At 70.0% G+C, this 57,671-nt stretch carries 48 protein-coding genes (1 of these 48 running past the window's edge); 24 read left to right on the plus strand and 24 right to left on the minus strand.

Going from position 1 to position 57,671, the window contains the following annotated elements; translation table 11 throughout:
• Window positions 1-115: 115 nt before the first annotated feature.
• The 4 genes from POF73_RS30980 to POF73_RS30995 all read left to right on the plus strand — a co-directional run bounded on the left by POF73_RS30980 (window position 116) and on the right by POF73_RS30995 (window position 4,647).
• Window positions 116-1,687, plus strand: a complete 1,572-nt coding sequence (locus POF73_RS30980; RefSeq protein ID WP_272122122.1) for a hypothetical protein — start codon at window positions 116-118, stop codon at window positions 1,685-1,687.
• A 48-nt stretch (window positions 1,688-1,735) separates the two neighbouring features.
• Window positions 1,736-2,353 (plus strand): hypothetical protein, encoded by a 618-nt coding sequence (locus POF73_RS30985; RefSeq protein WP_272122124.1) that lies wholly within the window; start codon window positions 1,736-1,738, stop codon window positions 2,351-2,353.
• Window positions 2,354-2,400: 47 nt separating this feature from the next.
• A complete protein-coding gene (locus POF73_RS30990) occupies window positions 2,401-2,832 on the plus strand; it encodes a DUF3592 domain-containing protein (protein ID WP_272122126.1) in 432 nt (143 codons plus the stop codon).
• Window positions 2,833-2,970: 138 nt separating this feature from the next.
• Window positions 2,971-4,647, plus strand: coding sequence for a chitinase (locus POF73_RS30995; protein ID WP_272122128.1), 1,677 nt, complete (start codon window positions 2,971-2,973; stop codon window positions 4,645-4,647).
• Window positions 4,648-4,662: 15 nt separating this feature from the next.
• Here the strand turns inward: POF73_RS30995 and POF73_RS31000 are convergent, their stop codons facing one another.
• Complete coding sequence (locus POF73_RS31000) at window positions 4,663-5,118, minus strand: hypothetical protein (RefSeq protein ID WP_272122130.1); 456 nt, start codon at window positions 5,116-5,118, stop codon at window positions 4,663-4,665.
• A gap of 131 nt (window positions 5,119-5,249) precedes the next feature.
• On the opposite strand from POF73_RS31000, the gene POF73_RS31005 reads away from it, so the two are divergent.
• Together POF73_RS31005 and POF73_RS31010 are read left to right on the plus strand one after the other, a co-directional pair.
• Entirely contained in the window at window positions 5,250-5,765 is a 516-nt protein-coding gene (locus tag POF73_RS31005) for a SigE family RNA polymerase sigma factor (protein ID WP_272122132.1), read from the plus strand.
• Between the two features lie 146 nt (window positions 5,766-5,911).
• Entirely contained in the window at window positions 5,912-7,180 is a 1,269-nt protein-coding gene (locus tag POF73_RS31010; protein WP_272122134.1) for a hypothetical protein, read from the plus strand.
• 21 nt (window positions 7,181-7,201) lie between these two features.
• Here POF73_RS31010 and POF73_RS31015 read toward each other — a convergent pair whose 3' ends face one another.
• From POF73_RS31015 to POF73_RS31030, 4 genes are all read right to left on the minus strand, one after another.
• Window positions 7,202-8,524: an Nramp family divalent metal transporter gene (locus tag POF73_RS31015; protein ID WP_272122136.1), complete on the minus strand. Its 1,323-nt coding sequence runs from the start codon at window positions 8,522-8,524 to the stop codon at window positions 7,202-7,204.
• Window positions 8,525-8,579: 55 nt separating this feature from the next.
• Window positions 8,580-8,945: a hypothetical protein gene (locus POF73_RS31020; RefSeq protein WP_272122138.1), complete on the minus strand. Its 366-nt coding sequence runs from the start codon at window positions 8,943-8,945 to the stop codon at window positions 8,580-8,582.
• A 116-nt stretch (window positions 8,946-9,061) separates the two neighbouring features.
• Window positions 9,062-9,976: an MEDS domain-containing protein gene (locus tag POF73_RS31025; protein ID WP_272122140.1), complete on the minus strand. Its 915-nt coding sequence runs from the start codon at window positions 9,974-9,976 to the stop codon at window positions 9,062-9,064.
• 134 nt (window positions 9,977-10,110) lie between these two features.
• Entirely contained in the window at window positions 10,111-12,873 is a 2,763-nt protein-coding gene (locus tag POF73_RS31030; RefSeq protein ID WP_272122142.1) for an ATP-binding protein, read from the minus strand.
• Between the two features lie 372 nt (window positions 12,874-13,245).
• Here POF73_RS31030 and POF73_RS31035 point away from each other — a divergent pair, with 372 nt between their 5' ends.
• Window positions 13,246-14,595, plus strand: a complete 1,350-nt coding sequence (locus POF73_RS31035; RefSeq protein WP_272122144.1) for a M14 family metallopeptidase — start codon at window positions 13,246-13,248, stop codon at window positions 14,593-14,595.
• Here POF73_RS31035 and POF73_RS31040 read toward each other — a convergent pair whose 3' ends face one another.
• The 5 genes from POF73_RS31040 to POF73_RS31060 all read right to left on the minus strand — a co-directional run bounded on the left by POF73_RS31040 (window position 14,596) and on the right by POF73_RS31060 (window position 19,249).
• Window positions 14,596-15,165 (minus strand): hypothetical protein, encoded by a 570-nt coding sequence (locus POF73_RS31040; protein WP_272122146.1) that lies wholly within the window; start codon window positions 15,163-15,165, stop codon window positions 14,596-14,598.
• Window positions 15,166-15,219: 54 nt separating this feature from the next.
• Window positions 15,220-16,698 (minus strand): GntP family permease, encoded by a 1,479-nt coding sequence (locus tag POF73_RS31045; protein ID WP_272122148.1) that lies wholly within the window; start codon window positions 16,696-16,698, stop codon window positions 15,220-15,222.
• Window positions 16,699-16,812: 114 nt separating this feature from the next.
• Window positions 16,813-17,223 carry a RidA family protein gene (locus POF73_RS31050; RefSeq protein WP_272122150.1) on the minus strand — a complete coding sequence of 137 codons (411 nt, stop codon included), beginning with the start codon at window positions 17,221-17,223 and terminating at the stop codon, window positions 16,813-16,815.
• Window positions 17,220-17,981 (minus strand): IclR family transcriptional regulator, encoded by a 762-nt coding sequence (locus POF73_RS31055; RefSeq protein WP_272122151.1) that lies wholly within the window; start codon window positions 17,979-17,981, stop codon window positions 17,220-17,222. Before POF73_RS31055 ends, POF73_RS31050 begins: the two co-directional genes overlap by 4 nt.
• Window positions 17,978-19,249, minus strand: coding sequence for a sugar kinase (locus POF73_RS31060; RefSeq protein WP_272122153.1), 1,272 nt, complete (start codon window positions 19,247-19,249; stop codon window positions 17,978-17,980). The genes POF73_RS31055 and POF73_RS31060 overlap by 4 nt, the downstream gene beginning before the upstream one ends.
• Before the next feature lie 138 nt (window positions 19,250-19,387).
• Between POF73_RS31060 and POF73_RS31065 the strand changes: the two genes are divergently transcribed.
• Both POF73_RS31065 and POF73_RS31070 read left to right on the plus strand, forming a co-directional pair.
• Complete coding sequence (locus tag POF73_RS31065; protein WP_272122155.1) at window positions 19,388-20,659, plus strand: amino acid deaminase; 1,272 nt, start codon at window positions 19,388-19,390, stop codon at window positions 20,657-20,659.
• A gap of 12 nt (window positions 20,660-20,671) precedes the next feature.
• Window positions 20,672-22,297: an N-acyl-D-amino-acid deacylase family protein gene (locus tag POF73_RS31070; protein WP_272122157.1), complete on the plus strand. Its 1,626-nt coding sequence runs from the start codon at window positions 20,672-20,674 to the stop codon at window positions 22,295-22,297.
• A gap of 24 nt (window positions 22,298-22,321) precedes the next feature.
• Here the strand turns inward: POF73_RS31070 and POF73_RS31075 are convergent, their stop codons facing one another.
• Window positions 22,322-23,254: a trypsin-like serine peptidase gene (locus POF73_RS31075; RefSeq protein ID WP_272122159.1), complete on the minus strand. Its 933-nt coding sequence runs from the start codon at window positions 23,252-23,254 to the stop codon at window positions 22,322-22,324.
• A 253-nt stretch (window positions 23,255-23,507) separates the two neighbouring features.
• Window positions 23,508-24,383, minus strand: a complete 876-nt coding sequence (locus POF73_RS31080) for a hypothetical protein (protein ID WP_272122161.1) — start codon at window positions 24,381-24,383, stop codon at window positions 23,508-23,510.
• A 126-nt stretch (window positions 24,384-24,509) separates the two neighbouring features.
• Between POF73_RS31080 and POF73_RS31085 the strand changes: the two genes are divergently transcribed.
• Complete coding sequence (locus POF73_RS31085; RefSeq protein ID WP_272122163.1) at window positions 24,510-25,721, plus strand: pyridoxal phosphate-dependent aminotransferase; 1,212 nt, start codon at window positions 24,510-24,512, stop codon at window positions 25,719-25,721.
• 97 nt (window positions 25,722-25,818) lie between these two features.
• On the plus strand, window positions 25,819-26,241 hold the full coding sequence (locus tag POF73_RS31090; protein ID WP_272122165.1) for an SCO4983 family protein: 423 nt from the start codon (window positions 25,819-25,821) through the stop codon (window positions 26,239-26,241).
• Window positions 26,242-26,425: 184 nt separating this feature from the next.
• On the opposite strand, the gene POF73_RS31095 is transcribed toward POF73_RS31090, so the two are convergent.
• On the minus strand, window positions 26,426-27,364 hold the full coding sequence (locus POF73_RS31095; protein WP_272122167.1) for a S41 family peptidase: 939 nt from the start codon (window positions 27,362-27,364) through the stop codon (window positions 26,426-26,428).
• Between the two features lie 301 nt (window positions 27,365-27,665).
• Here POF73_RS31095 and POF73_RS31100 point away from each other — a divergent pair, with 301 nt between their 5' ends.
• Genes POF73_RS31100 through POF73_RS31115 form a run of 4 tightly spaced genes read left to right on the plus strand, consistent with a single transcriptional unit; the run spans window position 27,666 to window position 32,045 of the window.
• Entirely contained in the window at window positions 27,666-28,730 is a 1,065-nt protein-coding gene (locus POF73_RS31100; RefSeq protein WP_272122170.1) for a hypothetical protein, read from the plus strand.
• A gap of 15 nt (window positions 28,731-28,745) precedes the next feature.
• Window positions 28,746-29,921: a toxic anion resistance protein gene (locus tag POF73_RS31105; RefSeq protein WP_272122172.1), complete on the plus strand. Its 1,176-nt coding sequence runs from the start codon at window positions 28,746-28,748 to the stop codon at window positions 29,919-29,921.
• A complete protein-coding gene (locus POF73_RS31110; protein ID WP_272122174.1) occupies window positions 29,918-31,456 on the plus strand; it encodes a substrate-binding and vWA domain-containing protein in 1,539 nt (512 codons plus the stop codon). The genes POF73_RS31105 and POF73_RS31110 overlap by 4 nt, the downstream gene beginning before the upstream one ends.
• Window positions 31,443-32,045, plus strand: coding sequence for a hypothetical protein (locus POF73_RS31115; protein ID WP_272122176.1), 603 nt, complete (start codon window positions 31,443-31,445; stop codon window positions 32,043-32,045). The genes POF73_RS31110 and POF73_RS31115 overlap by 14 nt, the downstream gene beginning before the upstream one ends.
• Window positions 32,046-32,296: 251 nt before the next feature.
• On the opposite strand, the gene POF73_RS31120 is transcribed toward POF73_RS31115, so the two are convergent.
• Window positions 32,297-34,117 (minus strand): phosphoenolpyruvate carboxykinase (GTP), encoded by a 1,821-nt coding sequence (locus POF73_RS31120; protein WP_272122178.1) that lies wholly within the window; start codon window positions 34,115-34,117, stop codon window positions 32,297-32,299.
• A 344-nt stretch (window positions 34,118-34,461) separates the two neighbouring features.
• Between POF73_RS31120 and trhA the strand changes: the two genes are divergently transcribed.
• The 4 genes from trhA to POF73_RS31140 all read left to right on the plus strand — a co-directional run bounded on the left by trhA (window position 34,462) and on the right by POF73_RS31140 (window position 38,318).
• Window positions 34,462-35,208, plus strand: a complete 747-nt coding sequence (trhA, locus tag POF73_RS31125) for a PAQR family membrane homeostasis protein TrhA (protein WP_272122180.1) — start codon at window positions 34,462-34,464, stop codon at window positions 35,206-35,208.
• A 162-nt stretch (window positions 35,209-35,370) separates the two neighbouring features.
• Window positions 35,371-36,912 carry a DHA2 family efflux MFS transporter permease subunit gene (locus POF73_RS31130; RefSeq protein WP_272122182.1) on the plus strand — a complete coding sequence of 514 codons (1,542 nt, stop codon included), beginning with the start codon at window positions 35,371-35,373 and terminating at the stop codon, window positions 36,910-36,912.
• A gap of 5 nt (window positions 36,913-36,917) precedes the next feature.
• Complete coding sequence (locus POF73_RS31135) at window positions 36,918-37,547, plus strand: TetR/AcrR family transcriptional regulator (RefSeq protein ID WP_272122184.1); 630 nt, start codon at window positions 36,918-36,920, stop codon at window positions 37,545-37,547.
• 33 nt (window positions 37,548-37,580) lie between these two features.
• Window positions 37,581-38,318: a Mut7-C RNAse domain-containing protein gene (locus POF73_RS31140; RefSeq protein ID WP_272122187.1), complete on the plus strand. Its 738-nt coding sequence runs from the start codon at window positions 37,581-37,583 to the stop codon at window positions 38,316-38,318.
• Window positions 38,319-38,409: 91 nt separating this feature from the next.
• On the opposite strand, the gene POF73_RS31145 is transcribed toward POF73_RS31140, so the two are convergent.
• The 5 genes from POF73_RS31145 to POF73_RS31165 form a co-directional block, all read right to left on the minus strand.
• Window positions 38,410-40,821 (minus strand): galactose oxidase-like domain-containing protein, encoded by a 2,412-nt coding sequence (locus tag POF73_RS31145; protein WP_272122189.1) that lies wholly within the window; start codon window positions 40,819-40,821, stop codon window positions 38,410-38,412.
• Complete coding sequence (locus POF73_RS31150; RefSeq protein WP_272122191.1) at window positions 40,818-41,999, minus strand: glycosyltransferase; 1,182 nt, start codon at window positions 41,997-41,999, stop codon at window positions 40,818-40,820. The genes POF73_RS31145 and POF73_RS31150 overlap by 4 nt, the downstream gene beginning before the upstream one ends.
• Window positions 41,996-43,645, minus strand: a complete 1,650-nt coding sequence (locus POF73_RS31155; RefSeq protein WP_272122193.1) for an ArnT family glycosyltransferase — start codon at window positions 43,643-43,645, stop codon at window positions 41,996-41,998. Before POF73_RS31155 ends, POF73_RS31150 begins: the two co-directional genes overlap by 4 nt.
• Window positions 43,642-44,931 (minus strand): glycosyltransferase, encoded by a 1,290-nt coding sequence (locus POF73_RS31160; RefSeq protein ID WP_272122195.1) that lies wholly within the window; start codon window positions 44,929-44,931, stop codon window positions 43,642-43,644. The genes POF73_RS31155 and POF73_RS31160 overlap by 4 nt, the downstream gene beginning before the upstream one ends.
• 191 nt (window positions 44,932-45,122) lie before the next feature.
• Window positions 45,123-47,156 (minus strand): thioredoxin domain-containing protein, encoded by a 2,034-nt coding sequence (locus POF73_RS31165; protein WP_272122196.1) that lies wholly within the window; start codon window positions 47,154-47,156, stop codon window positions 45,123-45,125.
• A gap of 414 nt (window positions 47,157-47,570) precedes the next feature.
• Between POF73_RS31165 and POF73_RS31170 the strand changes: the two genes are divergently transcribed.
• A complete protein-coding gene (locus POF73_RS31170) occupies window positions 47,571-50,771 on the plus strand; it encodes a tetratricopeptide repeat protein (RefSeq protein ID WP_272122198.1) in 3,201 nt (1,066 codons plus the stop codon).
• Window positions 50,772-50,804: 33 nt separating this feature from the next.
• Here the strand turns inward: POF73_RS31170 and POF73_RS31175 are convergent, their stop codons facing one another.
• Window positions 50,805-51,065, minus strand: coding sequence for a hypothetical protein (locus POF73_RS31175; protein ID WP_272122200.1), 261 nt, complete (start codon window positions 51,063-51,065; stop codon window positions 50,805-50,807).
• Window positions 51,058-51,918: a mycothiol conjugate amidase Mca gene (gene mca, locus POF73_RS31180; RefSeq protein ID WP_272122293.1), complete on the minus strand. Its 861-nt coding sequence runs from the start codon at window positions 51,916-51,918 to the stop codon at window positions 51,058-51,060. Before mca ends, POF73_RS31175 begins: the two co-directional genes overlap by 8 nt.
• Before the next feature lie 222 nt (window positions 51,919-52,140).
• On the opposite strand from mca, the gene POF73_RS31185 reads away from it, so the two are divergent.
• Window positions 52,141-52,539: a DUF4307 domain-containing protein gene (locus tag POF73_RS31185; RefSeq protein WP_272122202.1), complete on the plus strand. Its 399-nt coding sequence runs from the start codon at window positions 52,141-52,143 to the stop codon at window positions 52,537-52,539.
• A 211-nt stretch (window positions 52,540-52,750) separates the two neighbouring features.
• Window positions 52,751-53,251 (plus strand): transcription elongation factor GreA, encoded by a 501-nt coding sequence (gene greA / locus POF73_RS31190; RefSeq protein WP_272122204.1) that lies wholly within the window; start codon window positions 52,751-52,753, stop codon window positions 53,249-53,251.
• A 78-nt stretch (window positions 53,252-53,329) separates the two neighbouring features.
• Here the strand turns inward: greA and POF73_RS31195 are convergent, their stop codons facing one another.
• The 3 genes from POF73_RS31195 to ilvA form a co-directional block, all read right to left on the minus strand.
• A complete protein-coding gene (locus POF73_RS31195) occupies window positions 53,330-54,184 on the minus strand; it encodes an ABC transporter permease (RefSeq protein WP_272122205.1) in 855 nt (284 codons plus the stop codon).
• Complete coding sequence (locus POF73_RS31200) at window positions 54,181-55,158, minus strand: ATP-binding cassette domain-containing protein (RefSeq protein WP_272122208.1); 978 nt, start codon at window positions 55,156-55,158, stop codon at window positions 54,181-54,183. The genes POF73_RS31195 and POF73_RS31200 overlap by 4 nt, the downstream gene beginning before the upstream one ends.
• Before the next feature lie 176 nt (window positions 55,159-55,334).
• Entirely contained in the window at window positions 55,335-56,564 is a 1,230-nt protein-coding gene (ilvA, locus tag POF73_RS31205) for a threonine ammonia-lyase (RefSeq protein ID WP_272122209.1), read from the minus strand.
• A 163-nt stretch (window positions 56,565-56,727) separates the two neighbouring features.
• On the opposite strand from ilvA, the gene POF73_RS31210 reads away from it, so the two are divergent.
• Entirely contained in the window at window positions 56,728-57,234 is a 507-nt protein-coding gene (locus tag POF73_RS31210; protein ID WP_272122295.1) for a MarR family winged helix-turn-helix transcriptional regulator, read from the plus strand.
• Window positions 57,235-57,406: 172 nt separating this feature from the next.
• Window positions 57,407-57,671 carry the 5' portion of a sigma factor-like helix-turn-helix DNA-binding protein gene (locus POF73_RS31215; RefSeq protein WP_272122211.1) on the plus strand. Its footprint extends 248 nt past the window's final position, so only the first 265 of its 513 coding nucleotides appear in the window; its start codon is at window positions 57,407-57,409; its stop codon lies off the right edge, out of view.

Consider the following 57,671-nt stretch of genomic DNA (forward strand, 5'->3'; position numbering starts at 1 on the left):
GCCCCCCCCCCCCCCCCCCCCCCCCCCCCCCCCCCCCCCCCCCCCCCCCCCCCCCCCCCCCCCCCCCCCCCCCCCCCCCCCCCCCCGGGCGCCACGGACAAGGAGAGGCCCGAGCATGGTTCAGGGGGACGGCATACCGCCGGCGTACGAAGGGCCGTGCCGACGACCGCACAGACGCGATGACCGCGGAGCGACCGCCACCGAGTTCCTCGGCATGGTCGTGGTCGTCGTCGCTCTCGTCCTCGGGGTGTCCGCCACCGGTCTGGGGCAGGCGCTCTACCAGAAGCTCGCCGCGCAGATCTGTCGGGTCACGGGCGGCAGCAACTGCGCCGGGGGCGGCCCTGACCCCGGCAAGCCCCTCACCGACGCCGACTTCGAGCCTCCCCTCTGCCAGATCTCGGCCATCACCGACAAGGCCGGCGCGAAGGCCAAGGTGCTGTTCATCGAGTTCGGGGAGGAGTACGGCTTCCAGGAACAGCGGTTCAAGGCCAACACCGACATCAACAAGGACGGCAGAGTCGACGACAAGGACGAGCTGGTGCACATGACGTTCACCGACGCCGCGTCCGTCGCCGCGAAGAAGGACTGGAAACCGGGGGCCAAGGTCGGGAAGTTCGGATCGGACAAGGTCGAGCTCGGCGCGGGCATCAAGGTGACCAACGGGGACACCTGGGTGTTCGAGAGCGAGGAAGAGGCCAAGAGGTTCCGGGACGACATCGAGAAGCTGCAGATGTACGAGATGCGGCGCCAGTCGCCCGGCGGCGCCGAGGCGAGCGTCGGCGACAGCATCCTCTACCTCTTCGGGGCCGGGCCGCTCAAGGACGAGGAGGAAACCCGCGAGCGGATCGAGAAGGGCCTCGGCGGCAACCGGCAGATCTCCTACGGCAAGGTCGGGCTTGAGGCGTCGGCAGCGGGCGGTATGAAGCTGTCGGCCGGCGACGAGGAGAAACTCAGCGCCACGCTCGGCGGCAACTTCAAGTTCTCGCCGGAGGTGACGTGGACGGACAACAAGTACAAGAACAACAAGTCGTACACGTACTCCGCGTCCATCGAGTACGGCACCAAGCTGGGCTACGAGGCCGGTCCCCTCAGCGGCGAGGCCTCCGCGTCGACGACACAGACCGGCACCATCACCGTCACCCACGACAAGAAGACCGGCAAGCTGATCCGCATCGACATGACGCGCACCGTCGAGAAGGGCGCGACCAAGGACGGCGCCAAGGCCGGCGGCGACAACGGCAAGAGCGGGGACGACAAGCGGGGCGGCAGCGGCGGCGTCAAGGGCACCGACAACGAGACCGGCATCGAGGTCGTCACCAACTCCGTCAGCTTCGACCCGGGTCCCGAAGGCGACGCCGACCGCACGGTCGCCGAGAAGTGGCTCGACGGCTACGGCGACAACGCGGCCCCCTTCACCTACATGTTCGACGACCACGCCCCGACGAAGCGACCTGGCAACGACGACTCGTTCGGGCAACTGCTCTTCGACAAGGGCAAGTCCAGCAAGACGGTGTATACGGGCCGGCAGGAGGCCGCGGAGTACGGCTTCGAACTGAACCTCGGGCTCAGCCTCGGCTTCTCGGTGGGAACCGAGAAGAAGGAAGAGATGCTCAACGACGCACAATTCCTGGGAGCCCCACGAGACGGACGCCGGTCGTACGTCCCCTACAGCTACTGTGCCCAGTGATCAGGGACCGGGACCAGGGACGAGCGCAGGCCAGGGGAGCGATCACGAATGAACAGCAGGCTTGACGTACGAGGCCGGAGCAGCGTGAACCCCCGCAGAGGCAACCGGGCCGTCACCGGCCTCGTCTCCGGGGTGTGCGCCGCCCTGCTCGTCACCGGCTGCGGTGGGGACGGCCAGGAGGCGGACTCGGTGCCCGGCGGCTGGGGCACGCTGAAGACGAAGGGTGTGGACGTCTCATACCCCAAGGGCTCCGACGGATATGTGGAGCGGGGCGCCGACGAGCGCAGCGAGCACAACGCGGCCGAGGCGGTCCGTACCGAGGACGGCACGATCGTCTCCATGATCACCGTTCAACTGGACTTCACCGACGCCGACTCGGCCGAGGAGGCCGCGATCGCCGCCGAGGCCGGTGTGCAGTTGGGGGCGACGCTCAAGGGCGAGAAGGATGTCCAGCTGGCCGGGACGGACGAGGCCAAGCGGGTCGACTTCGAGTTCAGCTCGACCGGCGAGGAGGACACGCCGCCGAAGGGCACCCGTCTCCAGGGGGTGATCCTCACCGGGCTCGACTCACGGGAGAAGACCTTCGCGGTCCGGATCGACGCGAAGAAGGGCGCACTGGACGACGCCGACCTGAGCAAGATCATCGATTCGGTTCAGGTGCACTAGGACATGCGCCGGGCAGCGGTGCCGATCGCGAAGGAGGTGGGCCGACCATGGAGATTCCCGGATCCGGATACGTCGTCCTCGGGGCCCTCATGCTCTTCTTCGGCTGGCTGACGGTGAAGTACGCCCGCCGTCTGGTGACGGTCGTGCGGATGATGCGGAGCGGCACACGGACCACCGGGACGTGCGTCCGCGTCGAGACCGAGCCGTACAACCGCTCCGACGCGACGCGGCACTACTTCGCCTTCCGGGCGCCCGACGGCCGGGAGGTCGAGTTCGAGGACCTCGCCGGCTGGTCGGTGAAGGAGGGCGCCCAGGTCGCGGTCGCCTATGACCCGCGCGATCCCGAGCGGACGGCGACCATAGCGGGCCGGGGCAGTTGGTCGCCCGTCCTGCAGTGTCTTGCCCTGGTCGCCGGGTGCGGCATGGCCACGCTCGGCTTCACGGCCCTCTTCGTGCATCAGGTGCTCGGGGGCAACTGACGTCCCATCCGTGCTTCGTAGGCACGTGGATCGCCGAACCGCGGAACAGCGGAACATCGGCCCCGCGGTCGTCGGCGTCGCGAGATTCTCTTGACAGTCGAATTGGTCTGGACCAAGTTGTTCAACATGCCTATTGTCATGTCCATACGCAGCAGACTCTGGACGGGCGCCGTCACCGCCGCCCTCGCTCTCGCCTTTCTCCCCGCGGGCCAGGCGTCCGCGGCGGACGTCAACAACGCGAAGAACGCCGGATTCGAGTCCGGCCTGAGCAACTGGACGTGTTCCGCGAACAGCGGGACGACGGTCTCCTCCCCCGTGCACGGCGGCGCCACCGCGCTGAAGGCGACGCCGGCCGGGCAGGACAACGCACGGTGCACGCAGGCCGTGGCGGTGAAGCCCAACTCCACGTACACGCTGAGCGCCTGGGTGCAGGGCGGCTACACCTACCTCGGCGTGACGGGCACCGGCACCACGGACGTGTCGACCTGGACGCCGGACTCGGCGTCCTGGAAGCAGCTGTCGACCACCTTCACCACCGGCGGCTCGACGACCTCCGTGACGGTGTACACGCACGGCTGGTACGGACAGGCGGCCTACTACGCGGACGACGTGTCGGTGTACGGCCCCGACGGCGGCGGTGGCACCGACCCCTCCCCCACGATCCCCGGTACGCCGGGCGGGCTCGCGGTGTCGGGCACCTCCTCGTCGTCCGTCTCCCTGGCCTGGAACGCCGTCTCGGGCGCGACCGGCTACAACGTCTACCGCGACGGCACCAAGGTGACCGCGGTGACCGGCACTTCGGCGACCGTGACCGGGCTCGCGGCCTCGACGTCGTACTCCTTCCAGGTCACGGCGACCAACGCGGCCGGTGAGTCGGCGAAGTCGGCCGCGGTCACGGGGACGACCACGGCGGGGCCGGTGGGTCCTGCGCTGCCCAAGCACGCGGTGACCGGCTACTGGCAGAACTTCAACAACGGCGCCACGGTCCAGAAGCTCGCGGACGTGCAGTCCCAGTACGACATCATCGCCGTCGCCTTCGCGGACGCGACCTCGACGCCCGGCGCGGTGACCTTCAACCTGGACTCGGCCGGGCTGGGCGGCTACACCGTCGACCAGTTCAAGGCGGACATCAGGGCCAAGCAGGCGGCCGGGAAGAAGGTCGTCGTCTCGGTGGGCGGTGAGCGCGGCACGGTGGCCGTGAACGACGCCGCGTCGGCGACGAACTTCGCGAACTCCGTCCACACCCTCATGCAGACGTACGGCTTCGACGGCGTCGACATCGACCTGGAGAACGGTCTCAACGCGACGTACATGACGCAGGCCCTGCGCTCGCTCTCCTCGAAGGCGGGATCGTCGCTGGTCATCACGATGGCGCCGCAGACCATCGACATGCAGTCGACGGCGAACTCCTACTTCCAGACGGCGCTGAACATCAAGGACATCCTGACCGTCGTCAACATGCAGTACTACAACAGCGGTTCGATGCTCGGCTGCGACGGCAAGGTCTACAGCCAGGGCTCGGTGGACTTCCTGACCGCCCTGGCCTGCATCCAGCTGGAGGGCGGCCTCGCCCCCTCCCAGGTGGGGCTCGGCCTGCCCGCCTCCACCCGGGCCGCGGGCAGCGGGTACGTGGCTCCGTCGGTCGTGAACAACGCCCTGGACTGCCTGACCAAGGGCACCGGGTGCGGGTCCTTCAAGCCCTCGCGGACCTATCCCGATCTGCGCGGCGCGATGACCTGGTCCACGAACTGGGACGCGACGGACGGCAACGCGTGGTCCAACGCGGTGGGGCCGCATGTGCACGGGCTGCCGTAGGGCCCGTCGCCGCCCTCACCCCATGGGCCGGTAATGACCGAGGACCCAGGCCAGCTGCTGGAACCACTCCTGCAGCCGCGGCCTGGGTCTGGCCTCCACCACGCACTCGTAGAACCGGCCGTCCAGGTGGATGACGGCGACCATGAGCGCCTTGCCGTCGGGGCTCGCCTTGTAGTGGATGCTGCTGATCTCCGGCCAGTGGAACTCGATCGTGAGGCCGGACATCTCGAAGGCGACACCGGACGCGTCCACGACGACGGCGTTGCGCTTGTCGACGGCCAGGAAGTCCGGGCCGACCGGGGCGGCGGGGGCCGACTGGGCCGCGGGGTGGGGCGGCGGGACCGGGGCGGCATACGGCGGTGGCTGCGCGGGGGCGTATTGCGGTGCGCTCTGGGGTGCGTACTGGGGTGGGGGTGGACCGAAGCCCGGGACGGGTGGGGGTGAGGGTGGGAGTGGTGGCTGCTCGGTCATCCGTCGGTGCCTCGGTCCTCAAGCCGGCTGGGAACTTCTCGGTGTTGCGGTGAAACATTCTCCCTGCCCCGCCGCATCAGTGAAGTGAGGACCTCACCGACAGCCGGCGCACAGCACAACAGGGGGAACGGATGGGACAGGCCCGCGCGGACGAGTATGCGGAGTTCGCGGTGGCGAGAGCCGGGCATCTGTACCGGTCTGCCTGTCTGTTGACGGCCGGCGACACCCATCTCGCCGAGGATCTCGTCCAGGAGGCCCTCGGCCGGATCTACGTCCGCTGGGGACGGATCTCCCGGGTGGACAACCCCGCCGGGTACGCGCAGACCGTCCTCACCCGCACCTTCCTCGCCCATCAGCGGCGGCGCAGCAGCACCGAACGGGCCACGGACGCGATCCCCGACCGTGCGGCGGCCGACGGCGGACACGGTGACCTGCCGCTACGGCTGACCCTGCTCCAGGCACTGGCCCGGCTGCCCGCCAAGGACCGGGCCGTGGTCGTGCTGCGTTACTGGGAGGACCGGTCCGTGGAGGAGACCGCGGACGCGCTGAACGCCAGTTCCGCGGCGGTACGGACGAGGTGCACCCGGGCGCTGGGGCGGCTGCGCGAGCTGCTGGGCGAGGACCTCGGCGAGTACGCGGCACCCTGACCCACGGCCCCTTGCCCCACGCCCCGACCCACACCCCTCTGCCCTGCGCCCCCTGACCCAGGCCCCTCTACCCCACGACCCCCTGTCCTACGGCCCTCTGCCCTACGGCTCTTACGAGCCCAATCCTGAGAAACGGTGGATCCGCCATGCCTGTGGAACACGACGAGGACCACTTCGAGGGGCGGCTCAGTCACGCCCTGCACGACACCGGTGACCGCTTCGACGCCGACCGGACCGCGCTCGTCGCCGCCGGCCTGGCACGCGGGCGTCGGCTGCGGCTGAGGCGGCGGGCCACGGTGGTGGGCGGCGCGGCCGGGATCGCCCTCGTCGGCGTGGGCGGGGCGCTGCTGGTGCCGTGGGGCGGGACCCCGGCCCCGCGGCCGTCGAGCTCCAACGTGGCCGAGCAGCCGTCCGGCACGCCCTCCGCGCCTCCCGTGACCGCCCGCCAACTCATCGAGACGCTCGAAGGACTGCTCCCCGAGGGCAAGGTCAGTGAGCGGGACGCGAAGGGCGCGACGAACTCCCTGATGCCGCCGTACGTCCATCTCGTGCACGACGACGGCAAGGGCCCCGGCGCCATCACCGTCGGCCTGGACCGGATCGAGCCCGGCGGCGAACAGGCCCGTCAGATGACCAAGTGCCCGGACAAGACGGTCACCCCGCATGACAGGTGCGTCTCCACCCTGCTGCCCGACGGCTCCCTGCTCAAGCTGTTCCAGGGGTACGAGTATCCCGACCGGCGCGTCGACACCAAGATGTGGACGGCCGACCTGGTCACCCCGGCCGGACAGCACGTCTCCGTGAGCGAGTGGAACGCCGCCGCCGAGAAGGGCGCGCCGGTCAGCAGGAGCGAACCGCCCCTGTCCACCGCCCAGTTGAAGGAGCTCGCGATGGCGAAGGTGTGGCGGGGGTACGTCGACTCCATTCCCGGAAACGGCGGGGGCACAGGGGGCTCCGGGGAACCGACGGGGACGGACCAGCAGGGCCCCACCCAGGAGCCGTCCTTCACCGAGATCCTGGACACGCTGGTGCCGCTGCTCCCCAAGGGCGCCAAGGTGGCCGACAGGGGCACCGACTACTCGTACCTCGTCGTCGACGACGGCAAGGGCAGGAGCCTCGTCGAGATCGACGTCCAGCACGGCATGGGCGACGTCGCCGACGAGCTGTTCGGGGACGACGCCGAGACCCTGCCGGACGGCACCCTGGTCACCGACCGGCAGGACGCGGGCGACAAGGGCGTCGCGGGCTGCGTGCGCCGGACCGTCGACACGCTGCGCACCGACGGCTTCCGGGTCGCGGTCAGCGCCTACAACGCGGACGGCCCGCACGCCTCCCCGTCCCGCGCGAAGCCGGCCCTGACCGTGAAGCAGCTCCGGGAGATCGCCCTCAGCCCGGAGTGGGACCGCTTCCGCTAGGCCCCTCGGACAGCTCTCCGGCTAGAAGAACTCCGACCACGGCTGGTCCCAGACCTGCTTCAGGCACAGCACCAGGAACAACAGGCCCGCGATCACCAGCATCGCGTTGCTCACCGGCCCGTTGCGCCATTCCCCCGGCGTGCGCGAGGAGTTGAGGAGCCAGAGCAGGGTGCCGGCGAGGAAGGGCAGGAAGGCCGCGCCCAGGACGCCGTAGATGATGATCAGGCGGAAGGGCTCGCCCTGGAACAGCAGGACGATGGGCGGGAAGGTCAGCCACAGCAGGTATGCGCGGAACGGCCAGGAGCGTTCGCGCGCACCGGAGGCGACCTCCTCGCCCTTCTGCGCGCCCTCGCCCCGGAACCGGGCCATGAAGTCGGCGAACATCAGGCTCACCCCGTGCCAGACGCCGATCAGGGAGGTGTAGGAGGTGGCGAAGAAGCCGATCAGGAAGAACTTGGCGGTCGCCGTGCCGTACTCCTCCTCCAGGATGTCGCTGAGCTGGAGGAGCCCCTTGTCGCCGCCGGCGATGGCGATGTTCGCGGAGTGCAGGAGCTCCGCGCCGACGAACAGCATGGCGATGACGAAGACGCCGGTCGTGATGTACGCGACGCGGTTGTCGAGCCGCATGACCTTCATCCAGCCGGTGTTGGTCCAGCCCTTGGCGTTGACCCAGTAGCCGTACGCGGCAAGGGTGATGGTGCCGCCGACACCGCCGATCAGGCCGAGGGTGTTGAGGATCGAGTCCTTCTCGTCGGGCAGGACGGGCAGCAGACCGGCGAAGGCGTCGGGAAGGTTCGGCGTGACGCGGATCGCGAGATACACGGTCACCACGAACATGACACCCACCAGGACCGTCATGACCTTCTCGAAGACCGCGTACTTGTTGAACCAGACGAAGACGAGTCCTACGAGACCGCACGCGATGGCCCACCACTCCAGGTCCATCACGTCCGGGAACAACGCCTGCAGCGGGAGCGCGCTCGACGACATCGCGGCGGCGCCGTACACGAACCCCCAGATCACGGCGTAGACACCGAAGAACCAGATGGTCCAGCGGCCGAGGCTCGCCCAACCGTCGAACAGGGTGCGCCCGGTGGACAGATGCCAGCGCCCGGCCGCCTCGGCGAGGGAGATCTTGACCAGACAGCCGATGACCGCGGCCCAGAGCAGCGTGTACCCGAAGTTGCTGCCCGCGATGAGGGTGGCGACGAGATCGCCGGCCCCGACACCGGTCGCGGCGACGACGATGCCCGGGCCGATGTACCGCCAACGGGACTTACCGAGTGGGGGATGACTGCCGGAGGGTGCCTCAGAGAACGTGGGGTTACCTGTGGTGTCCGCCATGCAGATCAAGAAAGCGTAAGGAAACGGAACCTACAAGAGGGCCCGCACGGACTCCCTACCCGCAACCCGAGTACGACCCCAGTCGGCAGAACGAACCGCTCCCTCCCACACACCCGCACGTACCGAACTCGGCCCACACGGTCTTCCCCACCCCGTCCCGCACCTCACACCGAAGAACACCGTGCGCGGCGAACAGAGTGAGCCGGAACCCACGCGCCGCCCGCCGCAAGGCGTCCGTGGCGAACTCGCTCACAAGCCCCTCGGCCACATCCACCAGGTCGTCGAATTCCGCGAGCCCCCACCCCTCCAGCTGCCGCCGAACCTCCGCGCGGGCCTCGCCGACCGCGGAGGGGCAAGGGTCGTATTCGACGCTCAGATGGCCTGCTCCCATGGGCGGTTGGGGATTCGAGCCGTACAGCATGGGTCCAGGGTGGCGGGTACGGGGATGCGGGCACACGGGGAGAAATACCCGATTCCATACCTGTATCCCCTGCTTGCTGTCCCCTACCCGCTGTCCCTGTCGGGGCCGGGCCTCCGCTACCCGTACTGCAGCCGTACGCTCGCCCCCTCTCCCTCGCCGCGGACATCGACGTACGCGCACACCTGGCGGGCGAACCACAGCCCCTGACCGGGCTCCAGTTCCCCGCTCGGCGGCGGTACGAAGCCCGCGAGCGGGTCGTCGACGGGGCGCGCGGCACGCAGTTCGCAGACGCATGCCGGGGCGTCGCCCCACAGCAGGGCGGCGTCCAGCGGGCCGATGGCGTCGGCCGCCTCGGTGACGGCCGTGGCGAACAACTCCGCGTCCGCGGCGGCCAGTCCCCGGGTGAGCGCCCAGTCGCGTACGGCGTCGGCGGCGGGCGCCGGGCCGGGGAGCCGCTGGGCGTCGGCGGGCGCCTGGGGCAGGGGTACGGCGTCGAGTTCCGCGGCGAGCCGGACCGGGTCCTCGTAGACGCCGGTGTCGGGGTGGGCGCGGCGGGCGGCGGCGACGATGGCCGGGCCGGCGGCGCGGGCGTCGTAGGCGCACAGGGCGGTCGTGGCGAGCGGGGCGAAGAGGAGGTTGGCGAGGGCCTCGTAACGGATCCACTCGGCTGTCTCGCGCGGCGAGCGTCCGGCGCGGCCGTTCCAGACGGGTTCCATGAGGAGGTGGATACGGCCGCCGGGGCCCGCGTTGGCGGCGAGGTAACCGGCGCCCTGGGCGATCGCGTTGGCGGCGGAGCCGGTGTACCACTCGGTGTGCGGGACCAGGGCGACGCTCTTGGCGTCGGTGCCGAGGGCGTCGCGCAGGAGGTCCAGGTTGGCCGGGGCGGCGATGGCGACGGGCGGGGGTTCGTCGGGGGCGGCGAGGGCCTCGGTGACGAAGGGGAGGGCGGAGGCGAGGAACTCGTCGTCGGAGGCGAAGACGGTCATGCGATGGTCGAAGGGGGCCTGGGGGGAGGTGGTTTGGGGGGTCATCGAGGCTGGCTCTCCTTCGGAGCTGGTTGTCGGTTCGGATGCCGGTCGAACGGAGCTGGTTGTCGGTTCGGATGCCGGTCGAAGGTCGGGGATCGAAGGTCGGGGGTCGGATGCCGGGGGTCGGCCGTTCGGCTTCAGCGTTGGGCCGTCACCCAGGCGGCGATCTGGCTGCGGTTGCTGAAGCCGAGCTTGCCGAGAATGCGTTCGACGTGGCCCTCGGCGGTGCGGCGGGCGATGACCAGCCGGTCGGCGATCTGCTGGTTGGCGAGGCCTTGGGCAACGAGTTCGGCGACCTCGGTCTCGCGGCGGGTGAGATGGACGATGCTCCTTTCGGTGAATTCCGGGCTTCCTGTGGGGGCTTGGGGTCCTGTACGGGGCCGGGGCCGCTGTTTGGTGTCGGTGTCGGTGTCGGTGACCGCGTAGTCGACGGTCTCGGTGAGGCCGAGTGCGGTGCCGCGTTCGTAGGCCCGTTGGAAGGCGGGGCGGGCCAGGGCCGCGCAGGCGCGGGTCTCGCTGTCGCGGCGGGTCGCCTTGAGGGTGGCCGAGCCCCAGCGGTCGCGGTCGATGCCGGACCAGGTGTGGTCGGCGGCGCCGAGCAGGACGGCCGCGCGTTCGTGGGCGCCGGTCTCCGTGGCGATGCGGGCCAGGAGGTCGAGGGTCAGGGCGATGCCGGTGACGTCGTGAACGGCGAGTTTGAGACGCAGGGCCTTGCGGGCCTGGTGTTCGGCCCGGCACCAGTCGCGTCGCACGGTGTGGGCGAGGGCGAGCATCCGCAGGACGTAGGAGTGCACCCACTCCTCGCCGTGCCGTTCGCACATCCGTCGGGCCCGTTCGCAGACCTCCACGGCACGGTCGGCCTCGCCCAGGAAGCCCAGGGCGCAGGCGAGTTCGACCTGGTCGAGGCCGTACAGGCTGAGGTGCTGGCCGGGAACGCGGCCGCGGGCGACGCTGGCCTCGAAGTGTCTGAGCGCGGTCGGCAGGTCGTCCATGAACAGGGTGATGACGCCGATGACGTACTCGGCGTGCGCCGCCTCCGCCGCGTCGCCGAGCTCCTGGGCCAGGGCGTGGGCGTCCTGGGCGAGGGCGAGGCCCGCGGTGAGGTCGTGGGTGGCTGCGGCGAGGAGTCCCGCGATCCACAGGCCGCGGGCCCGTTCCCGGGTGGGCTCGGGGTTGGCTGCCAGGGCGCGGTCGAGCCAGTGGCGGCCCTCGCGGGGGGCTCCGCAGGCGTGCCAGTAGAACCACAGGGTGCCGGCGAGGCGCAGTCCGGGGAGCCGCTCGCCCGGGGTGGAGAGGCTGAAGTCGAGGGCGGCACGGAGGTTGTCCTGGTCGGCGCGCAGGCGGGCGACGATCTCACGCTGGCCCGGTCCGAACCAGGCGCTCTCGCAGCGGGCGGCGCGGTGCAGCATCCAGTCACGTTGACGGCGGCGGGCCGCGGGCTCCTCGCCGGGGAGCCGACGGAGGTGGGCCAGGCCGTAGTGGCGGAGGGTGTCGAGGAGGCGATAGCGGATGCCGTCGGGACCGGCCTCCCGGGACAGTACCGACTTGTCGACAAGGCCGGTGATGGCGTCGAGGACGTCGGGAGGGTGGATGGACGGGGTGGCCGCCAGGGGTTCTTCGCCCCCGCCGCCCCTACCCGTCCCGTCCTCCAGGGGCTCCGCCCCTTCGACCCCGCCAGGGGCTCCTCCCCTGCGTCCCACTGGGGGCTCCGCCCCCAGCCCCCCGTCCTCGCCCACCCACCACCCGACTCGGTCGGCCAAGAAGCCCAACTCACCTCTCCACCCGCCCGGCCAGGAAGCACCGCCGCCCGGCACCACCCCCGCCGCCTCGACCCCGCCACCTCGAACCACCCCCGCCGCCTCGACCTCGCCACCTCGAACCACCCCCGCCGCCTCGACCTCGCCACCTCGAACCACCCCCGCCGCCTCGACCCCACCTGCCCGAACCACCCCCGCCTTCCCGTACTCACCCACTCCAACTGGCCCCGCCACCCCCGCTCCACCCCCACACACCACCTCCGCCGTCTCCAGGTCGAAACTCCCCGCCAACACCGACAACCGGGCCCACACCAACCGCTCCCACCCGGTGCACAGTTCATGGCTCCAGTCGACCGCCGCCCGCAGGGTCTGGTGGCGGGGCAGGGCGGTGGGGCTGCCGCCGGTGAGGAGGCGGTAGCGGTCGGCGAGGCGGTCCAGGAGCTGGTCGACGTCGAGGACGCGCATCCGGACGGCGGCGAGTTCGATGGCGAGGGGGAGGCCGTCGAGGCGGCGGCACAGGCGGGCGACGGCGGCGCGGTTGGCGGACGTGAGGCGGAAGTCGGGGACGACCGCGGCGGCCCGGTCGGCGAACAGGGCCAGGGCCGGGTAGCCCTCGGGCGAGGAGAGGTCGCCGTCGGGGTCGGGGACCGGCAGGGGCCGTACGTCCAGGAGGTGTTCCTCGGTCAGACCGAGGCGGTGGCGGCTGGTGGCGAGGATCCGTACGCCGGTCGTGCCGTGCAGCAGGGCCGCGGCGAGTTCGGCACAGGCCGGCAGCAGGTGCTCGCAGTTGTCGATCAGCAGGAGCAGCCGGCGCTCCCGCACCCGCTCCACCAGCGCCTGCAACGGCGGCCGTGCGGAGTGATCGTGCAGGTCGAGCGCGTCGGCGGCGGCGAGCGGGACGAGCTCGGGGTCGCCCAGGCCGGAGAGGTGCACGTACCGCACGCCGTCGGGGAAGGTGCGCCGTACGGCGGCCGCGATGCGGGCGGCGAGGCGGGTCTTGCCGACGCCGCCGGGCCCGGTCAGGGTGACGAGCCGGGTTCTTGCCAACAGCTCCCGGCCCATGGCGAGTTCACGGCGCCGGTCGACGAAGCTGGTCGTCTCGACCGGCAGTTGATGGTCGCGTCGTGGTGCTGATCCACCCATGATCAGCAGTTCCTCCGTTCCCCCCAGGTGTCGTCCGACGGAGCCGGGGAGCGGAGGAGCCGGGGAGCCGGAGGGTGCGGCGTTCCCCACCACTCCCGCCGCTCCCACCGCTCCCCCCCTTGCGCGGACCCTTACGCTCCTCCGTCCCCGCACCGCCCCGCACGTCCGGATCACACCCCCGGGTGGATTTCGCCGGGGACCGCTCGGTGTGAAGTGTGCGCGCGTACACTGCGCGGCCTATTTCCGCATGGTTCACGCCATTGATCGCCGTCCCATACTTGACCCGTGCATGCCACAGGCCCACGATGAGCGCCACACCCGCACCACGTACGTCGCACTGAACCCCACCCCCCACTCCCACAAGGAGACTTCATGCGACTTCGAATACGCGGCTCAGGAGCCCGCAGCGGCAGACGTACCGCCGCGCTCGCCGCAGTACTCGCCCTCGCCCTCGCGGCGCCGCTCTCCGCGAACGTGTCCGCGAACGCCGACAGCGCCGCCAAGGCGGCCCCTTCGGCCGACGACGTCCGGCAGTACGAGGTCCACATGCACTCGACGGCCAAGGACCGCACGGCACTTCAGCGGACCGGCGTGACCGTGGACGAGGCTCACGGCCACGGTGTCGTGATCTCGGGCCGGGCGGACCAGATCAAGAAGCTGAAGGCGCTCGGCTACGAAGTCACCCCGCTCGGCGCGGTCCCCGACCGGTCCGCCGGCGAGGACGACGTCCGGCTCTACGACTTCCCGTCGGGCGACTCGCGCTATCACAACTACGCGGAGATGACGAGCGAGATCAACTCGATCGTCTCGGCCAACCCTTCGATCGCGAGCCAGCGCGTCATCGGCACGTCGTACCAGGGCCGGAACATCGTCGCCATCAAGATCAGCGACAACGTCGGCACCGACGAGGCCGAGCCGGAGGTCCTGTTCACCCACCACCAGCACGCGCGTGAGCACCTCACCGTCGAGATGGCGCTGTACCTGCTGCGCGAGCTGACCTCCGACTACGGCAGCGACTCCCGGATCACCAGCATGGTGAACAACCGGGAGATCTGGATCGTGCCCGACCTCAACCCGGACGGCGGCGAGTACGACATCGCCACCGGCTCGTACCGGTCGTGGCGCAAGAACCGGCAGCCCAACTCCGGTTCGTCGGCCGTCGGGACCGACCTCAACCGGAACTGGAACTACCGGTGGGGTTGCTGCGGCGGTTCGTCGGGGTCGGCGTCCTCGGACACGTACCGGGGCGCGTCCGCCGAGTCCGCGCCCGAGGTGAAGGTGGTCGCGAACTTCGTACGCAGCCGGGTCGTCGGCGGCAAGCAGCAGATCAAGGCCGGTGTCGACTTCCACACGTACAGCGAGCTGGTGCTGTGGCCGTTCGGGTACACGTACTCCGACACCGCGCCCGGGATGACTGCCGACGACCGCAACGCGTTCGCCGCGGTCGGGCAGAAGATGGCCGCCAGCAACGGCTATACGCCGGAGCAGTCCAGTGATCTGTACATCACCGACGGATCGATCGACGACTGGCTGTGGGGCAACCAGAAGATCTTCTCGTACACGTTCGAGATGTACCCGAGCTCCGGGGGCGGAGGGTTCTACCCGCCCGACGAGGTCATCGAGCGGGAGACCGCCCGGAACCGGGACGCGGTACTGCAGTTGCTGGAGAACTCGGACTGCATGTACCGGTCCATCGGCAAGGAGGCCCAGTACTGCAGCTAGCTACTTGGCGTCGGCTTCCTCGGCGTCCTGTTCGAAGTAGGCGTCGAGGACCGCGTCCAGTTCCTCGTCCCACGCCTTGAAGCTGCTCCTGGCCGTCGCCTCGATCTCGATCGGGTACCAGCGGCGGTCAGGAGTGTGCACCGTGATGGTGTACCGCTTCCCGAAGCGCGGGACCTCCGTCTCGACGGCGCCGATCTCGTCCCAGCGGAACTCGCACTCCTGGTCGTCCAGGGAGAGCCGGACGCCTCTGTGGTCGGCGACGATACGGGCCCGGCGGTCGGCGGCCTCGAAGACGGGACCGTCGACGGGAGCCTCCTCCTCGTCGGCCTCTTCCTCGTCGTCCTCCACCTCGGCCTCGTCGTCGGCTTCGACGTCCGTCTCCTCGGAGTCCGTCCCGTCGGAAACGGCCTCCTCGGAGTCGGCGACCTCGGAGTCGGTCTCCTCGGCCACGTCCTCATCCTTCACGCGCTCCGGCCTGGCGGATGCGGGTGAGGTGAGCCCGGGGATGAAGGCCGGGTCGAACCCGGCGCCTTCCAGGGGCTGGCTGCCTGAACCTATGCGCTGCTCCACAGCGGATGAGTATGGTCGACAACCCTGTGTCCCGCGCAACCAGCCCCCGCATCGTTACACGATCAGACTCAACGCCGCGGCCACCACAAATCCGGCAACCGACAGCACACTCTCCAGAACCGTCCACGTCTTCAACGTGTCACGTTCGCTGATCCCGAAGTACTTGGCCACGATCCAGAAGCCCCCGTCGTTGACGTGGGAGGCGAAGATCGAGCCGGCCGAGATGGCCATGATGACCAGGGCGATGAACGGCTGGGAGTGGTCGCCCTCGGTGAGGAGGGGGGCGACGATGCCGGCCGTGGTGACGATGGCGACCGTGGCCGAGCCCTGGGCCACCCGGAGCACCAGCGAGATCAGGTACGACAGGACGATGACCGGGAGGCCCACGTCGTTGAAGGTGTCGGAGAGGGCCTGGGCTACGCCGCTGGCCTTCAGGACGGCGCCGAACACACCGCCCGCGCCGACGACCAGGAGGATGTTGCCGACGGGCTTCAGCGACGAAGTGGACACCGTCTCCAGGGACTTGCGCGACCAGCCGCGGCGGATGCCGAGAAGGTAGTACGCGAGCAGCAGGGCGATCGTCAGGGCCACGAACGGGTTACCGAAGAACTCGATCACCGAGCGGGTGGTGGAGGGGTCCAGGGCGATCGAGGAGAACGTCGCCGCGAGGATCAGCACCAGCGGCGTACCGATGATGCCGAGGACCGTGCCGAGCGGCACCGGCTTCTCCTGCGGCTCCACGCCCGCGTCCCGCTGCTCGTTGATGATCGCCAGCTTGGCCTCGGCCGCCGCCTCGACCATGTCCTGCGGGACCGGGACGAAGATTCGGCGGCCGATCCAGGCCGAGAACGCCCACGCCGCCAGCACCGCCGGGATGCCGCAGACGATGCCCATGAGGATGACCCAGCCGAGCTCGACGTGCAGGAGGCCGGCCGCCGCGACCGGACCGGGGTGCGGGGGCAGGAAGGCGTGCGTCATCGACAGGCCGGCCAGCAGCGGCAGGCAGTAGAGCAGGACGGACTTGCCCGAGCGCTTTGCGGCGGCGTACACGATCGGTGCGAGGACGAAGATGCCGACGTCGAAGAAGACCGGGATGCCGAAGATCAGGCCGGTCAGGCCCATGGCGAGGGGTGCTCGCTTCTCGCCGAAGAGGTTCAGCAGACGGGACGCCAACACCTCCGCACCGCCGCTGACTTCGAGGATCGCGCCCAGCATGGTGCCCAGGCCGATGATGATCGCGACATGGCCGAGGATGCCGCCCATGCCGGACTCGATGGTCGACACGGCGTCGCTCTTCTGGACCGTGCCGAAGAGTTCGGTGACCGAGAGGCCGGCCATGAGGCCGACCGCTATGGAGACCGCGAGCAGGGCCACGAAGGGCTGCAGGCGGACCTTGATGATCAGGAAGAGCAGCAGGGCGATGCCGATGGCGGCGACGGTGAGCAGACCGGCCGTACCGTCGATGAGGAGGAGCAGGCCGCCGGTGTGGGGTGGTGTCTCGGGGGCGGTCGCCGCGGCGAGCGGATGGGACATTTGGGGGTCCTCTGGGTAAGTACATCGGGCTTTCGGGCAGGTTGGATCGCGGCATGGCGTTCCAGGGGGTGGCGGACGCCATGCCGTTTACGGCGTGCGGGGGGTGAGGGGGCGTCAGCCGAGTACGGCCAGCGCGTCGATCTCGATGAGCAGGCCCGCGGGCAGACCGACGTAGACCGTGGTCCGGGCGGCGGGCGGCTGGGTGAGCCGCTGCTCCTCGAAGTAGGTGTTGTAGATCTCGTTCATCTCGGCGAAGTGGGCGACGTCCGTCAGATAGACGCGGATCATCATCACGTCGTCCCAGGAGGCCCCGCCCTCCTCCAGGATCGCCTTGACGTTGGCGAGGGTCTGGAGGGTCTGCTCGCGCAGGGTGGGGCCGGCCGGGGTCGGGGGCTGCCCGTCGACCGCGGGGAGGAAGCCGACCTGGCCGGCGACCTGGAGGATGTTGCCCTTGCGCACACCGTGGGAGAACTTCGCGGGAGGCGTGGTGTGGGTCTTCGGGGTGAGCGCGGTCTTCTCGGTCATGCGGTGCCTTTCGCTGAGGTTCTGCCGGAGTACTCGCCGCTGATGTCGTCCGCCGTACGGCGCACCAGCGGGAGCAGGGTGAGGAGTTCGTCGGCGGTGACGACGACGTTCGGCGCGGAGACCGACATCGCGGCGACGACCCGGCCGTCGGCACCGCGGATCGGCGCGGCGACGCAGTTGATGGACTCCTCGTGGCCGCCGAGGTCGGTGGCCCAGCCCTGTTCGCGCACCTTGGCCAGTTCCCTGAGGAAGGCCTCCGGGTTGGGTGTCGAACGGGACGTGTACATGGGGTAGTCGAGCTTCTCGGTGAGGGCTCGGCGCTCGTGCTCGGGCAGGTCGGCGAGCAGCAGCTTGGCGACGGCGGCGACGGTGATGGCGACGGGCTTGCCGATCCGTGAGTACATCCGGACCGGGTAGCGGCTCTCGACCTTGTCGATGTACAGCACCTCGTCCTCCTCGTACACGGCGAGGTGGACGGTGTGTCCGCACTGCTCGTTGAGGCGTACGAGGTGGGGGTGGGCGATCTCGCGGATGTCGAGGTTCTCCATCGCCTCCTGGGCGAGGGCGATGAGGCGGGCGCCGAGGCGGTAGCGCTGGTCGGACTGGCGGTAGACCATGCCGTGTTCGTGGAGCGTGCGCAGCAGGCGCAGGGCCGTGGACTTGTGGACGCCCAGGCGGTCGGCGACCTGGCCGAGGTCGGCGGGGCCCTCCGCGAGCAGCGGCAGGATGCTCAGTGCTCGGTCGACGGTCTGGCTCATGGCGTACGTACCTCCTCGTCGGCCCTTTCTGCGGCTTGCGTCCAGCCGGGGCCGAGTCGAAGTTTCTCCCACCCGGCGTCGTCGAGGGCGGCCAGGCGGTCGGCGTGGTCACGGGAGGGGGGTGTGGCCAGGTCGCCGGGGGTGGTGAGGGCGGCCGCGGCCCAGAGGTGACCGTGGCGGAGGGCTACTCGTACGGGCAATCCGCGGAGGGTGGCGGAGAGGAACCCGGCGGCGAAGGCATCGCCGGCACCGATGGCTGATACGACGTCCACGGTCAGGGCGGGAACGAAGGTGCTCGGCGCTTGGGCCGGCGCGGGTGTTGGGTCGCTTGCCCGCGCCGGCGGGGCGCCGACTCTCTGTGGGACGGGCGCCGCCCCAGCGGCACGACTGCCCGCAGGCTGGGTCGACCGGGTGGCGGCGGGCTGGGCGCCTTGCAGCGCCTGGCCGCTTGCCGACCCAAGGGGCGCGGGGCTGATACCTGTGCGGCTCCGCCGCGTGGGCGCGGCCGGCCCACGACCACCCGCGGCCGACACGAATGCCGTAGCCCCCACCGCCCCCTGCTTGACCACCAACACCCCCGGCTCCGGCAACGCCGTCCGCACCGCCTCAGGTCCCCCCGTAACCCCCCACGCCTCCTCCGCCTCGTCCTCCCCCACGAAGACCACGTCGGCCCCGCGCGCCAGCTCCAGCAGCACACCCCGCCCGTCCCGGTCTCCCCACAGCCCCGCCCGGTGGTTCACGTCGAAAGAGACCACCGGGCGCCCCTCTTCGGAAGCCGTCAACCGCCGCATCAGCCCCAGGCAGCTGTCCGACAACGCCGCCGTGATCCCCGAAAGGTGCAGCACCCGCCCCGAACGCGCCGCGCTCAGGTCCACGTTCTCCACGGACATCGCCGACGCCGCCGACCCCGCCCGGTAGTACGCCACCTCATGCGCGTCCGTGGCCCGGTCCCCGGCCGTCCGGAAGTACACCCCTGTCGGTCGCACCGGATCCCGGCGTACGGCCGAGAGGTCGACGCCGTACCCCGTGATCGCCTCGACGAGATGGTCACCGAACCCGTCGGCGCCGACTCGGCTGACCCATCCCGTGCGGTGGCCGGCGGCAGCCAGGGCGCACGCGACGTTGGACTCCGCGCCCCCGATCCCCCGCTCGAACGACGGAACGTCGGCGAGGCGTCCCGGGCGGGTGGGCAGGAAGGTGACCATGGACTCGCCGAGCGCGACGACGTCCAGGACGTCGGGGGCATTGCAGGGTCCGGTGATGGTCACGATCGTCGTAGCTCCAGACCTTGTGCGGATGGGTCGGCGGCTCCGTTGACCCGTGGTTGGCCGAGATGTTAGACAGCCGTAAGCGATATACGCAATGAGTGTTGCAGAAAATGCAACACCGCAGATCAGGGAGGTTCCATGAGCAACGAGGCGCTCGCCCGCCTGGCCGAGGAACGCGTCGACCACCGCTTCAAGGGCCTCCCCCCGGACGCCGACGGCCTCACCGTCGCCGAACTCGCCGCCCAGCGCCGCAACCTCTTCACCGACGGCTTCGCCACGCCCGTGCTCGCGCTCTCCGCCGAGCGCCTGGAGCACAACCTCGACCTGATGGAGACGTACGCCGCCCGCCACGGCCTCGCCTTCGCCCCGCACGGCAAGACCTCCATGGCGCCCCAGCTGTTCCAGCGGCAGATCGAGCACGGCGCGTGGGGCATCACGCTCGCCGTACCGCACCAGGTGCGGGTGGCGCGGGCGTACGGCATCCAGCGGGTCTTCCTCGCCAACGAACTCGTGGACTCCGCCGCCCTGCGCTGGATCGCCGGTGAGCTGGCCGCCGACGACGACTTCCGCCTCGTCTGTTACGTCGACTCCGTGCGCGGCGTGGAGCTGATGGACACGGCGCTGCGGACCGCCGGGGCCACCCGCCCGCTGGACGTCGTCGTGGAGCTCGCCGCCGGTGACGGCGCCCGTACCGGCGTCCGTACGGAGGCGGAGTGCGCGGCGGTCGCGGACGCGGTGACCTCCGTGTCGACGCTGCGGCTGGTCGGTGTCGCGGGCTACGAGGGCGAGGTCCCGCAGGCGAACCCCGAGCGGGTGCACGCCTGGCTGCGGCGGCTGGTCACTCTCGCCGTGGAGTTCGACAAGGCGGGGCGGTTCGCGGGGCTGGAGGAGATCGTCGTCAGCGCGGGCGGCAGCGCCTGGTTCGACGCGGTGGCCGACGTGTTCGCGGAGATTCCCGAACTGTCCCTTCCCGTACTGAAGCTGCTGCGCTCGGGTGCCTACGTCTCGCACGACGACGGCCACTACCGCAAGCTGACCCCCTTCAACCGGGTCCCGCAGGAGGGCGCCCTCGAACCGGCCTTCCGCCTGTGGACCCAGGTCGTCTCCCGCCCCTCCCCCGACCAGGCCTTCGTCAACGCGGGCAAGCGGGACGCGGCGTACGACCTCGATCTGCCGTTCGCCCAGGTGGTCCGGCGCGGCGGTGCCGAGCGGCCGGCCACCGGTGTCTCGGTGACCGCGCTGTCCGACCAGCACGCGTGGCTGAGCACGACCGCGGAGGCGGATCTGGAGGTCGGGGACTGGCTCGGGCTGGGGCTTTCCCATCCGTGCACGTCGTTCGACAAGTGGCAGCTGATCCCGGTCGCTCAGGCGGACGGGACGGTCGTCGAGTACATCCGCACGTTCTTCTAGGAGGGGGCGGTCGTGGAAGAACTCGTCATCCGGGACGCGGAGGTCGTGGACGGCAGCGGCGGTCCCTCGTATCGCGCCGATGTGGTCGTGGACGGCGGCCGGATCGTGTCGATCCTCCAGGAGGCGGCCGCGGCCGGCTGTCAACGGCCCGAGGCGCGCCGCGAGTTGGACGCCCAGGGCCTCGTCCTCTCCCCCGGGTTCATCGACATGCACGCCCACAGCGACCTGGCGCTGCTGCGGGACCCCGACCACAGCGCCAAGGCCGCGCAGGGGGTCACCCTTGAGGTCATCGGCCAGGACGGGCTGTCGTACGCCCCCGTCGACGAGCGCACGCTCGCCCAGGTCCGCCGCGCGATCACCGGCTGGAACGGCTCCGGTGACGACATCGACTTCGACTGGCGGACGGTCGGCGAGTACCTGGACCGGCTCGACCGCGGTTTCGAGGGCCGGGGCATCGCCGTGAACGCCGCGTACCTCATCCCCCAGGGGACGGTCCGTGCGCTCGCCGTCGGCTGGGAGGACCGGGAGGCGACGCCGGACGAGCTCGACCGGATGCGGCAGCTGGTCGCGGAGGGCATGGAGCAGGGCGCGGTCGGCATGTCATCGGGGCTGACGTACACGCCGGGCATGTACGCCGAGGACGCCGAGCTGACCGAGCTGTGCCGGGTGGTGGCGTCGTACGGCGGCTACTACTGCCCGCACCACCGCTCCTACGGGGCCGGGGCCCTTGAGGCGTACGAGGAGATGGTGGCCCTGACCAGGGAGGCGGGCTGCTCCCTCCATCTGGCCCACGCCACCATGAACTTCGGCGTGAACAGGGGCCGGGCGCCGGAGCTGCTCGCCCTGCTGGACAAGGCGCTCACCGAGGGCGCCGACATCAGCCTGGACACGTACCCCTACACGCCGGGCTGCACGACGCTCGTCGCCATGCTGCCGAGCTGGGCGAGCGAGGGCGGGCCGGAGGCGATCCTGGCCCGGCTGTCGGACGAGGAGACGGCCGAGCGCATCCGCCACCACATGGAGGTCATCGGCGCGGACGGCTGCCACGGCGTGCCCATCGAGTGGGACACCATCGAGATCTCCGGTGTCAGCGACCCGGCGCTCGGGGAGTTCGTCGGCCGTACCGTCCAGCAGTCGGCGGACGCGCGGGGCGAGGCGCCCTGGGTGACCGCACGGCGGCTGCTGCTGGCCGACCGGCTGGGCTCGACGATCCTCCAGCACGTCGGCCACGAGGAGAACGTTCGGGAGATCATGCGGCACCGCGTCCACACGGGCGGCTCCGACGGCATCCTGCAGGGCACGAAGCCCCATCCGCGCGCGTACGGCACGTTCCCGCAGTATCTCGGCCGGTACGTACGGGAGTTGGGGATCCTGTCCCTGGAGGAGTGCGTGGCCCATCTGACCTCGCGCCCGGCGGCACGGCTGGGGCTGCAGGACCGGGGGCTGGTCCGCGAGGGCCATCGGGCGGACCTGGTGCTGTTCGACCCGCGCACGGTGGCGGCGGGTTCGACCTTCGAGGAGCCGAGGAAGCTCCCCACGGGGATTCCGTACGTGCTCGTCGACGGCCGGTTCGTGATCGAGGACGGGCGCCGGACGGACGTACTGGCGGGGCGGGCGGTCCGCAGGACGACTCGGTGACCGAGGACCGCCCGCCGCGAGGCGTTACGGCTTGGGGAGCACGCAGCCGCTCGCGTTCAGGTCGAGCTTGTTGTCGACGCCGAAGCAGGCGGGGATCTGGTAGATCTCCTGCGCGTAGTTGATGCCCTGGCGAACGGTGACGTTGCCGCTCTCGTCGACCTCGCACGGGTTGTTGACCGTGCAGCGCTCGCCGTCCTCGTTGCCGGTGTTGTTGACGGCGACGACCTTGTTGGTGGCCTGGTCGATGACGGGGGAGCCCGAGGTGCCGCCGATGGTGTTGCAGGCGGAGGTGTAGCGGACCGAGTCCTTGAAGGTCCAGTCACCTTCCTTGAGGCGGTAGGCGAACCCGTCGATGTTGCAGTTGTACAGCCGCTTCCAGTAGCCGGAGGCGACGGTGATGGCGGTGCCCTTGACCGGGTGGGTGTCGGCCACCGTGAGCGGGTTGATGCTGTACGAGCTCTTGATCTGCGCGTACGTGGTGGTGAGTTGGTAGAAGGCGACGTCCGTGTCGGTCATCGTCCCGTAAGCGATCTTGCTGGCCCTCAGCGTGCCGGCCCGGCCGCCCGAGGAGTTGAGCAGAGTGAACGTACGGCTGGAGGCCCGGTCGACCACGACCTCGCCGGGGCCCGGCATGCCGGTCTCCAGACAATGACCGTTGGTCATGACCAGTGCCGGGTCGTTGTCCTCCGAGCCCGGGAACCGGACGACGGAACCGGAACAGTTGCTGAGCGCGACGGTGCCCGCGAAGTTGACGGCCTGGACCTTGGGGCGGTTCAGCACCTGGCCGAGGGTGTCCGCGGTGGAGGCGACGGTGTCATCGACCACCGACGTGACCGAGCCCGCGTCCACGCCCTTGCCGAAGGAGGCGGCGTTGTCCACGGGGGCCGCGACCGCGGGTGCGGCGCCGGCCCCGGCTATCGCCAGGGCGAGGAGGGCGGCGCCGAGAGGTTTTCTCATGTGGGGGTCCCCTCATACGAAGGGGGTGACCGAAGAATCTCCGGCCACCCGCGCTTTTGTCATGCGCATTCTCACGCAGGAGGGGGGTGTGGACAAGGACTTGATTACCCGCGAGTTCAAGCCGTGGGGCTTTCCCTATCACGCGGGCCGGGCCGGGCCGGGACAACGGCGCCGGACGTTCACGAGAGGGTGCCGGGATCACCACATCCGGCGCAGTCGGCGGATGCGGCCACTACGGGTGACCCCCGGCTCTTCAATCCGGCTTCTTGGTGTTCCCCTGCCCCCGCCCCGGCTTGGTGTCCGAGTTGCCCGGCGCGGTCGAGGTGGTGGGTGCGGAAGAGGCCGTACCGGTGGGCGTCGGGTCGGCCGAGGGCTTGCCGTCGGAGTCGGCGTCGGCGTCGTCCGACGCGGACGGGCTCGCCGAGGCGCTCGGCGACGTGGTTCCCGACGGATCGGTGTCCTCGGACCCGGACCGCAGGACACCGGCCGAGGAACCCGCGGAGGGCACCCCCGGCACCGGCGCGTCGCCGGTCGTCATGGACGTCCGGTCGTCCTTGGTCTTCGCGCCACCCGGCGAGGAGGACCCGGACAGGGAGAACCCGGCCACCAGCGCCCCCAACGACACCGCCCCCACCAGACCGGCGGCCACCGCGACACGCCGTGAACGCCACACGCCGGGCTGGTGCCGGCCTCGGTGGCTGCGGCGGCCACCGCGTCCCGCGTCGTAGTCGTCGCCGTAGTCGTCGCCGTAGTCGTAGCCGTCTTCGTAGACGTAGTCGTAGCGGTCTTCGCGGGCATGGCCGTAGCGGTCTTCGTAGACATGCTCGTAGCCACCGCCGGCGCCGGAGGCGCCGTCCGCACCACGGCCGGCATGGACACCGTCCGCCCCCTCGCCCACCGGAGGCAGCTCGGTCGTCTCGTCGTAGGCGTTCTGCCACCCGTGGGCGGCCGCCGGGTCGGCGTACGCGTCGTACACCGGGGACGGCTCGGCCTGCGGGTGGTACACGCTCGGCGACGCCTCGGGCACGGCGGCCGGCCGGAGCTCGCCATGGGCGTCGTACGCACCGGGCGTACCGTTCACGGAATTCGCCCCGTACGTACCGTTCTCTCGCTCAGGCGGCTTGGACATGACCGCGCATTGTAGAGACGGGGGAGACCTGAGGGACAGCTACCGCCGATAACAGCCCAAACCCCCGCGTCTCACGTGTCGGAAAACACGGCCCAAGGGGCGTTACCGGGCCGTAAGCTCCATGACATGCAGGTGATCCAGTCGACGAAGCTCGCCAACGTCTGTTACGAGATCCGGGGCCCGGTTCTTGAGGAGGCGATGCGGCTCGAATCGGCAGGGCATCGGATCCTCAAGCTGAACACGGGAAACCCGGCGGCGTTCGGCTTCGAGTGTCCGCCCGAGATCCTGGAGGACGTCCTCCGCAACGTGTCGACGGCCCATGGCTACGGCGACGCGAAGGGCCTGCTGGCCGCACGCCGGGCCGTCGTCATGCACAACCAGACCCTCGGCATCGAGACCGACGTCGAGCACGTCTTCATCGGCAACGGCGTCTCCGAGCTGATCGTGATGGCGATGCAGGGCCTGCTGGACGACGGGGACGAGGTGCTGGTCCCGGCCCCCGACTACCCCCTGTGGACCGCCGCCGTGTCGCTGTCCGGCGGCACCGCCGTGCACTACCGGTGCGACGAGCAGTCCGACTGGATGCCCGATCTCGCCGACATCGAGCGCAAGGTCACCGACCGCACCAAGGCCATCGTCATCATCAACCCCAACAACCCGACGGGCGCCGTCTACGACGAGGCCATGCTGCGGGGGCTGACGGACATCGCCCGGCGGCACAACCTCCTCGTCTGCTCCGACGAGATCTACGACAAGATCCTCTACGACGGCGCCACGCACACCCCGACCGCCGCCGTCGCCCCCGACCTGCTCACCCTCACCTTCAACGGCATGTCGAAGGCGTACCGGGTCGCCGGGTACCGGGTGGGCTGGATGTCGATCTCGGGCCCGCGCGCCCACGCCGACTCCTACATCGAGGGCCTCACCATCCTCGCGAACATGCGACTGTGCGCGAACATGCCCGGTCAGCACGGGGTCGTGGCCGCGCTCAGCGGGCGGCAGTCCATCAACGACCTGGTGCTGCCCGGCGGACGACTGAAGGAGCAGCTGGATGTCGCGTACGAGCTGCTGACGCAGATCCCCGGCGTGACGTGCGTACGGCCGAAGGGGGCGCTGTATCTCTTCCCGCGCCTCGACCCCAAGGTCTTCAAGATCAAGGACGACCGGCAGATGGTCCTGGACCTGCTGCGGCGCGAGAAGATCATGGTCGTGCAGGGTTCGGGCTTCAACTGGCCGGAGTCGGACCACTTCCGGGTGGTGACCCTGCCGACGGTGACGGACCTGCGGGACGCGGTGGGGCGGATCGGGCGGTTCCTCGACGGGTACAGCCAGCCGTGACACTGCGTATGCGGGCAGTCCTGTTTTGTGAAGCACGCAACTTTAGACGAAATCTAAGCTAGGATGGTTTCCTGTCAGAGCACAGGAGGCCATCCCCATGTACGAACCGATCCGCACCAAGTCGGTCCACACCACGATGGCCGGCACCACGTCCGACTTCCCGCACCGGTCGCGTGAGGAGGAGCTGGACATCCAGCTCGCCGGGCACCTCGCGGCGCTGCTCGCCGTGACGGACGAGCTCCGGGCGACGGCACCCTCAGAGGACCTGGACAGCGCGGCCGAGCGGCTCGCGGGCCAGGTGGCTCGACTGCGGGAAGGAAGCAAGCCGGCCCGCGCGGGTGCCTCCGGCGGTGAGGCGAGGGTTGCCGCGCTGCATCGTCGGGCGCATGCCCTTGCTGGGCGGGCGCTGGTTGTTGCCGCGTCGCGCGCCGACACCGCTGCGGCGATTCTCGCCGCTCAGCGGATGGATGCGCATGCTGCTGCGCAGGCTGAGCCGCAGGAACTCACCGGCGTCGGCTGACCCCCTGATCGGCCCCGGTCCGCGTGCACCCGCAGCGACGCGCGGACCGGGTGCCACAGCACTGCGTTGACTTCGGCCGACTTTCGCCTTCGCCGTTGGGGTGGCCGTCGTGGCACGGCCGCCGGTCCGTTGCGGCTTGTCGCGCAGTTCCCCGCGCCCTTGAAGAGATCTCCGCGGTGCTTGGTCAGACACCATCACGTTTGTTGGCAGGCGGCTTGCTTGAGCAGCCAGTTCTGGGCCCTGCTTTCAGGACTTCGTCCCGGTTACGTGCCACCGGGCGTGGGTCCTTCACGATCTCTTCATCCGGTGGGATCGCTGCATCATATGTACGGCCCGTTCGGTCCGCGTCCCTGACTTCCGTGAGGATCAGCATGGCACCGTCGGACAGGCGGTACGCCTTGTTTCCTGTGGGGACACCGTAGGTACGTTCGCCGAAGAAACGGGTGTCTTGCCGCCCGCGGAAGGCCACCACGACCGCTTCGCCCGCACTGGCTGTTCGCTTGCCGATCAGGACGGCGACGGGTGGGGTGCTCCTGGCGATGGGGTGAGTGTCGCCCCAGCCGGCCGACTTGCCGTCTGCATAGGGGGCACCGTTCTTGATCGACCAAATGGACTTCTTGCCATCGGCATCCACGAACATGCCGACCTTGCCATCGCCCAGGATGGGCCCGACGGCGGCCAGCATCGGCCACATGTTGCCGCCCGTATTCGAGCGCAGATCCACCACCCAGCCGCAGGCCCCAGACGCGTCTGCCTTCGCCACGGCATCGCGGCCTTGCTCTACGTACTCTTCGTACGTCTTCTGAGGTCCCTGCACTCCGGGGAGAGAAATGTACCCGAGGCCGTTCTTCAGTGAACGGCCATGCAGGCCATCAAGAGGGACCGCGGAGGATCCAAGATTCTCCTTGGCTTGCTCCGGCTCCCAGAAGGTGCTGTGCCCGTCGCCCAGGGCTTGTAATGCCGAGCCGATCGCCCCGTAGGTGTCCTCTGGCTTCTGTGCACCGCGTGCCTGCGAGAACGCCTTGCTACGCACGTCCGCCCAGTCAAGCTGGTGCCGAAGAAGAGAGTGTTCTCCCATGATGCTCAGGGCTTTCGACAGATACGTCCGCGCTTTGGGCGCCATGTCGTTGCCTGATGAATCCTGCGAATGGCTCGTGCATCCTGTCGCTGCGACGACTCCAACCAGCCCAGCGCAGGCCGACATACGCAGTGACCGTCCCCGCCCCACCCATCCCCCAGCCCCTTGGTGCAAGAAGCAACCCTAACGTTGACGATCAGCTGGTGAGCAACTCCCAGATGAGAAACAGGTGCTGAGAGCCAAAGCAGGGCGTTGCCGTTGACCGTGTTGTAACGGGACCGGTGCGACACCTCCCGTTCATCCCTTTCGCCGGGGAATGTTGGATTCCGGGAGCACTCTCCCCGGCGTGAGACGTATCGCAGGGATCGTCCTCGCGGTGTTGCTGATCGGTGGCGTGGTGGTTGCCGTCGTGGCGGGCCGTGGTGATGAGGACAAGGGCACGGCAACGAAGACCGTGCGGATGGTGATCGGGTCCGAGAAGGCGGAGTTCTTCGCGGATGCCGACGTGGTGAAGGCCCTGGCCGCCAAGGGCTACACCGTGAAGGCCGAGACCTCAGGGTCCTGGGCCATGGAGGGGCTGCACCTCAAGGGGTACGACCTCGCGCTGCCGTCGAGTCAGGCGCCGGCCCGTGAACTCGCCGCGAAGTACCAGGTGACGGGGACACTCCCCCGCCCCTTCTACTCGCCCCTCGTCGTCGTGGCGCACAAGAACGCCGCCGAGGTGCTCGCGGCCAACGGGCTCGCCACGCTGGACACCGGACACCGCGGCACGTTCGAGATGGCCGCGTATCTGGACGCCGCCCGCGCCGACCGCACCTGGCAGCAGCTCAAGGGGGCTGGCAAGTACGGGGAGTTGACGGGAACGCTCTTCCTGTCCAGCACCGACCCCGAGACCTCCAACTCCGGCGCCCTCTATCTGGCCGCCGCCTCCTACGTCGAGAACGGCGGCAAGGTCGTCGCCGGTGAGAAGGAGATGGACCGCACCGCGCCCCTGCTGCACAAACTGGTCGGTGTGCAGGGCGCGCAGCAGTCCAGCAGTGACGCCGTGTTCCGGGACTTCGTCAGCGGGGCCGGCAATCCGCTGGTCGTGGTCTACGAGTCCCAGGTCGCCTCCCTGCTGGCGGAGGGGCAGCAGCCCGACGACCTGGTCGTCCTCTACCCGGACACCACGGTGAACAGCGACCACACCGTCGTACCGCTCACCGAGAACGGCGAGGCCGTCGCCGCCCTCCTCACCGAGGACCCGCGGCTGCGTGAGCTGGAGGCGCGGCACGGGTTCCGGCCGCAGGGCCAGGACTCCGAGTTCGCCTCGGACACGACCTATCTGAAGCAGGAACTGACCGGCGTCCACCAGGCGGCCGTGCCCACCTCCAAGGTGCTGCACGAACTGGCCCGACGGGCGCGCGGATAAGGGGGGCACCAGCACATGACCAGCAACGACAACGACGACACCTTCGTCCTCACGCCGCCCGAGCCCGTGGCCGCCGTGCCGCGGGAGAAGGCCGGCGGACTCGTCCCGGTCGACGACGGCGTCCGTACGGAGATGAGTAACAAGGCCTCCGCCTATGTCGAGGTGCTCGCGGGGCTCGACGCCCGCTCCCCCGAGTTCGCCGGCAAGGTCGGTGAGATCACCGCGCTGGGCGCCGGTGAGATGCGGACCGCCGCCGCCCAGTCCAACCGGATGCTGGAGCGCACCGTCCGCAGCCTGCCCGACAAGGGCGGGGACGCCCAGTCGCAGGTCGCCGGATCGCTGGTGGAACTGCGCCGGGTGGTCGAGGACCTCGACCCGCGCGATCTGCCCGCGTCCAAGGGGCGCAAGTTCCTGTCCCGGCTGCCCGGTGGCAACAAGCTGCGCGACCACGTCGCCAAGTACGCCTCCGCGCAGGGCACCCTGAACAAGATCGTGGGGTCGCTGCGGGGCGGGCAGGACGAGCTGCGGCGGGACAACGCGGCACTGCAGACGGAGCGGGTGCGGCTCTGGGAGACCATGGGCAAGCTTCAGGAGTACGTCGTGCTGACGGCGGCCCTGGACACGGCCGTCGAGCAGCACATCACTCGGGTCACCGACCCCCAGCAGGGCGACGTTCTGCGGGCCGACATCCTCTTTCCCGTCCGGCAGAAGCACCAGGACCTGCTCACCCAGCTCGCGGTGTGCGCGCAGGGATACCTCGCCATGGATGTCGTACGGCGCAACAACGACGAGCTGATCAAGGGCGTCGACCGGGCCGCGACCACGACCGTCTCGGCGCTGCGGATCTCCGTGATGCTGGCCTCGGCGCTCGAAAACCAGAAGAAGGTCGTCGAGCAGGTCAACGCCCTGCGCGGGACCACCGAGGAGCTGATCCGGGGCAACGCCGAGATGCTCGCCACGCAGAGCGGCGAGATCCAGCGCATCGCCGCCGACCCGGCGGTGGGAGCGGAGACCCTGCGCAGCGCCTTCCAGCAGATCTACCGCACCCTCGACGCCATCGACTCCTACAAGGTCCAGGCGACCGAGGCGATGGCCGCGACGGTGGAGAACCTGACCGCCGAACTGCAGCAGGCGAGCGGCTACCTGGAGCGCAGCCGTTCGCAGGGCGCGCTGGAGGGTGGGCTCGGATGAGAGCACGGCTTCTCGCCTCCGCGCTCGCCGCGGTGGGCCTGCTGACCGCCTGCACCTCGCAGCACACGACCGACAAGCCGGAGAACGGCCCACAGCCGGGCACCCTCCGAGTCCTCGCCTCCAGCGAGCTCAGCGACATGACCCCCGTGTTCGACCGGATCGCCGACGACACCGGCATCAAGGTCCGGCCCACCTACATGGGCACCCTCGACGCCGTGGAACTGCTGGCCAAGGGCAAGGCGGACGGGCAGTACGACGCGCTGTGGCTGTCCTCCAACGACTATCTGCGGCTACGGCCGGAAGCGGCGAGGAAGGTTGTGTCGGAGACGCCGGTGATGTCGAGCCCGGTCGCCATCGGGGTAAGGACCACGGCCCTCGGCACACTGGGCTGGAAGCCGGACGCCGTCACCTGGTCGCAGATCGAGCAGGCCGTCCAGGACGGCAGGCTCGCCTACGGCATGACCGACCCGGCCCGCTCCAACTCCGGCTTCGCCACCCTCGTCTCCGTCGCCTCGGCCCTTTCCGGCGCCCAGTCCGCGCTCACCGACGCCGACGTCGCCGAGGCCACGCCCCGTCTCAAGGAGTTCTTCAAGGGGCAGAAGCTGACGTCGGGTTCGTCGGGCTGGCTGGCGACCGCCTACAGGCGACGCGGGAACGTCGACGCGCTGCTCAACTACGAGTCCGTCCTCAAGGGCATACCGGGCCTGACCGTGATCCGCCCCAAGGACGGCGTCGTCACCGCCGACTACCCGCTCTCCTCCCTCGCCTCCACCGACGCCACCACCCGCGAGGACGTCCGCCGGGTCACCGAGGCCCTGCGCACCGACGGCCTGCAGCGGCTGATCACCGAGCGCACCCGTCGCCGCCCCGTCGTCCCCTCCGTGCGGCCCGCGTCCGGCCTCGACGACAGCCGACGGCGCGAACTGCCCTTCCCGGGCAGTCGTTCCGTCGCCGACGGCCTGCTCGACTCGTACGAGAACGAGCTGCGCCGCCCGTCCAGGACCGTCTACGTCCTCGACACCTCCGGCTCGATGGAGGGCGACCGCCTGGAGCAGCTGAAGCAGTCGCTCACCGACCTCACCGGCGACTTCCGCGAGCGCGAGGAGGTCACGCTGATGCCCTTCGGGTCGGGCGTGAAGAGCGTGCGCACCCATGTCGTGGAGCCGGCCGACCCGAAGTCCGGGCCGGACGGGATCCGCAAGGACACCGAGGCACTGTCCGCCGAGGGTGACACCGCGATCTACACCTCGCTGGAGAAGGCGTACGACCATCTCGGCACCGGACGGGACACCTTCACGTCGATCGTGCTGATGACGGACGGCGAGAACACCGCCGGCGCCGATTCCGCCGACTTCCACGCCTTCTACGTCGGACTGGACCGCGACCGGCGGGCGACGCCCGTCTTCCCCATCCTCTTCGGCGACTCCAGCAGGTCCGAGCTGGAGAACATCGCCGAGCTGACCGGCGGCCGTCTCTTCGACGCCCGGGAGGGCTCGCTGGACGGTGCCTTCGAGGAGATCCGTGGCTACCAGTAGGGCAGTGGCGTACCTGGAGTCCCGCAAGAACATCGCCGGGAGCGCCTGCGGGCTGGTCGGCGTGGTGCTGACCTTCACGGGGGTGGCGGGACCGTACTGGCCCGTCGTGGTCGCCGGGCTCTACGGCGCGGGCGCGCTGATCGCCCCGCCGGAGCGGCCCGCGCCGCCCGACTTCCCGGACCCGTCGGCCCAACTGGACGAACTGCGCGGCGACTTCGAGAAGCTGAGCGGCTACCTGACGGACGTCGAGCTGTCGGTCACGGCCGCGACCCGGCTGCGTGAACTCACCGAGCTGCTGGGCGCGCTGCTCGACAGGGGCTGGGTGGCCGAACTGCTCGCACATGATCCGGAGGGCGTGCACGTCCTCTCCCGGATCGTGCGGCGCGATCTTCCCGAGGCCGTCGACAGCTTCGTACGGACCCGGTGGTGGACACGGATGTCGCCGGGCACCGAGTCACCGGAGCTGCATCTGGAGCGGCAGCTGGGCTTGCTGAAGAAGGGGGCGGAGAGCCTGGCGGCGGCGTTGCGAGAGACGGAGGCAAGGCGCCAGGAGTCGCATACGCGGTACTTGGAAGACCGCTCGCAGTAGCGCCCCGTAAGGGGCGCGGGGCTGTATCGATATGCGGCTCCGCCGCGCGGGCGCGATCAACCACAACGGCGCCGCACCCGAACATGGCGAAGGCCTGCCGCCGTCACCCCCGTCGGGGCGGACGGAGTCAACGGACGGCAGGCCACAACCACGCACGCCTTTGTACGCGGCTTCGCCGTACCGCACCGCGGCCGGCCGTGACGATCACTGGTCAGGGCATCCCAACCGGCCGCGGAGTTCACATCAGGGCATCAGCCCAGGCGCTGCACCAGCGCGTTGTACTCGTCCCACAGCTCCTTCGGCGTGTGGTCGCCGAAGGTGTTGAGGTGGTCGGGGACGAGCGCCGCCTCCTCGCGCCAGATGTCCTTGTCGACGGTGAGCAGGAAGTCGAGGTCGGACTCGGCCAGTTCGAGGCCGTTGGTGTCCAGCGCGCCCTTGGCCGGCAGGATGCCGATCGGGGTCTCGACGCCCTCGGCCTTGCCGTCGAGGCGCTCGACGATCCACTTCAGGACACGGCTGTTCTCACCGAAGCCGGGCCAGACGAACTTGCCCTCGTCGTTCTTGCGGAACCAGTTGACGTAGTAGATCTTCGGCAGCTTGGCCTGGTCCTTGCCCTGCGCGACCTCGACCCAGTGGGCCATGTAGTCGCCCATGTTGTAGCCGCAGAACGGCAGCATGGCGAACGGGTCGCGGCGCAGCTCACCGACCTTGCCCTCGGCGGCGGCGGTCTTCTCGGAGGCCACGTTGGCGCCGAGGAACACACCGTGGTTCCAGTCGAAGGACTCCGTCACCAGCGGTACGGCGGTGGCGCGGCGGCCACCGAAGAGGATCGCGGAGATCGGCACGCCCTTGGGGTCCTCCCACTCCGGCGCGATGATCGGGCACTGCGAGGCCGGGACGGTGAAGCGGGCGTTGGGGTGGGCGGCCGGGACGTCGGCGGACGGCGTCCAGTCGTTGCCCTTCCAGTCGGTGAGGTGGGCCGGGGTCTCCTCCGTCATGCCCTCCCACCAGATGTCGTTGTCGTCGGTGAGGGCGACGTTGGTGAAGACCGAGTTGCCCCACAGGGTCTTCATCGCGTTGGCGTTGGTGTGCTCACCTGTGCCGGGCGCGACGCCGAAGAAGCCGGCCTCGGGGTTGATGGCGTACAGGCGGCCGTCCTCGCCGAAGCGCATCCAGGCGATGTCGTCGCCGATCGTCTCGACCGTCCAGCCGGAGATGGTGGGCTCCAGCATGGCGAGGTTGGTCTTGCCGCACGCGGAGGGGAAGGCCGCCGCCACGTACTTGGACTCGCCCTGCGGGGGCGTGAGCTTCAGGATCAGCATGTGCTCGGCCAGCCAGCCCTCGTCGCGCGCCATCACCGACGCGATGCGCAGGGCGTAGCACTTCTTGCCGAGCAGGGCGTTGCCGCCGTAGCCGGAGCCGTAGGACCAGATCTCGCGGGACTCCGGGAAGTGGGAGATGTACTTGGTCTGGTTGCAGGGCCACGGGACGTCCGCCTCGCCGGCCTCCAGCGGGGCGCCGACGGAGTGCACGGCCTTCACGAAGAAGCCGTCGTCACCGAGTTCGTCGAGGACGGCCTGACCCATGCGGGTCATGGTGCGCATCGAGACGGCGACGTACGCCGAGTCGGTGATCTCCACGCCGATCGCGGAGAGCTTGGAGCCGAGCGGGCCCATGCAGAACGGGACGACGTACATCGTCCGGCCGCGCATCGAGCCGCGGAAGACGCCCTTGTCCCCGGAGAAGACCTCACGCATCTCGGCGGGGTCCATCCAGTGGTTCGTCGGGCCCGCGTCCTCCTCCTTCTCGGAGCAGATGAAGGTCCGGTCCTCGACGCGGGCGACGTCGGTCGGGTCGGAGGCGGCGTAGTACGAGTTGGGGCGCTTGATCGGGTCGAGTTTCCGGAAGGTGCCCTTCGCGACGAGCTCCCCGCACAGGCGCTCGTACTCGGCCTCGGATCCGTCACACCAGACCACGTTGTCCGGCTGCGTCAGTTCAGCGATCTCGTTGACCCACGAGACCAGTTCCCGGTGGTTGGTGGGGACGGGGGGAGCCGCGATGTCGCGCGCCACGGTTGCTCCTATAGAGAGGGATTTTGTCCTTATATGCCCTTGTATGCCCCGTGGGGGCCGCGACCCGGATGCTTCGTGGACTGGACCTACAGTCCGGATCTTCCGCGCTCATCCGGTGCCGACCGCACTCATTTGATCATCCGACGCGTCTGCGCATATGTCCAGAGGGCGTCACAGGTGAGCGGCGTGAGCATCGCCACTCATCCACATGTTTTCGATGCGTCACCATGGCTTCACGCCTGGTGCGCCCACTGCGGGTACCCCCATGAGATGATGGCCACTTATAGGCGCTCATCTCGCCGCGCTGATACGTAACTTACGGTTCCGTAGGTACGATGCCGAGCATGACTGCGCCCGCCCCCGACGCGCACCCGGACCCGCCGGCCGCCGGCCGCAGCTCCGACGCGCCCTCCTTGCCGCACCAGATCGCGCACCACGCCCAGCAGCTCACGGGCGAGATAAAGCCCAAGCTCCGCGGCTGGCTGCACCTCGGCATGTTCCCGGCGGTGCTCGTCGCGGGCCTGGTGCTCACCGCCCTCGCCGATTCACCCAGAGGCCGGCTCGCCTGCGGGATCTACGCCCTGACGGCCTGCCTGCTGTTCGGCGTGAGCGCCCTGTACCACCGGGGCAACTGGAGCCCGCGCATGGACGGCGTCCTGCGCAGACTCGACCACGCCAACATCTTCCTGATCATCGCGGGCACGTACACGCCGCTGACGATGCTGCTCCTGCCGGAGGCCACGGGCCAGTGGCTGCTGTGGGGCATCTGGGGCGCGGCCGCGGCCGGCATCGTCTTCCGGGTGTTCTGGGTCGGCGCCCCGCGCTGGCTCTACACCCCCTGCTACATCGCGATGGGGTGGGCGGCCGTCTTCTTCCTGCCGGACTTCATGCGCAGCGGCGGCATCGCGGTGCTGGTCCTGGTGATCGTCGGCGGCCTCCTCTACAGCGCGGGCGGCGTGGTCTACGGCATCAAGCGCCCCAACCCGTCACCGCGTTGGTTCGGCTTCCACGAGGTGTTCCACTCGTTCACGCTGGCGGCGTTCATCGCGCACTACGTGGGGATCTCGCTGGTGGCGTACCAGCACGCGTAACCCCACCGCGCAGCTTCTCTTCGCTTCCCTTCAGGGCCACGGCTTGCGAGCCGTGGCCCTTTTGCGTACCCGCCTTCGCGTGCCGGCTTCGCGTGCCCGACCGACACACTGACAGTAGACACCCATTGACAGTTACTAGATTTTGAGAGTTACTCTCATTTCATGGTTACTGTCACTCCAGATCCTCGCCGTTGGTGGGCCCTGGGCGCTCTGGTCGCCTCCATGCTCACGCTCGGCTTCGACATGACGATCCTCAACGTGGCGCTGCCGACGATGGCCGCCGACCTCGGCGCCGGTACCGGTCAGCAGCAGTGGATGGCGGACGCGTACATCGTCGTGTTCGCGGCGCTGATGCTCCCCGCGGGCCTGCTCGGCGACCGGTTCGGGCGGCGGCTGATGCTGATCAGCGGGCTCGGTGTCTTCCTCGCCGGATCGCTGGTCGGCGCGCTGGCCGGCGACGTGAACGCGGTGATCGCCGCCCGTGCGGTGATGGGCGTCGGCGCCGCCCTCGTCACCCCGCTCTCGCTCTCCGTGCTGCCCACGCTCTTCGGCCCGCAGGAGCGCGCCAAGGCCGTCGGCATCGCCTCCGCCGCCTCCGCCCTCGGCCTGCCGCTCGGCCCGATCATCGGCGGCTGGCTGCTGAACCACTTCTGGTGGGGCTCGGTCTTCCTGATCAACGTCCCGATGGCCGCGATCGGCATCGCCGCCTGCGTCTTCCTGCTCCCCGAGACGAAGGACCCCGCCTCCCCGAAGGTCGACCCCGTCTCGACGGCGCTCGCCGCGTCCGGGCTCGGCGTCCTCGTCTACGCGATCATCGAGGCACCCACCCGGGGCTGGGGCGACCCGCTGGTCCTGGCCATGCTCGGAGCCTCGGTCGTCCTGATCGCCGCCCTCGTGCTGCGGGAACGCCGGGTCGAGCGCCCCATGCTCGACATGACCCTGCTCGCCCACCGCGGCTTCCTGTTCAACACGATCGCCGCGACCCTGGTGACGTTCGTCCTGTCCGGCCTGCTGTTCGTGCTGCCGCCCTACCTCCAGGCCGTCCTCGGCCACGACGCCCTGGGCACCGGCGTGCGGCTGCTGCCGATGATGGGCGGACTGCTGGTGGCCTCCCGCCTCGCGCCGAAGGTCGTCGCCCGCTTCGGTGCGCGGGCCGCGGTGAGCGCGGGCCTGGTGGTGCTGGCCTTCGCCGCGCTTCTCGGCAGCCGTACGACCACGGACTCCGGCTACGGCTTCGTCGCGCTGTGGCTCTCCATCACCGGTCTCGGCTTCGGCCTCTCGCTCATCCCCGCGATGAACGGCGGCCTGAGCGCCCTGCCCCCGGACCGCGCCGGCAGCGGCTCCGGGCTACTGATGACCCTGCGTCAGGTCGGCGGTGCGATCGGCATCGCGCTGCTCGGCAGTCTGCTCGCCGGCATCTTCCGGGACCGGCTCGACGTCACGGGGCTGCCGGCGCGGGCCGCCGACACCGCCGGGGAGTCCGTGGTCGCGGCGCACCTCGTGGCCGAGCGGGCCGGGTCGGCCGAGCTGGCGGCGTCCGCGAACAGCGCGTACGTCCACGGCATGGGCATCGTGCTGCTGGTGTGCGGGATCGCGGCGCTGGTGTCCGCGCTGCTGGCGGCGGCGTTCCTGCCGGGTACCCCGGACGCGGCGCGGCCTGAGACCCCGGACATGGCTGCCGAGCGGGCCGATGCCCGACAATGACACCCATGACGTCCGCACACTCCTCTCCCCTGACCGACCGCCCCCAGCTGGGGCTTCGTGAGCGGAAGAAGATCAAGACCCGGACGGCGATCCGCGCCGCGACGTACGCACTGATCAAGGAGCAGGGCTACGACGCCACGACGATCGAGCAGATCGCCGAGCGCGCCGAGGTGTCGCCGTCCACGGTCTTCCGCTACTTCCCGACGAAGGAGGACATCGTCCTCACGGACGAGTACGACCCTCTGATGCTGGAGGCGTTGCGGGCCCGGCCCGACTCGGAGTCCTGGATGGACTCGGTGCGGTACGTGATGCACAGGGCCATGGACGCGCTGCTGGCCGAGGACCCCGAGGCGGTCCGGGTCCGGGCGCACCTGGCGGTCCAGATCCCCGCCGTCCGCGCCCGGATGATCGAGAGCATGTCGGCGACCGGACGCCTGCTGCGGGGCGCCATCGCCGAGCGCTTCGGTCTGGAGCCGGACGCCCTCGAAGTGCGGGTCTACGCGATGTCCCTCGTCGGCGGCCTGATGGAGGTCAACATCGCCTGGGCGGAGAACGACTGCCGCGACGACATCCGCGAGCTGGTGGACCGGGCCCTGGACGTCATCGAGCACGGCCTCCCCGCGAAAAAGACCTGAGGCACGAGCGCCCGGCCGTGACATCCTGGCCGGGTGAACGGTCCCGAGATCCGCGTCGAGTTCGCCCCCGAGCTGCGCGTTTTCCTCCCCAACGGACGGCGTCAGGACGGTGTCGCCCAGGTCACCACCGACGGCATGTCGACTCTCGGCCATGTCGTGGAGTCCCTCGGCGTCCCACTGACCGAGGTCGGCACACTGGCCGTGGACGGGCGGGAGATGGCGGTGTCGTACGTCCCGACAGCGGGCGAGTCCGTTTCGGTACGGCCCGTCGGGCGCCCCCAGCGGGTGCCCGGCGCTCCCCTGCGTTTCCTGCTCGACGTCCACCTCGGCACCCTCGCCCGGCGGCTGCGGTTGCTCGGCGTGGACACGGCGTACGAGTCGACGGACCTCGGCGACCCGGCGCTGGCCTCGCTCTCGGCCGCCGAGCGTCGGGTCATGCTGAGCCGGGACCGGGGGTTGCTGCGACGCCGTGAGCTGTGGGCCGGGGCGTATGTGTACAGCACCCGGCCCGAGGACCAACTCCGTGACGTCCTCGACCGGTTCCGGCCCGAGCTGCGGCCCTGGACCCGGTGCACCGCCTGCAACGGGCTGCTCAAGGAGGCGACGAAGGAGGAGGTCGCCGAGCAGTTGGAGGGTGGCACGCGGCGGTCGTACGACGTGTTCGCGCAGTGCGCCGAGTGCGGGCGGGCGTATTGGAAGGGGGCACACCATGAGCAGCTTGTTGCGATCGTTGAGGATGCGGTTGCGTTCCGCAGCGCCGTTGATGGTTGAGCGGCGTGGGGAACTGCGGGCCGTATAGGGCTGGTCGCGCCCGCGCGGCGGAGCCGCATATCGATACAGCCCCGCGCCCCTGAAGGGGCGCTTACCTTCTCGGCGTATCGCCCCTTCCGCAGGCGATGCCGTCCCGGTTTCTGTCCAGCCGCAGTGGGTCGTCCTTGCCGTTGACCTTCAGGCGGCCGTAGTCGTTCTTCTTCAGCCACTCGCAGCGGGACTTCGTCGTCGTGCTCACGGTGGGCGGGAAGTCCGTCGGGACGCAGACGTTGGCGGAGCCGTAGTGGCGGTCGCAGCCGGAGACTGTCGGGCTGACCTTCTGCGAGGTGCGCTTCTTGCCGGGGCCCGTGACCTTGCCCTTCAGGCCGTCGGCGAAGTCGTGGACGTGTGCTGAGGAGTCCGTCGCGCTCAGGGCCTGTGGGCCCTGGAGGTGGACCCACTTGGCGACCGAGGGCACCCCGGCCGCGTCGACCGCGAAGAGCATGTACCAACCCGGCGGGGCCAGGTTCGGGTTGCTCGTCACGTTCAGGTCGACGTTGTCGCCGTCCACCGACAGCGGCAGGTCCACGAACCGCTGGTTCGGGTCGGAGGAGTGGGTGACGGCGGCCGGGCGGATCAGCTCGGCCTTGGCGATGGGGCGGTCGACGGTGATGCGCTGGGTGTCGCCGTACGTCCACTCGCTGTCGATCACCGAAGTGATCGTCGGGCGCTCGCCCTTGAGGAGATAGGGCGGGGTGTAGATCGACACGTCGTGGTTCCAGGAGCCGTTGCCCGGGTTGTCGCCGGTCGCCATCACCCGGCCGTCGGGCAGGAGGAACGCCGAGGAGTGGTAGCCGCGCTCCTCCGGGTCCGCCGCCACCGGGTCGAAGGTGCCCGTCGCCGGGTCGTAGAGCGACGACTCGTACACCGGGTCGGCCCGGTTGTGCAGCGCGCCGCCCGTCTCCAGGACCTTGCCGTCGGGCAGGAGTACCGCGGAGACGTACATCTTGCCCTGGTCGCCGGTCTGCGGGACCTTGCCGCCGCCGAGGTCGACGGTGCCCTGCGGGAGCGGCGGTCCTGCGACGTAGGACGGGCTCGGCTGCTTGAGGTCGATGACGTCGGTGAGGCGGTTCGCGTCGGGGTTGGAGTCGATGTTGCCGCCGCCGATGGTGAGGACCTTCTGGTCCTGGGCCGGGGGCAGCAGCACGCTCGCGGACTGGTCGCGCTCGTCCTTGTTCCGCAGGCCCGGGATCTGGGTGACCGTGTTGGCGTCGTAGTCGTAGATCGCCGAGCCCGTGCCCGGGATGTTGTTGCCGAAGACATGGCTGCCGGAGTAGAAGAGGCGGCCGTCCTGCATCAGGATCATCGACGGGTACAGGCCCCAGTACGACCAGGTCTGGTTGACCTTCCAGAGCTCCAGCCACTTCTGCTCGGCGTCCGACCACCGCTCGGCGGTGACCGAACCGGTCGAGTCCTCCTTCAGGCCGCCGAAGGAGATGACGTCACCGTTGCCGAGGATCGTCGCCGACGGGTACCAGTGGCCGTCGTTCATGTCGTTGGTCCTGCTGTAGGTCTCGGTGACCGGGTCGAAGACGTACGAGTCCTTGAAGCCCTGGTAGCCCATCGTGCCGTCGGCCGACGGATAGCCCTTGTTGCCGCTCATCACGAGCACCCGGCCGTCCTGCAACTGCACATGCCCGGCGCAGAACATGTCCTTCGGCGTGGGGATCTGCCTGTACGTGCCGTTCTCGGGGTCGTAGACCGCGCTGGTGAACGTGCCCGCCTCGAACATCTCCTCGCTGTTGCCGGAGCCGGCGATCAGCAGCACCTTGCCGTTGTTGAGGACGACGGAGTGCATGGACCGCACCGGGTTCCGAGTCGGCAGGACGTCCCAGCGGCCGTTGGCGCACTCCTCGGCGGTGCCCGTGCACACCGGGTCCGGGGCGGGGTCGGCGACCTGGTCCATGGTGTAGTCGTCGGTGGTGACGGAGCCGGTGCCGTAGACGGAGACGCCCCAGGCGATGCGGTCGGTGCCGGTGGGGACCTCGGGAGTGCGGACCGTCGCCTCGGTCCAACTGCCCGCCATCTCCAGCGTCTTGAGGTCGGTCCAGTACTGCCAGCCCGCCGTCGCGTCGTGCCGGAACAGGGTGACCGAGGTGTCGGGGGTGGTCGACCTGTACCAGAGCCCCAGGTCGTACTGCTTGCCCGGCGTGACGACCGGGGCGCACTCGGCGGACTCGGTGATGAGCGCCTTGCGGTCGCCCTCGACACGCCGGGTGAGCGTCACCTTCATGGCCTTGGAGCCCGAGTGGGCGTCGGCCACCGTCTCGAAGGTGAAGTCGTTGTCGCCCCAGCCGGACTTCTTCCAGCAGTAGGGCATGTCGGCCCCCTGACCTGAGCCCGCGGTCTCGAAGCCGGGGTTCTTGACGAGGTTGGCGGCGGAGGCGGACTGGGGCGAGGTGAGGAGCAGGCCGGTGGTGAGGACCATGACGGCCAGGAGGGCCGTTCTCCGTCCGGATCTCATGCGGTACTCCTTGCTGTGCGGCTCCTGCGCGGCAGGTAGACCAGCGCTTCGGTCCCGACGAAGCGCAGGACGAACGTGATGACCAGGGCCAGCGCGGTCGCGGGCAGCACGGCCAGCCCGAACCGGCCCACCAGCAGCGCGATCAGCGGGATGCGCAGCACCAGGTCGGCGTTGGCGAGCAGCGCGAACCGGATCGTGCGGTCGGCCCAGTGGCGGTGCCCGCGCCGGTCGCGGAACAGCAGCTTCTCGATGAGCAGGAAGTTCCAGGCCACGCCGAACTGGTTGGCGACGATCTCCGCGGGGAGGTAGTGCAGCCCCGCCCGGGTCATCGCCCACAGCGCGACGAGGTTCGGCACGAAGCCCGTCAGCCCGATCAGCCCGAACACCACCATGCGGGCCAGCGGGTCGGCCGTACGCAGCCCGACGAGGTGGCGCAGGAAGCGGCGGCCCTCCGCCGCCGTGGACTTGGACTCCCCCGCGAACCGCTCCTGGAAGACGAACGGCACCTCGGTGACCGTGCGCGGGCGGCTGCGGACCGCGAGCTCCAGCAGGATCTTGTAGCCGAGCGGCTTGAGCGCCTCGGCGGTGATGTCGCTGCGGCGGATCGCGAAGAAGCCGCTCATCGGGTCGCTGATGCCGTGCAGCCGGCGCGGGAAGAGGGCCTTGGTCAGCCAGGTCGCCGCCCGCGACACGGCCACCCGGTAGCTGCCCGCGAGCCCGGCCCGGCTGCCGCCCTTGATGTACCGGGAGGCGACGACGAGCCCGGCGTTCGCGCGCTCGCCGGTGGCCACCAGCTCCGGGACCAGGGACGGCGGGTGCTGGCAGTCGCCGTCCATGACGACGATCCAGTCCGACCCGGCCGCCTTCATCCCCTCGACGACCGCGCCGCCCAGCCCGCCGACGGGTTCGTCACGGTGGATGACGGTGACCGGGAACGGGCAGTCCTGCGCGGCCTCCTCGACGACCTGCGGGGTGTCGTCGGTGGAGTCGTCCACGAAGACGACCTCGCAGGGCAGCCGGGACGGCACCGACTCGGTGATCCGACGCAGCAACTGCCGTACGTTCGCCGATTCGTTGAAGGTCGGTACGACGATGGTGACGGCGCCCGGTTCGGGCACCTCGGCGGTCTCGACGGACGGATCGCCCAGCTCGCCGGGGGCGGTGTACTCGTGGGTCATCGCACGCCTCCGGCGGCTGTCTGGATCTGTCGGATCTCGACGCGGTCCTCGCCGCTGCCGAAGACGGCGACCGGCTTGGAGTGCTCGATGGCCGCCTTGACGCCCGGCAGGTCGACCGCGTCGCGCCGCACCGTCGGGGAGGCGACGACGTAGTCGAGGTCCTTCCAGCCGCGCGGCATCGTCCTGGTCACGGCCGGGTCGAGGTCGGCCTTGTAGAACCAGATGGCGCCGAGCCCGGGCTCGTACCCGGCGTGCACCAGGTCCAGCCACAGCGCGTCGTCGACGAGGACACGGGTGTCCCCCGGGTCCGCCACCTCGGTGGACAGCCACTTCGACGCGGCCCGGTAGGGCGCGTTGGCGTCGGCGGTGACGGCGGTGCGGTCGCCCTCGTACCAGTGCGGGACGACGTACGCACCGGCGCCGATCGCAAGGACGGTCGCGAGGGCGTACCGGCCGCCGGTGACGTACCGGTGCTCGGCCTCGGACCGCCGGCGCCGCAGACAGGCATGGGCGACGGAGGCGGTGCCTCCGGCGAGGACCAGGGCGAGGAACGGCAGTGCCTGGATGACGTACATGGCGGGCAGGTATCCGCCCGGGCGCATGGCCACCACGGCGAGGACGACCACCGCGAACGACGGTCCGGCCAGGGCGCGGGCGGTGACCGACCAGCGCCAGGTGGCCAGGAGCAGCAGACCCCCCGCGAGGCCGCCGAGAATGAGGACGCGGTCGTAGTAGAGCCAGGACCGCAGGACGCCGTTCGAGCCCGAGCCGGCGTCGAGGATGAAGCCCGAACCCGGCCTGGTCATCTGGTACTTGATGCCGTCCCAGAGCGAGACATGTCCGGCGCCCGGCAGCAACTCGCCCTTCAGCAGGGCGAAGAGGGGGTACGACAGGCCGATCAGCGCGCACGCCGTGACGGCGCCGGTGAGGGCGAACTTGCGGGTGTCGCGGTGGCTGTGCCGCCACATGGTGATGAGGACCGCGGGCAGGACGAGGAGCATCGTCTCCTTGGTCAGTACGGCCGTGGCGGCCGCGATCCCGGCGCCGAAGTGGTGCCAGAGGTGACGGCTCGGCGAGGCGGCCAGGGCGAACGCGAGGAGCGTCCACATCACCGCGAGGTTGTCGAGGAAGATCTCCCGCTGGAGCACGACCGACAGGGGCGAGAGCCCGAACAGGACCATGCCGAGGCCGGCCGCCCAGCGCGGCAGCGACAGCCGCCGCCCGAGCACATAGAGCAGGACCGCGCTGACCGCGCTGATGACGAGCATCGCGGCGCGCATGGTGCCGACGGTCATCGAGTCGGGGCTGAGCGCGGCCGGTATCCAGGTCAGCAGGGCGAGCTGGATCCAGCCGAGCGGCGGGTGGTCGTACCAGTAGGTGTAGTGGGCGAGGCCCCGGCCCTCCTGGACGGCCCAGGCCTGGGCGAGATAGGTGCCCTCGTCGTCGCTGAGGGTCGGGTAGTCGGCGATGTTCCAGCCCTGGACGACGAGGATCGCGACGAGGAGTACGCCGCACAGGGCGAGGTCGGAGCGGGAGGAGCGGAGACGGCTCGGCGGTTCCGTTCGACTGGTCGAACGCGTCACAGGGACAGGTTGTCTCTGCGCGGGGACCTTCGGAGTGGTCACCGCGGGAAGGGTGGAGGTCACGCAGGGACGTCCTCTCGGAGGTCTCGGGTCACTGCGGCGTCGGCATCGGTATGGGCGAGATGCGCGCCGACGTGGCTGGTCAGCTCCCAGTCGTTCTGGCCGCGCTGCTCACGCCATACGGCGCGGACGGCGGCTCCGGCGAGGAGCACCTGGTAGAAGGGGCCGCCCACGACGAGCTTCAGGTAGTGCACGAAGCGGACGCGCAGTCCGTACTGCTTGCCGAAGTCGTGCAGTCCGACGATCTCGAAGACGAAGGTGACGAGCGCGGTGACGGCCGGCAGGAAGGTGATGAAGGCAACGCTCACGGACACGTCGAGGAACACCGCGATCGCGATGTTGAGCGGGATGACGAGCCCGGTGAAGGCCTGCATGAACGGCGTCATGAGCGTGTACCGGGCGAGCAACCGCTGCCCGAAGGTGGGCAGTTGCCGCCAGTCCTTCTTCCGGTAGACCTGAAGGAAGCCCTGGTTCCAGCGGGTGCGCTGCTTCAGCAGCGACATCAGGCTGCCGGGCGTCTCCTCCTTGGTCACCATGTCGGAGTCGTAGGCGACGACGACTTTCTTGCCGACGCTGGACAGGCGCACGCCCAGATCGCAGTCCTCGGCCAGACAGTTCGGGTCCCAGCCGTCGGCTTCCCGCAGCACGTCGGTGCGGACGAAGACGGTGTTGCCGCCGAGCGGGATGAACCCCTTCTGCGCGTGCAGATGGAGGCGCGAGCGGAACCAGAAGAAGTACTCCAGGCAGTTGCGCAGGCTGTACCAGCTGGAGTGGAAGTTGATCAGCTGGACCCCGCCCTGGACGACGTCCGCCTTCGTCGTCCGGAACGCGTGGTCGACATGGGCGAGGAGCTCCGGGTGGACCTGGTCCTCGGCGTCGAAGACCCCGACGACATCGCCGCGGCAGTGCGGCAGCGCCGTGTTCATGGCCTTCGGTTTGTTCTTCTTCTCGTGGGTGTCGACGACGACACGGACGCGCGGGTCACCTGCGGCGGCCTTCTCGGCGACCTCGGTGGTCTCCGGGTCGTCGTGCCCGACGATGACGATGATCTCGAAGTCGGTGTGGGTCGACTCCAGCAGCCGCTGGATGGTGTGGTCCAGCACGGCCTGTTCGTGCCGGGCCGGAAGCAGCAGTGAGAACGACAGATGCTCGTCCCCGTCCGGTCTGCCGAACCGGGTGGAGGCGAGCACCTCGGGCGTGCGCCACGCGTGCATCTGCCACCACAGAGTGAAGGCCGCCATCCAGAACAAGGCCAGCGAGACGGCCGATATGAAGACAGACGTCAGCAACAGATCCCCCCAGATCCCCAATGCCCCCTGCCGCGACAGTGAGTCACACCTGTCGCGGAACTGTGTAGACATTATTTGGGATCTGTGAAGTCCGCAGGCTGTTTCGATGAAGAGCGCGTTTCATCACAACGAGGCCCGAGAGTGAGCAATTCGCACACAGGTTGCGTAACCGCCCCTCTCCTGCTGCCGTTCTACCTGGTCAGCGCGGTCCGCAGCCGTTCCGGATCGGTGGTCGGGGCATCGCAGGTGAAGTTGCGGCAGACGTAGGCGGCGGGTTCGCCCTGCTGCAGGGGGCGGTCGGCGAGGAGCGGGAATTCGCCACTCTCCGGAGTTCCCATGGCCACGACCGCACCCGGCGCGGTGCCGAGAAGTGCCGTGTGGTGCAGGGCCTTTGTGGCGGGGTCGTCCATCGTCGGTCCGACGACCGCGATCTCACGCGGCCCGTCGAGGTTGGCCTCGGCGACCGCCAGACCCCAGCCGATGAAGCGGGGGACGCGCGGTCCGAGGGCCTTGACGACGCCCAATGCCCTTTCGGCGGCGGCGCGATGCGGCTCGGCGCCGGTCTGCGCGGCATAGCTCAGCAGGGCGCCGGCCGCCGCGGTCCAGCCGGAGGGAGCGGCGTTGTCGGTGGGGTCCTGGGGGCGGCGGATCAGCTGCTCGGCGTCGGCCGCGGTGTCGTAGAGGGCGCCGGACTCCTCGTCGACGAAGCGGGCCAGGACGTGGTCGAGCAGGAACCCGGCGAACTCCAGCCAGACGCCCTCGCCGGTGACGGAGGCCAGCGCGAGGAAGCCCTCGGCGACGTCGGCGTAGTCCTCCAGCACGCCCACGTTGGCGCCGGCCTGACCGTCCTTGCTGGTGCGGGCGAGCCGGGCGTGGTCGTCGAGGTGCAGCCGGACCAGGAGGTCGGCGGCGCCGAGGGCGGCGTCCACCAGGTCGGGGCGGTCGAAGTAGGCGCCGGTCTCGGCGAGGGCGGCGATCGCCAGGCCGTTCCACGCGGCGACGATCTTGTCGTCCCGGCCGGGGGCGGGGCGCTCACCGCGCTTGGCGAGCAGCCGCTGCCGTACGGAGGCGATCTTCGTGGCGTCGAACAGTTCGTCCTGCTGCGGGAGTTGGAGGACGGAGGAGCCGTGTTCGAAGGTGCCCTCCTCGGTGACGCCGAAGTGCCGGGCGGCGAGCTCGGCGTCGTCGTCGCCGAGCGCCTCGCGCAGCTGCTGCGGGGTCCAGACGTAGTAGGCGCCCTCCACGTGCTTGCCGGTGCCGTCGTCGCTGTCGGCGTCGAGGGCGGAGGCGAACCCGCCCTCGTCGGTGCGCAGTTCACGCACCATGAAGTCGGCGGTTTCGAGCGCGACGCGGCGGGCCAGCTCGGAGCCCGTGGCACGCCAGAGGTGGGCGTACACGCGGCACAGCAGGGCGTTGTCGTACAGCATCTTCTCGAAGTGCGGCACGACCCAGTCGCGGTCGACGGAGTAGCGCGCGAAGCCGCCGCCGAGCTGGTCGTAGATGCCGCCGCGGGCCATGCGCTCACAGGTGTCCCGCGCCATCTGCAGGGCGCCCTCGGCTCCGGTGCGCGCATGGTGCCGCAGCAGGAACTCGATCACCATGGACGGCGGGAACTTGGGCGCGCCCCCGAATCCGCCGCGCTGCGGGTCGTACTCCCGGGTGAGCCCGAGCAGCGCCTGGGCGAGCTCCTGCTCGCCGGGGGCCTCGGGGCCGCCGTAGGAGATCTCCCGCCCGGCGAGGTCACGGACGATCTTCCCGGCGACCTCGGCGACCTCGTCCCGCCGGTCGGTCCAGGCGCTGCGCACGCCCTCCAGGACCTGGCGGAAGGACGGCATGCCGGAGCGGGGGGCGGGCGGGAAGTAGGTGCCGAAGTAGAAGGGCTCGGCGTCGGGGGTGAGGAACACCGTCATGGGCCAGCCGCCCTGTCCGGTGGCCGCCTGGACGGCCTCCATGTAGACGGCGTCCACGTCGGGGCGTTCCTCGCGGTCGACCTTGACGCTGACGAAGTGGGCGTTCAGGTAGTCGGCGGTCTCCTGGTCCTCGAAGGACTCGTGCGCCATGACGTGACACCAGTGGCAGCTGCTGTAGCCGACGCTGAGCAGGACCGGTTTACCGCTCTTGCGGGCCTCCTCGAAGGCCTCGGCCGACCACGGCCACCAGTCGACGGGGTTGTCCGCGTGCTGGAGGAGGTAGGGGGACGTCTCGTGAGCCAGTCGGTTCGGCATGGGGTCCATCCTGCCGCAGTACCCCGCTCGTCACGCGGCAGGCGTCTCCCGGACAGTGACCTTGAACTTCGCGATGCCGCGGTCGGCAGGTGCGGAGACGACGCTCGGACAGGCCGTACGTCGAACGTGACGGGACCGTGGAGGACCTTGTCCGCCGCCACGCTCTCCTCCGGCGAGTCAGCGGGCTCTTCCGGGGCGGTGGCCTGCGTCGAAGCGGACGACTGCGTGGCGGGCTGCTTCTGCTCCGCGCCCCTGTCGTCCGACGACCCCGGCCCTCCTGGCCAATTCACACGTCTCCCCAAGCGATTCACACACCTGCCGCCAGTGATCGGAGCCCGCCCGCCCTCTCGCCCCGACGCTCCGTCCGCAGCACACTTGACCAAGAACGCCATTGCCGCCGGAGGGGGACGTGACATGCGGGACAGCCATCGGGCTGAGGCCGAGCGGCTGTTGGCTCGGGCCGTGGAGGAGGAGGTGCGGCGTTCGGGCGGCCGCATCGAGGGGCAGGTGCTGCTGTCACGGGCGCGCGGGGCGCTGGACTCCATCGCGCAGACGGCGGCCGAGGAGTACGAGGCGTACACCCGGGCCCTGGACGAGGCGGAGGCCGGCCGGCTGACGTTCGGTCAGCGGTTCGCGCGGGAGGGCGGCGGTACGCCGCTGATGGTGGCCGGCGTCGCGGCCCTCGCGGCGCTGGTGGCCGACCTCGCGCTCGGTACGGACACGACCACGGCGGTGGGGGCCGGCGTGACCGTGGGCGTCATCGGCGCGACGGCGACGGTCGTGAAGGTGGCCGGCACGCATCTGCCCGCCGCGCACCACCGCGCGGGAGCCGTCGGCCAGCCCGGCGGCCCGGAACAGCTGCGGCTGCAGTGGCTGACGGCGCTGGAGGTACGGGGCATCCGTCCGTTCCTCGACCAGCAACGGGTGCTGAGCGCGTCCACCGGCCCGAAGAAGACGGGGCCGCGGCTGAAGGGCGCGGACAAGAGCGCGGCGGCCCGCGGACGCAGCGTGCTGGAGCAGTCGTTCGGCCAACTGCCGGAGCCGGTCGATCCGTTCGGGGGCCGCAGGCAGGAGATGGCCCGCATCCGCCAGTGGGTACAGGCCGCGCGCGCGAGTACGGAGACGAAGCCGACGGTCGTCGTGCTGCACGGGGCGCCCGGCAGCGGTCGTACGGCACTCGCCGTCCACGCGGCCCACGATCTGAAGGACCAGTTCCGCGGGGCGTGCGTGGTGGATCTGCGGGGCGACACGACGGAGGAGTCGCCGCTGTCCACCCGGGATGCGCTGCTGCATCTGCTGAACCGACTGGGCGCGCCCCGTGAGCAGCTTCTGTTCCGTGAGCGTTCCTCGGCGGAGCAGCAGGTCAAGCGGCTGAGCGAGCTCTACCACCAGCACCTCACCGGCCTGCCGGTCACGGTCGTACTGGACGACGCCTCAAACCCGGAGCAGATCCGCACCCTCGTCCCCGAGCGCTCCGACAGCCTGGTCCTGGTCACCGCCCGCGAGCCCCTCGACCTGCCCGCGGACCTCGCCGCCTGGGTGCACGAGCTTCCGGTGGCGGCCCTGGACGCGGCGGGCGCGGAGGAGCTGCTGACCGCGACGGCACAGGACTCCTCCGGCCCCTACGACGCCGAATCCGCCGATCTGATACGGCAGTTGTGCGGCGGGCTGCCGCTGGCGCTGCGGATCGCGGGCTCGTCGCTGGGGCCGCGTTCACCGCGCACGCTGGCGACGGACCTGGGCGCGTACGGCCCGGTGGAGCCGATCGAGCGGGTGCTGTGGCTGCGCTACACCGACCAGCCGGAGATGGCGAGACGCCTGCTGCGCCGGCTCGCACTGGCCGGCCGGGCCTCGCTGGGCGCGGCAGCGGCGGCGTCGCTGCTGGCCACGGACGAGGCGGAGGCGACCCGCCACCTCGTGGCCCTCTCCCGGTCGGGCCTGATCGACCACGTCCGCGGCAACCGCTACCGCCTGCACGACCTGGTCCGCGACTTCGCCCAGGCCCGCCTCCTCGACGAGGAGGAACCGGCGGAGCGTACGGCCGCGCAGGAGCGGCTGATCGTGAACTACGCGGAGCTGGCGGACTCGGTGCTGCGCCTGGTCGACGGCAACATGTCGACCCGCTCCGACCGTTTCAGCCCGCACGGCTTCACCTCGCTGGACGACGCGCTGCGCTGGCTGGACGACGAGTCGAGCTTCATCACGGCGGCACTCAGACACGCGGAGGACGTGAACCAGGCGGCGGTGCTGAACCTGCTGGGCGCCCTGTGCGACTACTGCCTGCTGCGGGGCGACCTCTACCGCCTGGGCGAGATCAGCGAGTTGGCCGAAGCGGTCGACCAGGGCCTGCTGGTCCGCTCGGTGCAGTGGCGCACGGGTATCGCGGCCCGGCAGCTCGGCGAGCTGGACAAGGCCCGCACGACCCTGGCCTCGGTGGTGGACCTCTATATGGAGGCCCACCATGACGCGGGCGCGGCCCGCGCCCTGTGCTCCCTCGGCATCACCCTGCACCACCAGGGCAACCTGACCGAGGCGGCGACGAAACTCCGCGAGGCCCTGGACCTGCAGTCGGCGCCCGCGCTGGCGACGGACCGCGCCTGGACGATGCACGCGCTGGCGGCGGTGGAGCGGGACCGCGGCCGGATCTCCGAGTCCCTCGCCCTGCTGACCGAGTCGCTGTCCCTGCACCGCGCCGGCGAGTCGATCCACGGCGAGGCCTGGGCCCACTTCCAGCTCGGCCAGCTGGGCCTGCGCATGGGCGACGTACCGCGCGCGGAGACCGAACTGCGCACGGCCCTGGATCTGTACGGCCGCACCCGCGACGCCCGTGGCGAGGCCTGGGCCATGACCCAGCTGTCCCGCGCCCGGCTGGTCGCCGGCGACCCGTCCCCGGCGGTGGACGGCCTGCGCCAGGCGGCCGCCCGCCACCGCGACAACGAGGACGCGCGCGGCGAGGCCTGGTCCCTCTACTACCTGGGCCAGGCCCTGGAGGAGACGGGCAACCTGGACCTCGCGGTACGCGAGCTGGAACGTTCACGCACGATGTTCTCCCGTATGCGCGACGTGTACGGCCTCGCCTGCGCCCGGCACCACTCGGCACGGGTCACCCGCGACCAGCGCGCGGCGCAGACCGGCTCGCTGAAGAACTCCGGTTTCGCCCGCCAGCTCCTGATGGACGCCCGGGCCGACTTCCAGCGCATCGGCGTCTCCCACGGCGAGGCCTGGACCTGCCTGGAACTCGCGGTCGTGGACGCCGGCAACACCCGCACCCAGCAGGCCCTGACCCTGTGCGACGAGGCGGTGGGCCTGTTCACGTCGTACGGGGACCGCAGAGGCGAGGACTGGGCCCGCTTCCTGCGCTGCACACTGCTGCCGTACGCGGCACCCGGCGGTGTGGAGATCGGGGCGGCCGTGGCGCAGGAGGAGCTGGCCCAGCTGTCCCGCACCGGCCATCCGCTGCGGGACACGAAGCTGGACGACTACGTGGAGGCGTACCAGCTCCTGCTCGAACGCGGCGTGAACCTGGAAGCAGGCTGGCAGGCATGGCGGCTCGGCATGGTGCCGAACCGCCATGCGCGCGAGGTCATGGGGGTGGCGACGACAGCCCGGCAGTGACTCGGGCACCGAGCCCCCGCCGCGCCGTCGCCCTCAGCGCTGCTGTGACCTGGCCGCGCCCGTGGCGTCGGCGCCCTCGTCGGAAGCGCCCGCCTCGGGATCCGGGGCCTCCTTGAAGTCGACCTTGTTCATGTGGCGGCTCATGGACTTCATCAGGCCCCACACCGCCACCGCCATCACCGCGAAGACGATGAAGCCGAGGACACCGGGAGTGACCTTGTCCTCGTCGACCTCCTTGGCGAGGGTGGCGAGCTGTGTCATTGCCAGGCTTGCGCTTGCGCTCATGTCAGGCATTGTCGCGGATGCCCGCAAAGAGGTCGTCCTCGGGGAGGGAGGTATCGACGAGGGACTTCGCGAGCTCGTACTCCTCCGTCGGCCAGACCTCCCGCTGGAGCTCCAGCGGGACACGGAACCAGCCGCCGTCGGGGTCGATCTGGGTGGCGTGTGCGAGCAGCGCCTTGTCGCGGATCTCATAGAAGTCGCCGCACGGCACATGCGTGGTGAGCGTGCGCTGCTTCATCCCGAACTCGTCCCAGCGCTTGAGCCAGTCACCGTAGGGAGACTCCATGCCCCGGTCGAGCATGGCCTGGTGCAGCGCCTCGGTGCGGGGGCGGTTGAAGCCCTGGTTGTAGTAGAGCTTCCGCGGCTGGTAGACGGGGCCGTACTCCGCCTCCGGGTACTTCTCCGCGTCCGCCGCACCCTCGAAGGCCACCATCGAGATCTTGTGGGTCATGATGTGGTCGGGGTGCGGGTAGCCGCCGTTCTCGTCGTAGGTGGTGATCACCTGGGGTCGGAACGAACGGATCTGCTTCACCAGCTCACCGGCCGCCTTGTCGACGTCCTCCAGGGCGAAGCAGCCCTCCGGGAGCGGCGGCAGCGGGTCGCCCTCGGGCAGGCCCGAGTCGACGAAGCCGAGCCACTCCTGCTCGACCCCGAGAATCCCGCGGGCCTCGTCCATCTCCTTCTTGCGTACCTCGTGGATGTGCTCCTCGATGTACTTGTCACCCTGCAGCTTCGGATTGAGGATGGAGCCGCGCTCCCCGCCCGTGCAGGTCACGACCAGCACGTCCACCCCCTCGGACACGTACTTCGCCATGGTCGCCGCGCCCTTGCTCGACTCGTCGTCGGGGTGGGCGTGCACGGCCATCAGTCGCAGCTGGTCAGTCAAGACTCAATCCTCGTAGTCGGCGCCCGGTGCGAACCGGTGCAATTCAATAGGTGCCGTCCCGCAGGGACGTCGTTGAGGGGCGGCGGTCGGGTGGCGGGCGGGGGCTTCTATAGTGACCGAATCGGGGGACGGATAATTCCGGGGGACGGCCCCGAGGCCCCGTTTTGGGACATCCGTCCCGCTCCGGCCGAGAGGACGATCATGAGTACGGCGAGCACGCGGCTGCCCGAGGGCCGCTACGGCCGCTCCTCGGACGCGCGCTCCGACCGCACGCTCAAGGTCGTCGGCACCGTCCTCGGGGTGGCCCTGCTGGCACTGATCGGCTACTTCGGCTACTACTACGTCGGCCAGAACAAGATCAGCGCCGAGGTGATCAAGTTCGACGCCGGCCAGGACGCGGTGAACGTGCACCTGGAGGTCCGCAAGGACGCCGGCGCCTCCGGCTACTGCACCCTGCGCTCCCAGGCGGAGAACGGCGCCGAGGTGGGCCGGGCCGACTTCCGCTTCGACGGTGACGCGACCCGCATCGACAAGGTCGTCACGCTCCGTACGACGTCCCGGGGGACGACGGCCGAGCTGCTCGGCTGCCACGCCGACTGACCTCGCCGACCGAATCCGACCGGCACTGATCGACACCGACCGGGTTCGTCCAGAATGCGTAGGCGCTGACCTGCGTTGATGTGATTCTGATGGCTTATGTCCTCCCCCTTCGGCCATTGAATTGTTAGGCTCGTGGTTTCGCCCTTCCGTGAGGGAACATCCTTCTGGGTAGGGCGATGCTTTGTATTCCCAGTAACTACGAGGAGCACCTGTGACCCAGACCAGCGAGAACGTCACCTGGCTGACCCAGGAGGCGTACAACAAGCTCAAGGATGAGCTTGCGTTCCTTACTGGTCCTGCGCGCACGGAGATCGCCGCCAAGATCGCGGCCGCGCGCGAGGAGGGCGACCTGCGCGAGAACGGCGGGTACCACGCGGCCAAGGAGGAACAGGGCAAGCAGGAGCTCCGTGTGCGCCAGCTGACCCAGCTCCTGGAGAACGCCCAGGTCGGCGAGGCGCCCACCTCCGCGGACGGTGCGGTGGCGCCCGGCATGGTCGTGACGATCGCCTTCGACGGCGACGAGGACGACACCCTGACCTTCCTGCTCGCCTCCCGCGAGTACGCGAGCGCGGACATCGAGACCTACTCGCCCCAGTCCCCGCTGGGCACCGGCGTCATCGGCCACAAGGTCGGCGAGGACGCCGAGTACGAGCTGCCGAACGGCAAGAAGGCCTCGGTGCGGATCATGAAGGCCGAGCCCTACAGCGGCTGACCGGACCGTGCGGCGGCTGACCCCGACCGACCCGTCCTTGACCGGCCCCCGGCGCCCACGTGGCGCCGGGGGCTTTTGTCATGCGGTCGCCGAGCGGTACTTCCGCACGGCCCAGGTGCGGAATATGGCGATGATCAGGACCGAGTAGATCAACGAGGCCCAGACCGGGTGCTGCATGGGCCAGGCTTCCGAGGGCGAGACCCCGGGGTTGGCGAAGAGTTCGCGGCAGGCCTGGACCGTGGCGCTGAAGGGGTTCCAGTCGGCGACGTGCCGCAGCCACGGGGTCATATGGCTGGTGTCCACGAACGCGTTCGAGATGAAGGTGACCGGGAAGAGCCAGATCAGCCCGCTGGACGTGGCCGCCTCGGGGGTGCTGACGGACATGCCGATCAGGGCACCGATCCAGGTGAACGCGTAGCCGAGCAGGAGCAGCAGTCCGAAGGCCCCCAGCACCCGGCCGGCGTTGGTGTTCCCGTCCGACCCCACGCGCCAGCCGACCAGCAGCGCGACCACGGCCAGGACGACCAGGGTCAGCGCGGTCTGGACGAGGTCGGCGAAGGTACGACCGGTGAGCACCGCACCCCTGGCCATCGGTAGCGAGCGGAAGCGATCGATGAGCCCCTTGTGCATGTCGTCGGCGATGCCCGCACCGGAGCTGGCGGTGGCGAACGTGACGGTCTGCGCGAAGATGCCCGCCATCAGGAAGTTCTTGTAGTCGACGGCGCTGGTGCTGGCCCCGATCTGCATGGACCCGCCGAAGACGTAGGTGAACAGCACCACGAACATGATGGGCTGGATCAGCCCGTAGATGATCATCTCCGGGATCCGGGACATCCGGATCAGGTTGCGCTTCGCCACGACCATCGAGTCCCGGACGGACTGGCCGATCGGGTTCGTGGCCGGTGCGACGCGTACGGCGTCGAGAGCGCTCATTTGACGGCCTCCTTGCCGTTCTCCTCGTCCTTCACCTCGGCCAGGTGTCCCGTCAGGGAGAGGAACACGTCGTCGAGGGTCGGGCGACGCAGGCCGATGTCGTCGATCTCGATGCCGCGGGTGTCGAGTTCGCGGATGACCTCGGCGAGCAGCTTGGCGCCGCCGGTCACGGGCACGGTGAGCTTGCGCATGTGCTCCTCGACCGTGGTCTCGCCCTTGCCGAAGCCGCTCAGCACCTCGGACGCGGGCTGTATGTCGTCACGCTCGTGCACCACGACCTCGACGCGCTCGCCGCCGGTGCGGGCCTTGAGCTGGTCGGAGGTGCCCGTGGCGATGACGCGGCCGTGGTCGACGACGGCGATGTCGTGCGCCAGGTGATCGGCCTCTTCGAGGTACTGGGTGGTCAGCAGCAGGGTCGTGCCGCCGGAGACCAGTCGCTTGATGACCTCCCACAGCAGCTGGCGGTTGCGCGGGTCGAGGCCGGTCGTCGGCTCGTCCATGAACATCACGGGCGGCGAGACCACCAGGGCGGCCGCGAGGTCGAGGCGGCGGCGCATCCCGCCGGAGTAGGTCTTGGTGGGGCGGTCGGCGGCGTCGGAGAGGTCGAACTGCTCCAGCAGCTCGGCCGCGCGGGCCTTCGCCGCCTTCGCCCTCATCTGGTAGAGCTGGCCGACCATCTGCAGGTTCTCACGGCCGGTGAGGTACTCGTCGACCGCCGCGAACTGGCCGGACAGGCCGATGGAGCGGCGTACGGCGTCGGGTTGCTTGAGGACATCGATGCCCGCGACGACCGCCGAGCCGCTGTCGGGGCGCAGCAGGGTCGTCAGACAGCGGACGGCCGTCGTCTTGCCCGCGCCGTTCGGCCCGAGCAGGCCGAGGACCGTGCCCTCGGGGACATCGAGGTCGACGCCGTCCAGAGCCCTTACGTCGCCGAAGGTCTTCACCAGGCCTTCGGCATAGATGGCGCCTGGCATATGAATCTCCACGTCGTCGGGAAGCTTCGGAAAGGCTATGAGCTCGTGCTTTTCGTTCCTTGTTCGTTCTCTGTCGTTTCGCGCAATGACTCGGCGTCACGGCGGGGATGCGCGACACACCGTAACGCGATGTATCGCGTCTCTCAACGGATTTTCCCGAACGAGTGGCTCGCGCCTCAGCCGATGACGGTGTAGCCGGCCTCACGCAGGGCCTGGCCGACCTCGACGCAGTGCGCGGGGCCCTTCGTCTCCAGGTGCAGCTCGACCTCCGCCTCCGTGAGTCCGAGCCGTGGGTCGGTCCGTACGTGACTCACATCGAGGACGTTAGCGTCCACCACTGACAACACCCCGAGAAGCGTGGCGAGCGCGCCCGGCCGGTCCGTCAGCCGCAGCCTTACGGCCAGATAGCGACCCTGCGCGGCCATGCCGTGCCGCAGGACGCGTTGCAGAAGCACCGGGTCGACATTGCCGCCGGAGAGCACCGCGACGACCGGGCCCTCGAAGGCGTCGGGCTCGCTGAGCAGCGCCGCGACGGGGCTCGCCCCGGCCGGTTCGACGACCAGCTTGGCCCGCTCCAGGCACAGCAGCAGGGCGGTGGCCAGCTCGTCCTCGCTGACCGTGCGGACCTCGTCCACCAGGTCGCCGATGATCCGGAACGGCACATCACCCGGGCGGCCGACCTTGATGCCGTCGGCCATCGTCGCCGGGTTGTCGACGGCGACGGGGTGCCCGGCCGCCAGTGAGGGCGGGTACGCCGCCGCGCCCGCCGCCTGCACGCCCACGATCCGCACGTCCGGCCGCAGCGTCTTCACCGCCATCGCGATGCCCGCCGCGAGCCCTCCCCCGCCGATGCCGACGACGATCGTCCGCACCTCCGGGCACTGTTCGAGGATCTCCAGGCCGACCGTGCCCTGACCAGCGATGATGTCGGGGTGGTCGAAGGGGTGGATGAACACCGCGCCCGTCTCGGCCGCGTACTCCTGGGCGGCGGTCAGCGTCTCGTCGACCACCTGGCCGTGCAGCCGCACCTCGGCGCCGTAGTCCCGGGTGGCGCTGATCTTCGGGAGCGGGGCGCCCTTCGGCATGAACACCGTCGAGCGCACGCCGAGCAGCGACGAGGCCAGGGCGACGCCCTGCGCGTGGTTGCCGGCGCTCGCGGCGACGACCCCCGCCGCCCGCTCCTCCGGAAGCAGCCCGGCGATCCGGACATACGCGCCGCGCAGCTTGAACGACCCCGTCCGCTGGAGGTTCTCGCACTTGAAGTGCACCGGAGCACCCACCAGCTGGGACAGGTGCCTGCTGCCCTCCATCGCGGTCACCCGCGCCACGCCCGTCAGCATCTTCTGCGCACCGCGCACGTCGTCGAGCGTGACGGGAGGCAAGGAGTCAGCCGTGCGGTAGCTCATGACACAAGTCTCGCAGTTCACAGGCGCAAGGCCCTGGTGTGACCAAGCACCGAGATGGGTTTGCGCAGCGCCGGTACACCCCGCGTCCGGGCCGCGTACCCTGTCCCCCAACCCAGCACCCCCTTCATGAAGTGAGCCCCCGGCCATGCCCACAACACCTGAAATGTCGATGGACATGACGACCGTCGCTGACAGCGGTCTCCTCGACACGCTGCAGCACGAGGTGGCGGTGTTCGCCCGCCGTGCCGAACAGACCCGGCTCGGGGGGGTCGGGCAGGTGCGCAACTCCATGGACCGCGCCGCATACCTGCTGCTCAACCGGCTCGACAAGGAAGGCCCCATGGGCGTCAAGGCGCTCGCCGCGAGCATGGGGATCGACTCGTCGACGGTCACCCGGCAGGTGGCACCCCTCGTCGACACGGGGCTCGTCAAGCGCACCTCGCACCCCGAGGACGGGCGGGCGGTCGTGCTCCAGCTGTCCCCGCGCGGGCAGTCGCGACTGGAGGAAGTGCGCTCGTCGCGACGTCAGTTGATGGCGGAACTGACGCAGGACTGGGCCCCGGAGGAGCGCGAGGCGTTCTGCACGCTCCTCACGCGCTTCAACACCGCGCTGTCCTCACGGATGGCGGCCCAGGGCATCACCGGGGCGGAGACGCCCACGGCGTCCTGAGCAGGCGGCACGGCCCGCCCACGCACGCGTGCACGCTTGATCGGGTCCTGACCCTTGACCCTGGGCCGTCCCTGGCCTCATATGAAACCGGGTCCTCCTGTCGTGCACGACCGGCGTGTCACGTACCTGGCCGGACCCGGTTCCTCAGAGCGCGTTTCAGGCGGGAGGGGCGGTGGGACGACGGCGTGCGGCCCAGGACGCCCGCCGGGCCCGGGAGTTCGAGGCGTTCGTCGCGGGCGCGGCAGGGCGGCTGTTGCATGCCGCGACGCTGCTCACCGCGGAGCCGCCGGATCACAACCCGCGCGCGAGGCGCCTGCTGACACTGTCCCTCGCGCACACGTACGCGTGCTGGGACCGACTGCGCGGTGAGGACCCGTACGACCGTGCCCGCCAGTACCTGGCCACTCGCTTCTCCCGGGCCGCCTGGCACGAGTACG

Source organism: Streptomyces sp. HD, from assembly GCF_028369295.1.
In the GTDB taxonomy this organism is placed as follows: domain Bacteria; phylum Actinomycetota; class Actinomycetes; order Streptomycetales; family Streptomycetaceae; genus Streptomyces.

What these genes read in the sequence shown, in the direction of transcription:
- POF73_RS30980 (WP_272122122.1), top strand. Translation starts at nt 116, where the DNA reads ATGGTTCAGGGGGACGGCATACCGCCGGCGTACGAAGGGCCGTGCCGA.
- POF73_RS30985 (WP_272122124.1), top strand. Translation starts at nt 1,736, where the DNA reads ATGAACAGCAGGCTTGACGTACGAGGCCGGAGCAGCGTGAACCCCCGC.
- POF73_RS30990 (WP_272122126.1), top strand. Translation starts at nt 2,401, where the DNA reads ATGGAGATTCCCGGATCCGGATACGTCGTCCTCGGGGCCCTCATGCTC.
- POF73_RS30995 (WP_272122128.1), top strand. Translation starts at nt 2,971, where the DNA reads ATGTCCATACGCAGCAGACTCTGGACGGGCGCCGTCACCGCCGCCCTC.
- POF73_RS31000 (WP_272122130.1), bottom strand. Translation starts at nt 5,118, where the DNA reads ATGACCGAGCAGCCACCACTCCCACCCTCACCCCCACCCGTCCCGGGC.
- POF73_RS31005 (WP_272122132.1), top strand. Translation starts at nt 5,250, where the DNA reads ATGGGACAGGCCCGCGCGGACGAGTATGCGGAGTTCGCGGTGGCGAGA.
- POF73_RS31010 (WP_272122134.1), top strand. Translation starts at nt 5,912, where the DNA reads ATGCCTGTGGAACACGACGAGGACCACTTCGAGGGGCGGCTCAGTCAC.
- POF73_RS31015 (WP_272122136.1), bottom strand. Translation starts at nt 8,524, where the DNA reads ATGGCGGACACCACAGGTAACCCCACGTTCTCTGAGGCACCCTCCGGC.
- POF73_RS31020 (WP_272122138.1), bottom strand. Translation starts at nt 8,945, where the DNA reads ATGCTGTACGGCTCGAATCCCCAACCGCCCATGGGAGCAGGCCATCTG.
- POF73_RS31025 (WP_272122140.1), bottom strand. Translation starts at nt 9,976, where the DNA reads ATGACCCCCCAAACCACCTCCCCCCAGGCCCCCTTCGACCATCGCATG.
- POF73_RS31030 (WP_272122142.1), bottom strand. Translation starts at nt 12,873, where the DNA reads ATGGGTGGATCAGCACCACGACGCGACCATCAACTGCCGGTCGAGACG.
- POF73_RS31035 (WP_272122144.1), top strand. Translation starts at nt 13,246, where the DNA reads ATGCGACTTCGAATACGCGGCTCAGGAGCCCGCAGCGGCAGACGTACC.
- POF73_RS31045 (WP_272122148.1), bottom strand. Translation starts at nt 16,698, where the DNA reads ATGTCCCATCCGCTCGCCGCGGCGACCGCCCCCGAGACACCACCCCAC.
- POF73_RS31050 (WP_272122150.1), bottom strand. Translation starts at nt 17,223, where the DNA reads ATGACCGAGAAGACCGCGCTCACCCCGAAGACCCACACCACGCCTCCC.
- POF73_RS31055 (WP_272122151.1), bottom strand. Translation starts at nt 17,981, where the DNA reads ATGAGCCAGACCGTCGACCGAGCACTGAGCATCCTGCCGCTGCTCGCG.
- POF73_RS31065 (WP_272122155.1), top strand. Translation starts at nt 19,388, where the DNA reads ATGAGCAACGAGGCGCTCGCCCGCCTGGCCGAGGAACGCGTCGACCAC.
- POF73_RS31075 (WP_272122159.1), bottom strand. Translation starts at nt 23,254, where the DNA reads ATGAGAAAACCTCTCGGCGCCGCCCTCCTCGCCCTGGCGATAGCCGGG.
- POF73_RS31080 (WP_272122161.1), bottom strand. Translation starts at nt 24,383, where the DNA reads ATGTCCAAGCCGCCTGAGCGAGAGAACGGTACGTACGGGGCGAATTCC.
- POF73_RS31085 (WP_272122163.1), top strand. Translation starts at nt 24,510, where the DNA reads ATGCAGGTGATCCAGTCGACGAAGCTCGCCAACGTCTGTTACGAGATC.
- POF73_RS31090 (WP_272122165.1), top strand. Translation starts at nt 25,819, where the DNA reads ATGTACGAACCGATCCGCACCAAGTCGGTCCACACCACGATGGCCGGC.
- POF73_RS31095 (WP_272122167.1), bottom strand. Translation starts at nt 27,364, where the DNA reads ATGGCGCCCAAAGCGCGGACGTATCTGTCGAAAGCCCTGAGCATCATG.
- POF73_RS31105 (WP_272122172.1), top strand. Translation starts at nt 28,746, where the DNA reads ATGACCAGCAACGACAACGACGACACCTTCGTCCTCACGCCGCCCGAG.
- POF73_RS31110 (WP_272122174.1), top strand. Translation starts at nt 29,918, where the DNA reads ATGAGAGCACGGCTTCTCGCCTCCGCGCTCGCCGCGGTGGGCCTGCTG.
- trhA (WP_272122180.1), top strand. Translation starts at nt 34,462, where the DNA reads ATGACTGCGCCCGCCCCCGACGCGCACCCGGACCCGCCGGCCGCCGGC.
- POF73_RS31130 (WP_272122182.1), top strand. Translation starts at nt 35,371, where the DNA reads ATGGTTACTGTCACTCCAGATCCTCGCCGTTGGTGGGCCCTGGGCGCT.
- POF73_RS31135 (WP_272122184.1), top strand. Translation starts at nt 36,918, where the DNA reads ATGACGTCCGCACACTCCTCTCCCCTGACCGACCGCCCCCAGCTGGGG.
- POF73_RS31145 (WP_272122189.1), bottom strand. Translation starts at nt 40,821, where the DNA reads ATGAGATCCGGACGGAGAACGGCCCTCCTGGCCGTCATGGTCCTCACC.
- POF73_RS31150 (WP_272122191.1), bottom strand. Translation starts at nt 41,999, where the DNA reads ATGACCCACGAGTACACCGCCCCCGGCGAGCTGGGCGATCCGTCCGTC.
- POF73_RS31165 (WP_272122196.1), bottom strand. Translation starts at nt 47,156, where the DNA reads ATGCCGAACCGACTGGCTCACGAGACGTCCCCCTACCTCCTCCAGCAC.
- POF73_RS31170 (WP_272122198.1), top strand. Translation starts at nt 47,571, where the DNA reads ATGCGGGACAGCCATCGGGCTGAGGCCGAGCGGCTGTTGGCTCGGGCC.
- POF73_RS31175 (WP_272122200.1), bottom strand. Translation starts at nt 51,065, where the DNA reads ATGCCTGACATGAGCGCAAGCGCAAGCCTGGCAATGACACAGCTCGCC.
- mca (WP_272122293.1), bottom strand. Translation starts at nt 51,918, where the DNA reads ATGGCCGTGCACGCCCACCCCGACGACGAGTCGAGCAAGGGCGCGGCG.
- POF73_RS31185 (WP_272122202.1), top strand. Translation starts at nt 52,141, where the DNA reads ATGAGTACGGCGAGCACGCGGCTGCCCGAGGGCCGCTACGGCCGCTCC.
- POF73_RS31195 (WP_272122205.1), bottom strand. Translation starts at nt 54,184, where the DNA reads ATGAGCGCTCTCGACGCCGTACGCGTCGCACCGGCCACGAACCCGATC.
- POF73_RS31200 (WP_272122208.1), bottom strand. Translation starts at nt 55,158, where the DNA reads ATGCCAGGCGCCATCTATGCCGAAGGCCTGGTGAAGACCTTCGGCGAC.
- ilvA (WP_272122209.1), bottom strand. Translation starts at nt 56,564, where the DNA reads ATGAGCTACCGCACGGCTGACTCCTTGCCTCCCGTCACGCTCGACGAC.
- POF73_RS31210 (WP_272122295.1), top strand. Translation starts at nt 56,728, where the DNA reads ATGTCGATGGACATGACGACCGTCGCTGACAGCGGTCTCCTCGACACG.